The organism is Microcoleus sp. F10-B2, assembly GCF_036704965.1.
In the GTDB taxonomy this organism is placed as follows: Bacteria; Cyanobacteriota; Cyanobacteriia; order Cyanobacteriales; family Microcoleaceae; genus Microcoleus.
The window spans coordinates 1-57,671 of sequence record NZ_JAUBTB010000015.1 but is presented as its reverse complement, the minus strand read 5'-3'; the positions used below and the strand labels follow the sequence as shown (position 1 = coordinate 57,671).

Genomic DNA, 57,671 nt, shown 5'->3' with positions numbered 1-57,671 from the left:
CTTGGTTTTCCGGTAGCAGTTCTACTCGACTCCCCACTAGCAACGGTGAAAACAAGCTGGTAACAGTTAGGTCAAATCCCAGCGGCGAGTGAACTAGCGTCCCCGTTCCTGCCTCGACTGCATAGGCTTGCGTACACCAAGTGAGATAGTTTGTGAGTCCTTGGTGCAGAATTAACGTTCCCTTGGGCTTTCCAGTTGAGCCGGAAGTATAGATAGCGTAGGCCAGATTGTGAGAATTAGCTTCACAGGTTGGATTTTCTGCAGGTTCAGAGGCGATGATTTCCCAATCCGCATCCAGGCAAATTACTTGAATTCCGCTGGTTGGCAAGTCGGCGACTAAGTGCTGCTGAGTCAACAGTATCGGCACCTGACTATCTGTGAGAATGAAGGCTTGGCGATCGCGCGGTATGGTTGAATCAATGGGAACGTAAGCGCCGCCGGCTTTGAGAATGCCCAAAACTCCGACAAGCATTGAAAGCGATCGCGCTACGCAAATCCCCACCAGCACCTCTGGGCCTACTCCCTGTTGCTGTAGGTAACGGGCTAGTTGATTTGCCTGCGCGTTGAGTTCAGCGTAAGTTAGTTGCTGGCTTTCAAACACAGCGGCGATGCGATCGGGTGTCCGTTTTACTTGTTCTTCAAATAACTGGTGAACGCATTTATCAATTGTGCCAGCCGTTTTTGTATGGTTAAACTCAACTAGCAGTTGTTGGCGATCGCGATCGCTCAAAATCGCTAACTCGCTAATTGTCGCCTTCGGATTATTGGCAGCGCTTGCTAACAAAGTTTGAAATTGCTCCGCCAAGTTGCCGATATCTGCTACTTGGAATAAGTTAGCATCATAGTGAAACTCGCAAATCAAAGCATCATCTTGACAAAGGCAAGAAAGTTTTACTTTGAATCTACTAATATAGGCGGAACGCTTAGCAATTGACCAGGATAAACCACCAGCCGAATACTTGGGCAGCGGTGGCTCAAGCTCGAAACAAAACGGAATGAAAGAGTCAGTCGCGCCCTTGCCAGTTGCGGCTGTAATTTGTTCGGGCGTAAAATACTCCTGCCATTCATAATTAGTGCCAATTAATTCGCTAACCTGCTGTAAAAATTCGCTAAATTCTAAGCTATCTGACGGCTGGCAAGTTAGGGGTAAATATTTGGCGAATAGCCCCAAGGATGACTCTAAACCTTCATAGGTTCGACCGTCGCAATAAGTGCCGACGATCGCGTTTGATACTCCTGTCAGCCGACTGAGGAGAATCTGCCAGCAAGTTAGCAAGAATGTAGGAACAGAAGTATCAGAGTTTTGAGCGATCGCTTCAATTTTTGCTGTCAAGTCCTGCGGAATTTTAACCGCGAGTTTTTTTGGCGTAAATCCGCTTTTTCGATCTAACTCTTTTTCTCCTACTAGCTGACCGGCAAACAGGTCAGAAATCTCCAACTTATGCCAATAATCTTTTCCGGCTTTTGTATCCTCAGACTCAATTAAATTATTGAAAATTTCCGAGATATCAGCATATTGAATCTCTGCCTCAAATAAGCTATTTTTCTGCCCAATAGCAGCGTAGGCTTCGCTAATTTTACGCACCAAGTTATCTAGCGTTAACGTATCCGCCCCGAGAGCCGACAAACTAACAATTAGCTGGTATTTTTCACAGGAAAGTTCAATTAAAACTATCTGCAATAGCTGCCCTTCCTCATCAAAAGGCTGTTGACTTATCTCCTCAAAAATCTCCTCAATTTTAGCCTCTTGTTCTGGCGGACTTAGCTCGCTCAAAGAATATTGAGAAATTGATGGAATGGTGCGATCGCTTATTACTTGCAAAGGAAGATCCATTCCCGGCAAGCAGCGAAAAGTAGTCCGCAATATCTCATGGCGATGCCACACATTCTCCAAAGCGGCCTCGAAAATTTCCCTGTTAAGATTTCCCTGAATTTCCACAGCGCACTGAGCGCGACAAGGCAACTTAGACTCAACTTGTTGCAACAACCATAGATGTTTTTGTTGCGGTGAAAGTCGAAACCCTGTAATAATTTCTTTTTGCATATCTGCACCTCTGCACCTAAGTATTTCAATCAATAGTTATGTACGCTGAACCTTGAATTTTCTACTAAATCCGGCTTCAATACCCCCTTTATATCAAGTTCGATTAATTGCTTATAAGAACCGGCCGGGCGGGTTTATGAGATTGTCGGTTTTCGGCAATTATTATTAGTGAACCCGCCCCTACAGGAATTATATCTATTGAACCGAACCTGATATTATTCTTTAGTCAGCGTAGGCTGACTTTGTTTGTGTAGTTGCGGTTTTAACCGCCGAAAGACAAAGGGTATAGCTATCTTTTAGTCGGTTTTAACCGACTTTAGCTATGAGGCAGGGGTTTCAACCCCTGTCGGACTGTCGGACTATAGCTGTAAGTTTCAGACATTCCTACCGCAATTTTGCGAGAACCAACAAAAGGCGATCGCCCGTGAGCGACTAACATATTATCCAGCATTAAAATATCCCCTTCCTGCCAGGGAAAAGTCACAGTTTCCTGCCGATATGCTTCGCGCACTTCATCTAAAACAGAAAGCTCAATAGGAGTACCATCTCCGTAATAAGTATTGTTAGGAAAATCCGATTCTTTAAAGTCTGCCAGCAAAGAATCGCGGAGCGCTGAATCTAAAGTTGATATGTGAAAAAAAGCAGCGTGATTAAACCAAACTTTTTCACCTGTTTTAGGGTGCTTGAGAATAGCGTGGCGAACTTGTCTAGTCCTCAAGCAATTGCCATCTTTCCATTCTACCTCAATGTCACGAGTTTGACAATACTCTTCTACCTTTAATTTATCAGTTGTTTGAAAAACATCATGCCAATGCAGCCCCAAGCCACTGCCAAAATTGCGGACATACATCACCTGTTTTTGTGCGAAGATATCGCGAATTTTAGGGTCAATGCGTTGCAATACTTTCCTGACATCAGCCAGTGGCGTTTCTCCTCCTGCCGTCGCACTTTTCAGGCAGAAAAAGAAAATTTTCATCGGCCATGCGTGTTGGTATGAATTCTCATTGTGCAGGAAAATACTTTGCTCCGCCGGATAATCAGTGGAAGTATAAATATTGCCCTTGACGCGACTGCGGGGCGAAGAACGTTCTCGATACTCCAACAATTCCCCGGAAACAGCCGCAATAAATTGCTCAAACTGGGTTGCATCGCTGACTTTAAAATTCCGAAAAAGTAAACCTCCCCATTTCTTTAACTCTGTTGCTATAAAATCCCGATTTTGCGTCGCCCAACCTACAAGATTTACTTCCTCTAAAGTGGGGCTGATGACTAGAGGCAGCAATTGGTCTGACTTAAGAAACTGACGCTCTACCAACTCTTCGGAAGACGCGCTAATAGTTCGGCGCGATCGCAGCGGGGGCAGTTGACTCTTAAATTTATCTGATGCAAAAGTTTTCATCATGCTAATTGTTCAATTGCTTTGCGTTTAACATTTTTAAACTTGAGAAGGCGAGCTTCTTTAAGTTCTTGTTCTTTAGCAATTTGCCACTCTTTGTCAGCAGTATTTAGCAGTTCTTTGAGAACGCTCAGCTTCACCTCTGATTGAACCGCGATCGCATTCAAAAGCGTTTCAAAAAGCGACAGCATCCGCGCGATGCTAGCAGTTGCGAACAAATCCGTGCTGTACTCCATCCACCCCGTCAAACCGATCTCGCTGTCCGTCAGATTTAGCAGCAAGTCATACTTGGCGGTTTGGCTGTCCACCTCGCAGACGGTCGCACTCACACCCGAAAGCGCCAAAGGCGGTAGCGGTGCTTGCAGCACCAGCTTGACTTGAAACAAGGGTGTACGGCTTAAAGTCCGTTCAGGGTTCAAAACCTCCACCAACTTGTCGAAAGGCAGATCCTGATGTGCGTAAGCTGCCAAGGTGCGATCGCGCACGCGGTGCAGTAACTCATCAAATGTGGGATTCCCAGATAAATTAGTACGCAATACCAATTGGTTGACAAAAAATCCAATCAGTTGCCGAGTCTCCGCTTGGTTGCGGTTAGCAATATCCGTGCCTACAGTAATGTCGTCTTGAGCGCTATACCAGTGCAGCAAAGTTGTAAAACTTGCTAGCAGTGTCATAAACAGGGATACTTCCTGCTGCTGCGATCGCACTTTCAGCGCATCCGTTAAAGATTTTGACAGTGAGAACGGCAGTCGCAAACCTTGGAAGGTCTGAATAGCTGGGATCGCATTGTCTGTCGGCAGTTGCAGCACGGTTAGGTTGCTTAATTCTTGTTTCCAGTACGCGAGTTGAGACTCTAGCACTTCTCCCTGCAACCATTGGCGCTGCCAGATTCCAAAATCAGCATACTGAACCGGCAGAGGAGTTAAGGGGGAAGGCTGACCGCTGGAAAAGGCCCTGTACAGTGCTGTCAGTTCTTGAATGAACACTCCCATAGACCAGCCATCAGCGACAATGTGGTGTACTGTCAGCAGCATGGTGTATTCAGCTTCGGCTAGCTGTAGCAGCGTGACTCGCAGCAGCGGCCCTGCTGTCAAGTCGAAAGGTTGCTGAGCTTCTTGAGTGGCTAGGCGTTGCGCTTCCGCTTCCCGGCTGGTTTCTGGGAACGATCGCAAATCTATGACTGGCAGCGCTAAAGTTAAAGTTGGGGCGATCGCTTGCACCGGTTGACCCGACACAGCGGTAAAAGTTGTTCGCAAAGCGGCGTGTCGCTGCAAGATTTCGTTAAAGCTTTGGTTGAGTGCAGTTACATTCAGCGGCCCTTTGAGCTGTACAGCGACAGCAATGTTGTAAAAGGGGTTTCCAGGCTGCAAGCTATTGAGAAACCACAGCCTTTGCTGGGCAAAGGATAAGGGCAATTCTGCTTGTCTGGGTGCAGGCAGCAGCGGCGGCACGCTAGGGGTAGCGGTGGCGAGGCGATCGCACAATTGCGCTGCTAAGTGAGACAGGCTGGAACTCTCGAAGAGTTCGGCTGCGGACACTGTTGTAGCGAGATCGGTTTCAATTCGGTTTTGTAATTCAAAGACTTTTAAGGAATCGAGTCCTAGTGCGATTGCCGACTGCTGCGGATTTACCTGCGATCGGGGAACTCTTAGCACCTGAGCGATCTGCTGCTGGAGGTAAGATGTTAGCAGCGGTACCCTGTCAGTTGGCGGTGTTGCGATCGCCTGTTCGGGAGTTAGACGCACCTCGTTTTCAACTGTTTGAAAATCCTCTAAAATTCTGCTGCCAATGACTTTCAGGTTGCCTGAGAGAAAATCTGCTCGGCAAGCGCGGCGCTGAATCTTACCGCTGGAAGTTTTGGGAATGGTGCCGGCGGCGATCGTCACGACAGCATAAACTTGGATACCGTGGATTTGCGCGATCGCACTTCTGATGGCTGCGGTGACTTCCTCCACATTCGGTTTCTGCCGAAATTCCACCTCTTGAACGACTACTAACTGTTCCTCATCCTCTACATCCACCGAAAATGCTGCACCGCCACCGGATCGCAGTGCCGGATGGCTGCGTTCTGCCGTTAGTTCAATGTCTTGAGGATAAAGATTTCGACCTCTAATGATAATTAAATCCTTAGCCCTACCCGCGATAAAGAGTTCTCCATCTTGCAAGAAGCCTAAGTCGCCTGTTCGCAAAAACGGCCCTTCACCTGTGTCTGACAGATAGGCGCGAAATGTCCGTTCTGTTTCCTCGGGGCGATTCCAGTAACCGACACCCACACTCGGCCCTGATACCCAAATTTCACCAACTTCGTCAGGTTGACAGCGGGTTAAGGTTTCAGGGTTCGCGATCGCAATTTTTTGGTCTGGCAAAGTTTGACCGCAACCTACTAATGTGCGGTCGTTCTCACTTTGTGTACTCGCGGCGATCGCGCGATCGCTCTCAAGTGCTTCTCCCTGAACTGTTTTGATGACCGGCGGTGCTGCGTGCAGACCCCCAGAAATCATCAAAGCTGCTTCTGCCATCCCGTAACAGGGATAGAATGCCTCCCAGCGGAAGCCGCAGGGTGCAAAAGCTGCGGCAAAGCGCTCTAAGGTATCGCGCCGAATCGGTTCAGCCCCGTTAAATGCAACGTTCCAACTGCTTAAATCGAGGGTTTCTCGCTGCTGCTGGGTGATTTTCTGAACGCAAAATTCGTAAGCAAAGTTAGGGCCGCCGCTAGTCGTGGCTTGGTAGCGAGAAATAGCTTTCAGCCAGCGGTAGGGACTTTGTAGAAAAGATGCGGGGGGCATCATGATACAAGGGAAGCCGCCGTACAGGGGTTGGAGTACGCCGCCAATCAGTCCCATGTCGTGGTAAATCGGCAGCCAGGAGACGAATTTGCTGGTGTGGGAATGTCCCATCAGGCGTTGGGTCATGCCGGCGTTGTGCAGCAAGTTGCGGTGGCTGAGCATTACGCCTTTGGGTGTCCCTGTGGAACCCGATGTATATTGCAGAAATGCTAAGGTTTCTGGGTTAATTGAGGGTTTTTGCCAAGTGTCTTCGATTCCGGGGGGGATTGTATCGGTAGTGAGCCAGTGTATCGTTCCTATTTTGTCTGCCAGCAAGGATTGCACTTGGGGCAAAATTGCTGTTGTGGTGAGGGCGATCGCGGCTTGGGAATCGGTTGCAACTGATACGGCCGTCTGAAGTCGGGCTGCGTGGCGCTGATTGCGGGGCGGGTAAGCCGGGACTGCGATCGCCCCAGCGTACAAGCATCCGAAAAAAGCCGCAATATAGTCTAGTCCTGGCGGATAAAGCAATAAGGCGCGTTCGCCGCTAGCACCTAAAGCTTGAAGTTGAGCTGCGATCGCTCGGCTGCGACGATCTAATTCGCTGTAAGTCAGGCGATCGCTTTCTGTTTCTCCGTCTTCCAGAAAGGTAAAAGCTAGTTGGTCAGGCTGGTGCAGACACCTGTAGCGCAACAAGTCTACACCTGTCGAACTGTTACTAGAGATTTCTCGAAAGTCCTTGAAAAGTTGAGCCATTCTACTTTTTGCACTCATTGCAACCCGAAAATCTTGAGTTTTGCGATCGCAAAGCCGATGACCGCGATCTTCTCTCAAAAGGTTATTCTTTAGCTACTGCTCGAACTTATTGACATTAGTTCTTGATTAGCTTCCACACTGTAAGTCTAAAATATCGATTTTGCAAGTAGTAATTGATAATTATTTTTAAAGCAATCCCTCAACACTCATAAGTTACCTGGCAGTACCCAAAGCGGAACCATGCCGTCAATCGACCAATTGTAGGGTGTTCGCAGCTTGAAGTCAGGCACGCAGACGGCAGTGCGCCCAATATCGCCAGCACAGGCCAGCGTGCAGCTTGATAAAACTTGATAAAAATTAGCAATAAACAAATTTGACTTATTGCTTGACATTAGCAGCACCCTTATTTTATTTTGATGAGGCTACTGCAAATGATTAGTGATAAATCGCTGGGTTGTTGACCGCGATCCGAGTGCACCGCCGCTCGTGTCAAGAAACTGGATTCAAACTGCGACCACAGATAGCTGCGCCTGTTACTGACAGGCTTAGTTTTCGTGTTTGCTTGAGTAGATTTTCAGCAGAGTACAAGTCGGGAGTGCATCTCCATCGGTGCATTCACTCTTACAGATGGTGTAGCAGCTCAAGTTTTTAAGTGTGTGGTGTGAATGAAAATGAAACTGCGTGTACCTTTTTTATGTGTTGCACTGCTGAGCGTTGGTATCATGCCAGTAGCAGCGGCAGGGCCAAGAAGTTTCTCTGACAGCGCTAACTCCGACTCTGCTGAAGCTGCGCCCGCGATCGCCCCCGATCCGAGTTCGGTAAATCCCTCAACAGCCGACGATCGCACTCAATGGTGGGCGATCGCTTCTGTCATCCCGTCCCAAAAACCGATCGCAGAAAAGCCCTCATTTGAAAGCGAGGAGTTAGAAGTCAAGCACAATACAGAAAACCGATCCCAAAAACTCTATTCAGACTTGACAGTTGCTTCAGAATACAATAGAAATATCCAAAAAAGCTCCTCAAAAGCAGGCAGGATGCCCGATCCACAAGGTTTATTGGAGATATCTCATAGCGATCGGGCTTCTCCTAATCCTGAGATTGAACCAATAGCAGACATACCAAAACTCAACGACATCGATCGCCCTAGCACCAGTGTTGAGGGATTACTTCAGCAATCGCCGTCAAGTTTTATTGTTTCTGATGCTGTGCAAATCTCTCAATCAGTCGTACAAGTAACAGGGGTAAAGCTAAACCCTACTGGGGCTGGTTTGGAAGTCATCTTAGAAACTGAAGCGGGTCAATTGCTGCAAGCTGTTATCAGAACAGAAGGCAAAAGTGCGATCGCCGACATCGAAAATGCTCAACTAGCTTTACCGTCGGGTGAGGAATTTCGCGCTCAAAATCCCGATCGAGGAATTGCTGAGGTGACAGTAACTCAGCTTGAAGGTTCGCGCATCCGAGTCACCGTTACCGGAGAGAAAGCAGCACCACCCGCGCAAGTAGTAAAAAGCGATCGCGGTTTAGTTCTGGGCGTGACTCCTGAAAATTCTGACCAAATTGAAATCGTCGTTACCGCCACGCGCACCGAAGAACTTATACAAAATATACCGCGCTCGGTGACAGTAGTTACCCGTGCTGAGGTTGAGGAGCAAACTCCCGTGTCGCGAAGCCTGCAAGATATTGTCGGTCGGGAGGTTCCAGGCTTAGGGGCTTCGACTCAATCGAGAAATCAATTTGGGCAAAACTTGCGCGGTCGCAATATTTCTGTCTTAATTGACGGCGTACCCCTGACCACAAATACTCAACCCCGGGGGCTGCAAACTCTTGCTCCCAATGCGATCGAGCGAATTGAGGTTGTTCGCGGCCCCAATGCGATCTACGGAAGTCAGGCCACAGGCGGGACGATCAACATTATTACCCGCAGGCCGAGCGAAAATCGGCTGGAGCAACAGTCAGAAGTAGGTCTGACTGCTGCCGCCGGCAACCGACGCTTCCTAGAAAGCGGCAGTTTTGGCAACTACATCGCGCATTCCATATCGGGTACAGAGGGCGCTTACAACTACGCCTTTTCCTTCTCGCGAGAAAGCACCGGCACTTTTTATGATGCTGAAGGCGATCGCATTTTTAACGATCGCCCCTTAGATCAAAGCGTTACCTTCAATGTATTAGCTAAAGCAGGAGTAAACCTAGATTCTAAACAGCGCTTACAGCTAACATTCAATCACTACCTTTCCAGCCAAGTCGGCAACCAGTATATCAACGATTTGAGCGTCAACAGCCGCCCCGCCGGAACCGAAAAAGCCCGCGCTTTAAAAGTAGGAGAACTGGAATTTATTGACTCTACCCCCCCAAGAGATCAAAATACTCTGCTTAACTTCACCTACACCAACGATCGGATTTTTGGCAGCAGTCTTCAGGCTCAAGCTTACTATCGGTACAATACTCTAAATTTCTTCCCAGGAGATTTTCGAGAGGCTTTTTTTGAAAATATTACTTTTGGACAAGTAGAACATCAAAATTGGGGCGGTCGCTTGCAAATTGAAACTCCTATATTTACAGCAGCTAATTTACTGTGGGGAGTTGATTATGACAGAGAGTACAACACTGTCGTGCAAGATATTTTCGATCCTGTGGCTTTCGACGAAAGCGGCGGTCGAGTTTACCGTAAAATTAACGAGCGCGTTGAAATCCCGGCTTATAACCTCAACCAGCTAGGTTTGTTTGCTCAGGTGAAATGGGATATTAGCGATAACTTTTTAGTCACTGGCGGATTGCGCCACCAGCGGGTCGGTTTCAGTGTTGACGACTACACTACCTTCCCAGGCAATGCAGATATTGAAGGTGGAGAGTTGAACTTTAATAGCACCGTGTTTAATGCCGGTGCTGTCTATAAAATCACAGACACATTTAATGTGTTTGGTAACTTTGCTCAAGGTTTTAGCATACCAGATTTTGGAAATCTCCTGCGCCGTCCGCCAGCAGGATTTTCGATTGGGGGCGATTTTCAACAATTAGAAGCGGTAAGAGTTGACAACTACGAAATTGGGGTGCGCGGCAACTGGGAACAAGTACAAGCGTCTATTTCGGGTTTTTACAATACCTCCGAATTGGGTGAAAGTTTTGTATTAGACGATCGCGGTTTTCCCATAGGAATTAACCGCGCGCCACAGCGGATATACGGTGTTGAGGGGACTCTAGACTGGCAGCCGGGAGGGGGATGGCAACTCGGCGGCACTGCAACTTGGCAAGAAGGTGAAAATGATGTCAATCAAGATGGAGACTATTTGCCTCTCAATAGCAGCATTATCTCACCGCTGAAGCTGACGACTTATATTCAACACCAAACTACCCCAGGCTGGCGCAACCGACTGCAACTTGTTTATATCGGGAATCGCGATCGGGCTTTTGATAAAAAAGTTGATCCTGTGGGCATCGACAACTATTTGGTGGTGGACTATATCGGCAGTGTTAAGGTTGGACCGGGCACGTTAAATATTGGCATCGAAAACTTGTTGGACACCCAATATTTCGCAGTCCAGCTTCAACGTTCTGGCGGTTTTGATAATTCCGAAAGATTTGCGTCTAGGGGTCGCAGCCTTAGCCTCCGCTACGTTCTCAATTGGTAATGGGAACCCAGAAACCGGGTTTGACGGAATAAAATACTTCTTTGCACCCGCAACTTTAGTAAAAAACCCGGTTTCTTTGGTATTGCGAAAAGACACGTGATATCATGTCCGGTCGATTCCCCTTCATCAGGTAGGGGCGGGTAAACCTGCCAATATCTGCCAACAATCTCCAATCTCAAAAACCCGCCCGGCCGGGATATTACGATCAATCGATCGGACATGATATGACCGCACACAAATTCAGTAAAAAACAGGTTTCTTTGGTATTGCAAAAATACTTTAAAGTAACTGACAGTAAATTCCGAAAAAAGGGCTTAATTAAAATGAATTCACTGGGAATCAATACAGGAAAAATCGTTGAGAGTGGCGACACTGGCTCAGATATTTTTCAACTTTCGATAACAGAAATTAGGGAACTGTTTAAATCATGCGGTTTAATTCTTTTTCGAGGATTTGCCGTTCACCAGCAACAGTTTAAAAAATTTGCCGAACAATTTAGCTCTAAATTCGTTCGCGATGATGTCAAAATTCGGGCCGATTCGAGCGACGGAGCCATCCATCTTGTAAACGAAGGAATGGGATATATCGCTCCTCATGCTGAAGGCGCAACTACTCCTTTACGACCCGATGCCGTTTGGTTTTGTTGTGATGTGCCGGCCGCCGATGGTGGCGAAACTTTATTTTGGGACGGCGTACAAGTCTGGTCAGAATTAAGTGAAGAATTAAAGCAGTTGTTTTTGACTCAAAAAAACAAGTTTATTCACAATATACCTGTGGCAAACTGGAAGCATTTTTTAGGAGAAAATGCTACCCTAGCTGATGTCGAAAAAGCTCTCAACAGTTTTGAAGGTGTCAAATACACAATCAATAACGACCAGTCTGTGACTCTAGCTTATGTTTGTTCTGCTGTCGTTAAAACAAAGTACGGTAATGACGACTCTTTTGCTAACGGTATTATCAACGAACAAAGAACTAGAAAAGTAATTTTTGAAGATGATTCCCCGATTCCCGATGCAGCCATCGATGAAATCAAGGAAGTTATGGATAGACTGACCGTTGCAATCTCGTGGCAACCGGGTGATTTAGTGATGATTGACAATTCAAGATTTTTGCACGGCAGACAGGCTTTTACCGACAGCCGGCGCAAGATTTTATTTGCCAACAGTATGCTGAATTTTTGAGTTTCACTTTTTTTCAAAAATGGCTAGGTAAAAATGTTTTTCAATGTCTCAAAATCAGCTATTTTTATTAAAAGTAGATCCTCCCTACTTTTACCGTTTATTCTCGGCCTGATCCTTGTCTTGTTCGCAAGTCAATATAGTTTTGCCGCCGCTCCGACTCGTGCTGAAATTCTCTGGGACACTTATGGAATTCCTCATGTTTATGCCAAAGATACCAAAAGCCTTTTCCGCGCCTTTGGTTGGGCACAGATGCAAAGTCACGGCAACCTGATTTTGCGCCTCTACGGACAGGCCAGAGGCAGAGCAGCAGAATACTGGGGAGAAAAATATTTAGAATCAGATCGGTGGGTACGAACTATGGGAATTCCTATTCGCGCTCGCTCTTGGTACGATGCACAAAATCCAACTTTTGGCAGCTATCTCGATGCTTTTGCTGCTGGAATTAATAGTTATGCCGCAGAACATGGCGATGCGATCGACAATGAACTTAAAGCCGTGCTGCCAATTGATGGGGTAGACTTGCTGGCTCACACTCAGCGGGTGCTGAACTTCACGTTTGTGGTTAATCCTCAGCAAGTCAAGGGCGTTACATCAAATCCCGTAGCATCGGAATTAATATTACCCACAGCCAGGACACAGCAGTGCCGTGTCCCTACAATTAATCCGGGTAGGGACACGGCACTGCCGTGTCCTCTAGATAATTCCGGTGCAACCGAAAACGATATTAATGATAGTTCTCTCGGATCTAATGGCTGGGCGATCGCACCTTCCCATTCTGCCACTGGCAATGCGATGCTGCTGGCTAATCCGCACCTCCCCTGGTCAGACTTATTTCTCTGGTTTGAATCACAGCTAACAGCACCAGGGATCAATGCTTATGGGGCCTCGTTGGTTGGCATCCCGGTACTGACAATTGCCTTCAATGACTCCCTCGGCTGGACTCACACGGTGAACCGACATGATGGCTGGGATGCCTACGAACTGACGCTGGCAGATGGTGGCTACCGCTTAGACGGTAAAATCCAAGCCTTTGAAACAGAACAACAAATCGTTGAAGTCAAGCAGGATGGCGGTTCTCGGCGCTCGGAACCCTTGACGGTGCGAAGTTCTATTTACGGGCCGGTTGTTGCCCAGAAAGAGGGTAAGGCTGTGGCGCTGCGCGTTGTTGGCCTCGATCGACCCTTAGCACTCGAGCAGTGGTGGAATATGGCGCGATCGCACAATTTAACTCAATTTGAGGCGGCGATCGCACCCTTGCAGATTCCCATGTTCACGGTGCTGTACGCGGATCGAGACGGACACATTATGCACCTGTTCAACGGTCAAGTTCCGATGCGGCCCGGCGGAGACTTTAAATACTGGCAGGGATCGATCCCTGGCGACACATCAAGTACGCTGTGGACGAAAATTCATCCCTATCAAGATTTGCCGCGCGCGATCGATCCCCCTAGCGGCTGGTTGCAAAATGCAAACGATCCACCTTGGACAACAACATTTCCGCAGGCGATCGATCCCGACGATTACCCACCCTATATGTCGTCTCGCGGCCCGATGTCTTTTAGAGCTCAGCGTTCTGCGAGGATGCTGATGGCAGATGAAAAAATCTCCTTTGAAGAAATGATTGAGTACAAGCACTCAACGCACATGGAATTAGCCGATCGCTTGCTTGACGATCTGATCGCGGCTACCCAGCAGCAGGAAAATAAATTAGCCCGCCGTGCCGCTGACGTGCTGGCTGTCTGGGATCGCAAGGCGGACGCGGATAGTCGCGGCGCGGTACTTTTTGCTGCTTGGGTTCAAGAGATGGGTTCCCCTATCTCGTTTGCTACTCCTTGGAATGAAGACTTGCCAATGACTACGCCCGACGGTTTGGCAGATCCCGCTGCTGCTGCTGCGGCCCTTGCTGCTGCTGCCACCAAGGTAGAAGCTGCTTATGGAGCCCTGGACGTGCCTTGGGGAGATGTTTTCCGGTTGCGCGACGGCGCTGCGGATTTGCCCGCAAGTGGAGGGCCTAACAACTTGGGTATTTTTCGGGAACTCAGTTTTGCTCCCACCCAAGATAATCGGTTTCGAGCTGTTGAAGGCGATAGTTACGTGGCGGCGGTCGAGTTTTCCAATCCAGTACGGGCAATGGTACTCACCAGCTACGGCAACTCGACGATGCTTGGTTCACCGCAAGGTGGCGATCAGTTGCAGCTATTGGCGAGTCAACGTTTGCGACCGGTTTGGCGATCGCGCGCAGAAATTGAATCTCACTTAGCAGAACGCGAGGTGTTTTCTGGGCCGGATCGAGCCGTTCAAAGTATCAATAATGCACCGTGAGGTACTTATGAAATTGCGCCCGATCGCATTAGTTTTGCACCGCTATGTAGGTGCAATGGTGGGAATCCTGCTGGCGATCGTCAGCTTAACTGGCAGTTCATTGGTTTTCTGGAAAGAGATCGACGTTTTCCTCAATCCCCAGATGTTCCAAGTTATCCCGCAGGGCGATCGGGTATCTGTACAGTTTGTAGTTGATACAATCCGCTCAGCTTATCCCCATTGGCAGCTTAATTTCCTCGAGCTACCTCGCGCGTTAGATAGTGTCTATACAGCGAGAATGCTGTTAAACAGCGGCGACTTTGCCTACGTCTATCTCAACCCTTACACGGGAGAAGTTCTGGGTTTTCAGCAGTGGGGCCGGACTGTGATGAGTTTCATTTATAACTTCCATGTCAGCCTTCTGGGAGGCAAATTTGGCGAAACAGTTGTTGGTATCTGCGGACTGCTGTTGCTGCTGCTGAGTGTAACTGGAATCATTTTGTGGCCTGGTTGGAAAAAGCTGGTGGCCGGCTTCGCAATCCGGTGGCGTTCTGCGCCTCAGCTAATTAACTACGATCTTCACAAAGTCGGGGGGATTTTATCTTGTGTCTTTCTGATTGCGATCGCCTCCACCGGCACAGCCATGATTTTTCACACCCAGTTTAAAGGCGCGATTTACTCGATTGCCGGCACGCCAAAAACCCCCGAGTTAACATCAACTATGCTGGCAAATTTGCCACCAGTTACAGCAGATATTATTTTACAAAAAGCGGACTTGGCGTTACCAGGAAAAACCATTTACATTACCTTTCCCAGCAAACCGCAGGGGACGTTCGCAGTGCGTAAAAAACTGGTCGGAGAGATCCATCCGAACGGTAGCAGCAACGTCTATCTCGATCGGTACAGCGGAGAAGTTTTGCGGGTAGAAAATGGTTTTACAGCCCCTGTGGCATCCCAGATTATAAACTTGTTGTTCCCGGTACATATCGGTGCTTTCGGGGGGTTGACAACACGCATCCTCTACGTTTTCATCGGGTTGACGCCGACATTGCTATCAATCACTGGTCTGGTACTCTGGCGCAGGCGACAGTGGAGATTAGCTCAGCGGCGGGAACCAAGCCGACAAATTTCCGCGATCGTAGCTGAACCTCAAAAATTTTCTCCGATCGCAGAATGGCCTTGGTTTTGAGAAGAGTTTCTGAGGATTAAGATCTCCGTAGGGACACGGCAATGCCGTGTCCCTACCTCTAATTTTATGTACCTCACTTACCTGACAAGTGCTGTAACTGTTAACAGTTAACTTTGGTGATGGGTAACGCGCGATCGCTCCAGCTATCCTACTTTTACTACCAATTACCAATTACGGACACGGATTTCTCTGATTACACGGATTACACGGACGATCGTTTAATCCGTGTAATCAGAGAAATATGTCTAATCCCTGTATCCCAATTACCAATCACCAATCACCAATTACCAAATTTCTTCCGCTGTTGCACTGTAAATAAAAAATAATGTTCCAAAAATTTCGTTCAAATAGCCTCAGAACTTTCCTGCTGATCTGGGGCGGTCAAACAGTTTCTCTAATTGGCTCTAGCATGACCGGCTTCGCTTTCACTATTTGGGTATGGGAACTCACGGGTCAAGCAACAGCATTAGCCTTATTTGGTTTCTTTGCACAAATGCCGCAATTATTAACTGCTCCCTTTATGGGGGTAATTGTAGATCGCTGGAATCGTAAATTATTGATGGCAGTTGGTGACACGGTGGCTGGTCTATTAACTATTACTATCTTACTGCTTTATCTAGGGAGCAATCTGCAAGTATGGCATTTATATCTGGCTGTAGCTGTCAACGGTATTTTTCAGCAACTCCAAGAGCTTGCCTACAAAGCATCGATATCAATGATAGTGCCAGAGTCGCAGTACAGTCGCGCTAGTAGTATGGGATCTCTAGCAATTTATAGTTCTAAGATTGTTGCGCCGGCGCTGGCTGGTACTCTCTACTATGTAATGGGTTTGAGAGGGATTTTGATTGTTGATATCGCTACTTTTGCGATCGCGATCGGCACGTTACTGCTCGCACACATTCCGCAACCCACCCTCACAGAAACGCCCCCTTTTAGTTTCAAAAATATCCAACAGGAAATCGGTTTTGGCTTCCGCTACATTGCCGCGCACCCAAGTCTGCTGGCGCTGTTAGTATTAACATCGCTGTTCTGGCTAGTTCACGATTTGAGCGCTACACTGCGATCGCCGATGATTTTGGCACGTACTGGTAACGATGCCAGAATATTGGGTCTGGCCGTCTCGGCTGCCGGCTTGGGCGGTATTGTTGGGGCGTTAGCTGTGAGTGCTTGGGGCGGCCCTAAGCGCCGGATACACGGCTTTTTGCTCGGTATGGCAGGTGCGGGCTTGAGCAAAACTGTGTTTGGCTTAGGAGTAACGCCGTTGGTTTGGACTTTGGCTCAGTTTTGTTCGTCTCTCAATTTCCCGCTGCTAGGCAGTTCTGCTGACGTTATCTGGCTTGTTAAGGTTAAACCGGAGGTGCAAGGGCGGGTTTTTGCCACTCGTTCTGTAAGCTTACTGGTTGCTTCAACTTTTGGTTACTTAATCGCAGGCCCGTTGGTCGATCGTGTTTTTGAGCCGGCGATGATGCCACAAGGCAGTCTTGCACCTGTTTTTGGCTGGCTGTTCGGGACTGGGACAGGGGCCGGTATCGCGCTGCTTTACGCTAGCTGCGGACTCTGTATGTTCATACTTGGCTTAGGCGGGTATGCCTTCCGGGTGTTGCGCGATGTTGAGGATATTGGGAGCGATCTCATATCGAAGTTCGATTGATTAAATCATCTCGGTCTTCTGTATTTAACTAGGGCTTGCTGAATAAGTAAACGAAGCTCAAAAATAGCTCGATCGCTAATTCCAGCAAGCCGCTAATTTAAGTTTTTCTGGTCGTTATGATGCCAGAATCTAATTTTTTATTGTCGCCGCATTGGAGCAAGTTGTTATTGATGCAAATTGACAAAAAAAACCACAATAACCTTCTCAATTCCGGGATAAGGTTTATGATTAAAAAAGCGATTCCTTCTTCGGTTGGGGAAGTATTATCAAGTTTTGCCATCACTCAAGCGAGACCAAATCTTTCCTTCGCTTGCCCGAATTTTTCTTCGATTGTCTCGCTTTTAGGATTCCTAGATCGATCGACTAACATATCTGCTTTGGTAAACTATGTATTCGCGATCGTCGCATCGGGGGTTTTTTGATTGTTGCCTTTGTCGCTAGCCGAATGAGACTGGAAGAACTGCTGGATAAATATCCTGGAATTGAATCAGAAGACATTTCTGCTTGTTGCTTGTGAAAGACATAGGAATGACAGTTGTCAATGTGAATGGGGCTTAAAAATCGGGTTCCGCAGCTAAAAGCTCGATCGACAAATCCATCTGTTCCTTCCCCCGCGCCAAAAAGCTTTCGCACTCCTGCAAGCACTTGACAGCCACCGCAAACTGCTCGAAAACCTCCTCTAGAGGCAATTCTCCCGATTCCACCCGATCGATAATCGCTTCAATTCGATCGACCGTTTCCTCATAATTCCAGCCAGACTGGCGCAACTGCGAATCTATCATAACTTTTATTCCGCATCCAATACTTCTACAATCTTAACTTTCAGCACGCCCCGACTCAACCTCACAGTCAATTCCTCTCCCAATTCCAAACCGTCAGTTGTGCGGACGATCGTACCGTCACTTTGGATTACCGCCGCATACCCCCTTTGCCATACCGCCGCCGGATTTAGGGCGGATAATTTTTCTTGCAATACTTCCAGTTTACCAGTTGCTTGCCGCAAAGTTCGGGATGTCGCAGGCAAACGTTTTAATCGATTTTGTAACAGTTGCAAATGTTCTTCTTCTGTCTGAAATCTTGCCCGCACAGCGTTTGCTAAATCGATCGTTCGCTGCTTGTGTTCAAAGTAAAGATCTGCCAAAATTGGTACAGCTTGAGCAGCCGCCGCAGTGGGAGTGTGGGCTCGTTTATCTGCTACTAAATCGGCGAGAGATTCGTCTCTTTCGTGCCCGATACCGGTGATAATTGGAATCGCACAATTCGCGATCGCCCTGACAACTCTCTCATCATTAAAACAAGCCAAATCTTCCGCAGAACCGCCGCCCCGCGCTAACACGATCGCATCAGCCCTACCGTCCAATTCTACCCGGGCTATCGCCCTAGCAATGGCAGCAGCAGCGAATTCTCCCTGTACCAAAGTCGGCGACAGCAACACCCGCAAACCCGGATATCTTTGCGCTAGAGTGCGCTGAATGTCTCCCCAAGCAGCGCCGGTATCGGATGTCACCACGGCGACAATTTGCGGGTGTGCGGGAATCGGGCGCTTTCTGGCGGGATCGAAGAAACCCTCAGCATCCAAGCGCGATCGCAATTGCTGCAGCCGCAAAGCCTGGAACCCTTCCCCAGCCGGCAGCGATTGCACAACAGTCAACTGGTACTCGCCGCGATTTTTGTAAACCCGGATGCTTCCCAAAACCAGCAACTGTTCGCCTTTTGCCGGTATTTGCACCAATTTTTGTCGCTGAGAATTCCACACCACGCAGCGAATCGCAGCGCTTTTGTCGGTGTCGCACAGGGTGAAAAAGCAGCCGCTGGGGTGGTGCGAAACGTTCGACACTTCGCCTGTCAGCCAAACTGATTGCAGGTGGCGATCGCCCTCCAACAAGTCTTGCAGGTATGATGTTAGTCCGGCAACAGAGAACGCTGTATCGGGAAAAATTGAAGTCATCCAATTTGAGATTTTAGATTTTAGATTTGAGATTTAGGCTACTATCAATGCTTCGGACAGTGTGTGATTGCCCAGCGTAAAATAAGGGTTTCAGGGCGATTGCACAATCGACTTCCTAACGGAAAATCAAGGGTTTCAGAATACCATCTCAAAATAGTCCGGACTATTGTAGTATATCTAAGGTAATTTATTTGTAAGCTGAGCGGGCGATCGTAAATTTAACTGCAAACAAACTAATGATATCAGATACAATGACTTCGATGAATGTGCTGCGCCAAGAGGCTGCGGCGATCGGGATTACTGAGGAAGAAGCCAGAAAATATGGCGACCTCCGACACAAAAGAACTTGGTCTTTGGCGATCGAACATCACCTCTCAATGCAAGATTTTGCCGATCGCATAGAACCATCCTTCACAACTTCCGAACCCGATTCCTCCAGCGCACTCAACCACTCTGTGACTGAGGAGTCGAAAGACTATGGTATTCAGCTAACGGCGAATCTAGGAGAATCTAGAGTAACCAGGGAGAAACAAACAGCATCTCTTGCTTCGTTTCCACAACCAACAGAAGAAATCGGGCGATCGCACAACAAATCCATCCAGGGCATCAACCAAGCTCGAAGTTTTGAACAAGTAGTTCAAAATCACATTAAAGCCTTAAAAACTGCATCTAATGCTCGCACAAATGAACCACATTCAGCGTTGGGCAATTGGGTTTGTCCTGAGTGCGGCCCGCAAGGTGAAATTAGCTGTCACCTGTGTGAGGGTACTGGCAATATCAGCGACCTTGCAGCTATTGGCTGGACGCTAGCTTATATGGAAATGTTGGGCTGTTCTGCTCGCGAAATTGAACCGGTACGGAAATTTTCGCCTGCGTCCAACACTCTAGAATTGAATTTAAAAGTTTGTATCGCTATCAAAGAAAGTACAGAAGTTTTAGCCCGCACAGAAAAATGGGTAATCAGTCATTAGTTATTAGTTATTAGTCATTAGTCATTAGTTATTAGTTACCTGAAAGCTCAACCAAATTAAGTATTGATTCTAGCTTTTTCAAAGCAACTTCCAAATCATCGTTGACAACTTGGAAATCGAATTCTCCCGCAGCTTCAATTTCCTCTTTAGCCCGCAGCAACCGACGGGCGATCGCACTTTCGGAATCTTGACCTCGACTCCGCAAGCGCCGTTCCAACTCATCCCAAGAAGGAGGTAAAATAAAAATTCGCAGCGCCTCTGGAAAATTATTCCTAATTTGCCTCGCGCCTTCGAGCTCAATTTCCAGGATTACCGATTTTCCCTCACCGATTCCTTGTTTGAGACCAAAATAAGGAGTACCGTAAAAATTACCGGCAAACTGGGCCCATTCTGCCAAATCTCCAGCCTCAACCATTTGTTCAAAGCGGCTGCGGCTGACAAAATAGTAGTGCTTTCCCTCAATTTCTCCCTCACGGGGCGAGCGAGTTGTCGCCGATACCGAAAGATACAATTCGGGATGGCGATTGAGGAGCGATCGTACTAGGGTGCCTTTCCCCACACCGCTAGGCCCCGTCAGAACAATTAATTTACCGGATTTCATTTTTAGAATAGAAACGTGTAACAATTTAAGTTTCTGCTTACTTTAGACTGTAAACGCTTAAATTGCAACTGACAAACCTCAATCATCCCGACCTTGACTGTCTTTGCCGATCGCAAAACGATTAGCAACCGTTTCCGGCTGAATCGCCGAGAGGATGACGTGACTCGAATCTGTAATAATTACCGCTCTCGTGCGGCGGCCGTAAGTAGCGTCAACCAGTTGTCCCCGCTCCCGCGCATCAGTAATAATCCGCTTAATTGGGGCTGACTCGGGACTGACAATGGCAATGACTCGATTAGCAGACACAATGTTACCAAAACCGATATTAATTAATTGAATATCCATGAAAATCTTAATCTATGGGTGAACGACTCACTATCAATCCTTACTTTTTATCATATATACAAAGATTTTTTCTGGCAATCCTAAAATTAATCCCAACTAAGTTTTTTAGTTTCTACCTAATTTTTTTACCCTTTTGACGCCAAGTACCCCGTTCTTTATCAAAAGTTTAAAAAAGACTTGCTGTTGCCACTCTATCTTAAAGATTCGGTAAAAGCCTAGATTTTTTGTTGCCAATAAAAGCATTAGCTGTATCGAGAAAACATTTCGTAAATGTTGAGAAATATAAAGTGAATTTCCGGTGGAGAGAACGTTAAGTATAATCAATCAGTGATAAATGACAGCAAATATTCGCAAATCGGAGTCTATACTAACAGTATTGAGACTGATGCGGCTTTGATGAGCCTTCAACCTAAACTAAAAGCTGCTGGCGATCGCACATCATCCCCAATTTTCACAGAAACTTTTTGGATGATGTGCCAAACTACAGATGTTTCTTGCATGATGTTCTACCATAAAATGGGTTTGTAGTGAGGACTCAAGTCCTATTAATTTTAATAAAAAAACTGTGGCTGCAATTATCAATTGTATAACAAACATGAAAAATTGCCGAGTCTCGCGCCGGACACGGCAGTGCCGTTTCCCTACAGATGGTCGCAGGATTATATGTAGCAATAATTGTGGGAATTAGTAGAAAAATCTGAACGCTTTAGTTTTTTATACAAACATTTTGAATTCAGCAACAGTTAGGCAAAAAGTGGTTTTACGCATGAGATGAATTCCGGTTGAATTGGAATGATTAAACCGCAGAGGACACAGAGGACACAGAGTCAATCGATTTTAGATTTTAGATTTGAGATTTTAGATTGACTTGCGCGAGATAAATGCTCTTTCTTGAGGATTTTCGATTTTCGATTTTCGATTGATTCCACGGATAAATCCGGGGGCTTGTACCATCAAGAAATTATTGGTCAGAGAACAGAGAGATGAATAATTCCGATGCTACGTGATTTGATATAAATTATAGCGGTAATAATTCATGCACACCGCACCCTACACATACATGATATGCGTAAATCCTGTGCAACAAAAAATCGGGATTAATGCAGATAAATTCACCCGCATTAATCCCAGTTATTCCACACTTAATTAAGCTGCAACTAAACCGCTGTGTCTCAACAAAGCTTTAGTGCTCGGTTCGCGTCCCCGGAAAGTTTTAAACACTTCCATCGGGTGCAAACTGCCGCCCAATCCTAACACTGTATCTCGGAAGCGCTTACCTGTAGATGCGATCGCAATTTCATCTTCCAAACCCGCTTCCTCAAACGCCGCAAAAGCATCAGCGCTGAGCACTTCCGCCCATTTATAACTGTAATACCCCGCCGCATAGCCGCCCGCAAAAATATGTCCGAAAGCGCACAAAAATGCGTCTTCTTCCAGAGGAGGCAAAACTGTGGTAGTTTTAGCGATGCGGTTGCGGACATCGGCCACAGTTTCGCTGCCGCCCGATCGGTAGCGGTGGTGCAATTCGATGTCAACGCTGCTAAAATGTACTTGCCTGAGCATGGCGGTGCCGCTCATGTAGTGGCGCGCTGCTAGCAGTTTTTGGTAGTAGTGTTCCGGCAAAGTTTCCCCAGTTTGGTAATGCTTTGCCATCCCGAACAAAGTAGCGCGGTCGTAACACCAATTTTCCATAAATTGACTGGGCAATTCCACCGCATCCCACTCAACATTATTGATGCCCGAAGCCCCCGGATAGTCTACCGTTGTCAGCATATGCTGCAAACCGTGACCGAATTCGTGAAACAAAGTTTCGACTTCCAAAAAAGTCATTAAACTCGGTTTGCCGTCAACCGGAGGACTTTGGTTGCACACCAAATAAGCCACTGGCAACCGCGTGGTTGTCTTGGACGCTTCCACAAATTTAGCGCGCACCACGCACTCGTCCATCCAAGCACCGCCGCGCTTTTCCTCGGGGCGGCTGTAGGGGTCTAAATAGAAATTGGCGATCGTATTTCCTGCTTCGTCATCTATTTGGAAATAGCGCACATCTTTGTGCCACACAGGAGTTTGACCGTCCGCCGCAGTTACTGTCACGCCGAACAGCCGCTTGACTAATCCAAATAACCCCTCTAATACCTGCGGCAAAGCAAAGTAAGGGCGCAATTCTTCGGCACTAAAAGCAAACTTTTCTTCCCGCCGCCGTTCCGACCAAAAACCTACATCCCAGTGCTTCAAATCTCCAGCTTCCGGCGCGCCTTTTTCGGCTGCAAAAGCTTTCAATTCTTCCAAATCTTTGACAGCAGCATCATAACTAGCTAAGCGCAATTCTTCTAACAAAGCTTCCACTGCTGCAACGTCGGGAGCCATTTTGCTCGCCAAGCTCAATTCCGCATAACTGCTAAACCCTAGCAAAGCAGCTTTTTCGTGGCGCAAAGCTAAAATGCGATCCGTCAACGGCCAGTTATTCAATTCTCCGCTACTTGCTCTGCCGATAAAAGCTTTGTACAACTTTTCGCGCAAGTCGCGGCGGGTGCTGTGCTGCATGAAAGGGCCGTAACTCGGAAAGTCTAAAGTGATCCGCCAAGGGCCGTTTTCGGCATCCGCATTTTCTTCGCCGGCGCTGCGAGCGGCTTGAGCTGCTAAACTCAACAAACTCGGCGGCAAACCGTCAATTTCGTCTTTGTTTGTGAGGGTGATGCTGAATGCTTTGGTAGCGTCGAGGACGTGATTGGAAAATTGGGTAGTAATTTCCGCCAATTCTAATTGAATGGCATTAAAACGCTCTTTTTGTTCGCCTTCTAAACCGACGCCGGAGAGTTGGGCGTCTCGGAGAGCGGCTTCGACAATTCGCTGTTGAGCTGACTCTAAGCTGTCCCAATTTTCGCTTGCCCGCAGCGCTTTAAAAGCTTCGTAAAGCGGTTTGCTTTGACTGAGCTTGCTCCAAAATTTTACTACTTCCGGCTGCACTGTTTCGTGAGCCGATCGCAGTTCCGGGCTATTTTTCACGCCCATCAAATGTCCGACAATGCTCCAGCTCCAATTTAAACGCTCTCCGAGCCGCTGCAACGGTTCTACTAAGCCGCTCCAAGTCGGCTCTACAGACGATTCTAAGGTAGCTAGCGAGGCTTCTAGTTCGGTCAGCAGTTGGGTAATGGCGGGGACTACCTGCTCTGGTTCGATCGCGTCAAATGGAGGCAGTCCTTGACCGATTAGTAACGGGTTATCAGCAATAGTTACGGTTGCAGTCATTTAATTTTCTTGTAACAGGTTGAAAACAGGTGAACTAAGCAGATTAGCTTTTAATCTTTTAACACAGTTGTCGAAAAATTTGGACTCGATCGGGCGTGAGTCGGAGAATGTCTGAGTCGAAAAATCTTCCTTCTGACTGATGACTAACGACTAATGACTGATGACTAATGAATGATGACCACGAATTTCAAAGGTGGTACCCGCCACGCGATCGATCAGTGGGATCGAGCCCAAATCGAAAATCGAAAATCCTCAAGCCCCCGCATTTATCTCGCGCAAGTCAATCGAAAATCTAAAATCTAAAATCTCAAATCGATTGACTGATGACTAACGACTAATGACTACTCTCTTGTATGTGCTGCAACTCCTTGACAACCGAGATTAAGCGCTTGAGGTGAGGTTTGACAACTTCTTGCTGCTCGTGTTCCAAACGGTGGATTTGAGCTTGGACAATTGACAAATCCGGAGTCGATTGCTGCGCGGGAGCTTGCAGTTGACTTTGCAAATTGGCCATGACTTTCTGGATTTCCAAAAATCGAGTATTTACTGCTTCCCAGTCGTCTCGGGTGATAGAAGTTTCTACCAAGCCTTGCGTCGCGCTTTGCAGTTGCTCTATAGCCTGTTCTACAGCTTGGAGATGCGCCGATTGGTCAACCGATAAATCTTGCAGTTGTGCGCTCACCTGCTGGCGGACATCGAGGACAGCAGACGCCACTATTTCTTGCAAAGAAGCTACCGACTCTCCCAAACTCAGCAACTGCCGCTGGATGTCTATCGACTCATCAACGCCTTCTGCCTTAGGCAGTGCAGCCATTTGCTGGCGCAGCGCTGCAATATCTGCTGACAACTGCTTGCGCAATTTAACAATTACCGTCACGGCCGTTTTTTCGACCTTATTTACAGACTTTTGCACTTGGGCCATTTCCGAATTTTGATGCACCCGCACTTGCTGCTCGAACCGATACCTGTTAGCAACATTCAGCGACAAAGCCAAAGTTAGGGGAGCCACCCCGTAAAAAGCTTGACCCGACACAGCCACCGCCAGGGAACCCACACCAGAGGCAGCCAGAGAGGCGTACTCTGCCAGCTCCAGCCAGTGCCTTTGAGGAAAACTTGGTCTCAAATGGTTGTTTGCAACAGAGGGTTTTGGCTTCCGCACGGCTCTTTGAGTCATAGTATTTTCTCGTTGTTGGTAAGGTTGCGAGACTGGGTGGAGCATTGATTTCTATCCTTTTTTCAGTTATATGTTTTAGATTATTTCCTGAAACTCTTCTATTTTTACCTTTGTCAGTAAGCTAAGGATGACTGACATATTATTATGTATTTGGGAGCTGACGACGATCGCGCCCAATTCCGGCTGTTAAAAGGTTCGCCCCAACGCGCCCTCTATTTTACAGGAGTTAGGGTCATCGGGCTCGGGCGATCGACTTCGGGCAGCCCAGGCTAACCGAACAATGCCTGAGACTATTTTAGATTTTAGATTTTAGATTAAAAGTTAAAAAAATGCGACCTACTGAGGGCGATCGGGGTTTGGAGCTTGTCTGGAGTTGCCTTTTTGTGCGCGCATTGGTATAATTTACTGTTTCTCAATTGCCCGGAGCAAATTTACTGCAAAAATTGACCAATGAACTCAGAAAAACCCGGAATTGGCGATCGGCTCAAGTCTATTTTCAGTATCTCGATCTTTATCATTCTCGTACTAGGAGTAGGCTTTTTAAGCGTGAATTTTATTTCAGCTCTCTATGCCAAATTTTCTTAAAATTAGGACTGAGCACGGCCACCCAGAAATCGGTTTTTTTGCGATAATATTTCGTCGCAGCCACAGATTCGCTAAAAAACCCGGTTTCTGAGATTCGGAGTGCGTAATAGCAAGTCTGTGGGAAAAAACACAACTGTGTTAAGAAAAATAAATGAGGCTGAAACCCTCTTCCCTCCTGCCTTCAGCATAGCTGCCTCCTGCCTCATTCCAACTACAAATATTTACGCCGTTCTACTTAATAGCAAGTCGGACAAGACAATGCCGTTGCCCTACTTCAAAATAGGCGATCGCAATGGCTGGGAACCCCGCCAGCGAGAAGAACACGGCAATGCCGTTTCCCTACCCGATTAATTGTAGGGAAACGGCACTGCCGTGTCCTGACCGTGGGTAATTTATCATAATTTCAACTGTAAAGATTGTGTTCTGGGTCTAGCCAGACAATATAAAAAACATTTTCACTAAAAAAGCCATGCACCCTGCCGTATTCATTAGCAGATATTTGAAACTGGTAGGGGATATTGATTAGGATATCTTCATTGAGAATACCAAAGCCATTAGGTTCAGTATTATTTTTCCAAACTATGCCATGACAGCGCAGACTTTTACTCTGATTATTGATAATTTATTGAGCGTTCAATTGTGACAAATTGCGCAGCCGTCTCAATAGAGATGCTAGATACTTAGCATCTCTACCGCCTAGTGAAAACTTATCTTTATCATCCTGATAATACCTGAAAGAAAAACTAACTCCTTCCGGTATTTTTACATCTAGACGATTGATGCTCGATAAAGATTGCTGGCGGCGTATATCTGCTTTCTTAATTTTCTTCGATGACACGGCTTTTGTAAAAGTCTCTCATTGATTCCTTGGTAATAATAGCATGAGAAGGTTCATCTTTTGGCAAATCACCTCTAGCATTAATCCAAGGGTCTTCGCGGCGCACCATCAATTCTAACTCATAGGCATCGCAAAAGAAATATTCGTCGGATAACTCGTCTAAAAACTCTTGTACTTCTTCGGGAAACTCTGGTTTTTTGACTTCTTTCAGAATTGGCTTCCAGTCAAATTGTTCTTTGTATTCATAAAATAAAGCCGGGATAGTCGGCCCGTGCACCCAAGCTTCAAAATCTTCATCAAACAGCGGTGTATCTTCAAATGCTAAATACCATGCTTGGGCGTAGTACAAGAGTTTTTGTAGCTTGTGGTTGCTGAGATAGGAACCTACGTCATTCGCGAACCAGATGTAGTAATCAGCCAGTTGGGAGGCTGTTGTGACTGTAGTTATTGTGGTCATATAACTCGACTCAATAAGTTTTGTATTCTATGATAGCACAGTCACCACCCTTTATGATTGGGCGGTTGAAACCGCTTAAGAGTCAAACAAAGTCTGCCTCGGCAGACTAAGAAATAAAGGAGGTATTTAAGCCGGATTGGGTATAACTGAAATCTTACCCTCTGTCAAAAATTTGTAGGGGCGGGTTCACCAACAATAATTGCCTAAAACCCACAATCTCGCATCATTCTCAAGAACGGGATCTCCGGCCCGTTCCACAAAAGATGAATTTTATTGTGGAACAGGCCGGAAAGCCTGTTCCTAAAAAATTTATCCAGAATGGTGCAAGATGTCAGTTACAACCCTTTGATATATTGCTTCAGTACAGGTGGCAAAGTGTAAAGACTTTCCTGTTTTTCGATCAAGCAGCGCCGTGATAGAGATTGCAATGCGTTTAGCAAATCTGATGATGATATTTGTCCGTTTTGTAGCAATTTGGCGAAGTTGACTGGCTGGTTTTCTGTCGCTAACAATAACATTACTTGTTTTTCGAGTTCGGAAGTGCGATCGTACTGCTGCTGTAGAACATCTTTCAAATCTTCGGGTAACAATATGGTATCATCTATTAATAACTCGGTCGCGCCGATTCCCAACTCTTGAATCAGAGTCGCCACGCTTTTTAACCATAACGGGTTGCCTTGGTAGCGGTGTATTAGTGCTTCGCAATTATCAATTTCTGTTAATCCTTTATCTCTGAGGATTTCCCGTGCGGCTGCGGTGTCTAAACCAGTGAGTTGTAAGGTACGAATAGGAGTATTTTCGCTGGTGAGTTGAGGAACTTCTTTCGGTGGTTCCCAACCGACTAGCAGAAAGCAACTTTGATGGGATAATTTTTCTATCTGTTTGAATAAAGAGCGATATTCTTCGTAGTCTGGTTTATACTTTCCTGCCAATTCGCCGCTACAGAAAAGGTTGTGAACGTCATCTAAGATTACTAAACAGCGATGATTTTGTAAATATTTAATCAGCGGTAAGCGTTTCTGGTTTGTTGGGGATGAATCTAGGTTTTCTGACTGGGAAAAAAGCTGTGTTAGGTTAGATTGAAATTTATCGATGGTGGGGAATTCGTCTAGTGTGTACCAAACTGCGTACTCAAACTCGTCTTTGATTTGTTTTACGAGTTGTACTGCTAGGGATGTTTTGCCGATGCCGCTGATACCGGTGAGGGTGATGAGGCGGCAGTTTTGTTGTAGAATCCAGGTTGTGAGGGTTTGGAGTTCGGGGGTGCGATCGAAGAAATTGCCCAATTCCGGCATCTCGCTTAAATCTTGATGTAGAGTTTTCGTTGGTTTTGAGTTAGATGTTTCTTGATTTGGTGGATGGGAGTTTGGTATATCTGGCGGGTGTCTACCTTCTCCACAATAATTAACGAAGCCTATTTGCACAGAGTCTTGTGCATAATGTGAAACTATCGAGACTTGCAACCTCTCCAGTGCCGATCGTAAATTTGATTTACTGATATCTTCTCCCAACTCTTCTGAAAGTATTTGCCACAATTCCGAGCCCACTTTCCGAACACTGCTTTCGGAACAATCAAAGTCTTTGGCTATGTGCTTGTATGTCTCGCGTTGTAGAGTTCCCCGGAGTACCGCTTCTTGTAAATCGTCAAGGTGTTGACCCGTTTTCTCGAAGACTATGCGATCGGCAAGCTTTAAAGCTTCTTTGAGGCTCATTGGTCAGAAAGATGTGATTTTTTTGTATTATAGCTCACATTCAGGAACATTTTAGTACATTTATCTACATTTTTGTATAAAAATCACTAAAATAGTGCCCAAAAGGGTAATAAAGCGGACAAATTTGAACATTGTATGACTTGACAAGCCGACCTTTAATCAATAAAAATAGGAACCATCAAACGTCAATCATAAAACTCAATACTTGCTGTTTGAGACTATGTAATACTGTGGAAATTCGCAGTTGCTTTCTAAGAAAAGTTTAGACCTTACCTGAAGTTTATAGAAGGAGAAGTAGAATGGCTGAACTTATAAATAAAGGGAAAGCAGGTTCTTTGTGGTTACTTAAAAAAGATAAGTATCCTGGCATTACTGATCTGCACGTCCATCAGCACTCAAATGGGTTAACTTTAACCGCAACTTATAAAGGACACAAAGAGCATTTAGACCTTGATAAGTATCAAACGGTCGATGACTTTGGACAGACACTAGAATATTTATACAACAAGCTTCAGCAAAAGTGGGGATAAGCTCTACTATATAGCAGTTCTAAATTATTCGTGAACCCCGTGAATGACCTCCCAACCCGGTTTCCAAATTTTCAAAATCTGAACTGCCTAGAAAAGCTCATGAAGATTCTGAGTCTACTGTAGATAAAGTGGTTACTTGGCTTGGAAACAATAGAGCAACAAGTTACGGCGGTAATGGAGATATACCTGCTGCACGGAGAGAATTTAAATATTCTGGAGAAACCTACCGCGTTGATATAGGTATAGGAGGTGAAACAGCCAATAGTAAATGGTTTGTTTAGACACCTAACCTAAATGCAGAGAAAATTTAGCCAAAACTAGCACAACTGGCAAGATTATCCCTGAACCGCAAATCAGGCATCTACTGTAATGTAATTTAAAGTCATAATTATCATTAACTTGAGGAGTAGCATATGGCAATTGAAAAAGACTTGTTTTCGTCTAACAACTTTCAGGCAACAGTCAGAGGATATTGCAATCAAATTGGCTGGAGAATTGCTGACATCAACTCTAACAATGCTATCATAAAATTTAATATGAATTCTGGAAGTACGCAGACAGTGTTTATCTTGCGATACGATACAACCTTGGAGTTTTCTTGTCCGAGCGGTTTAAAATTTGATAGTTTTGATTATATTCCTCATCAAATTTCGTCATATCTTCTTAAGGAAAGTAGTAAGTATAAAACTGGTTTTTGGTGTCTAGAGGAAATTAATGGGAGGCAGGTTTTTTCGATAATGCACAATGCAGAAATCAGTTTACTGGATATCAATTACTTCATCAAAATTGTGCAAACCCTGATCAACAAATGCGATGATTTTGAGAGAATGACCGAACAAGCAATTAGAGGATAGTGAAGCTGTAAAACAAACTCTTTGCATTCGATCCAGTATCCGTTTGGGGTGCATGCACCTGTATAAACCAGAATAAAGTATAGAGGTGAACAAATGGCATATTCTAGTTGGCAATCAGCAGGTTTTTCTGATGATGAAGGTTATGATCTCGAATACAAGGTACGTGATGATGGTCGTGCCTACCTGTTAAAAAGAGCGGGGCAGAGCAGTGAGTATCCACACTGGACTGTGAAATACTCAAGAAATGGAGATGTTGAGGATGTTCACTTCTCCGATCCTCACAACGATGGTTATAGATGGGGAAAAAGAGAAATTAAAGCTGCATATCCAAGCCTTGTCAGTCTTGCTGTATCGGTAGCTCTCTCCCTGTAGCGCGCTCACTTGTAGGTTGGGTTGATGCAAGGAAACCCAACCTCTTTTTCCATTTACAATCTGCTCCATTTCCACTATTTCAATGCGATCATTGTACGAGTTGCGATCGCCCCTGACACCAAATACCAAACACTGCGATGATTCTACCAAGAGCGATCGCCCCTCACGCATCAAGATCGATCGCCCTTCACACCAAATACCAAACACTGCGATGATTCTACGAAGTGTGATCGCCCATCAAAACTCCTAGTGATCGCCGTTACAATCAAAGTATCAATCCTCGTGAGATGCCGCGATGACCATCAAAGAACTCCTCATCCAAGAAATCGATAGCACCCCTGACGAACTACTTGCGGATATTCTCAGTTTGGTGCGATCGCTAAAATCCACTCCAAACCCCCAACTTAATACCTACGAACAACAGAAGGAGCGTATCGACTACCTCGAAGCTATCATCGGCATCCGCAAAGGACTCGAAAGCTTCGATCGAGGTGAAGGTATTCCAGTCGAGAAAGCCATGACAGCGCTACAGCAGCAGTTCAACATTCCTCAGAGTCTATGAGTTCCTAGAAGTCAGTCACATTGACATTTTTGATTTTCGCCATTTTGCCCTAAATAGTAAAATAGAGCAGTAAGCTAGGCAATTCCCAACCTCCCTCTTCTGCTTGAGAGTAGAATAGATATATGAAGTTTCAGTGGGACTCAAACAAAGCCAGTAGTAATGCCAAAAAGCATGGTGTGTCTTTTGAAGAAGCTGTCACTGTCTTCGGAGATCCACTGGCTATTACAATTTCTGACCCTAACCACTCTGTAGGTGAGTTCCGTCTTTTAACGATCGGTCAGTCAAATTTACAGCGCCTTTTTGTTGTGTCCCATACAGAACGAGAAGGTGAAGTGCGTTTAATCAGCGCCCGTTTAGCCACCCGACAAGAGAGAAAAAGCTATGAGTCAGGAACCTGAAGTAACAATTAATGACGAGATGAGACCTGAATACGATTTTTCAGGTGGTGTCCGTGGCAAATACTATGAAGCCTATATGAAATCAAGTAATGTTGTGATTCTCGATCCAGATGTAGCAGAAATATTTCGAGACTCAGCTTCTGTCAATGAAGCGTTGCGATTGCTGGCAAAAATTGCCAAGTCTGTCACTGTCTAGGTAGCGCACACAGCACAACAAATCAGATCGGAAAGTTTCCAGGTTATCTGTGCTTGCATAGGTGGAAAGCAAGGGGTAGCGCGATCGCCCCTGACACCAAATACCAAACACTGCGATGATTCTACCAACAGCGATCGCCCCTCACGCATCAAGATCGATCGCCCTTCACACCAAATACCAAACACTGCGATGATTCTACCAAGAGCGATCGCCCCTCGCACCAAATACCAAATCGATGTCTGCGGTACAATCAAGGTAAAACTCATGATTAATCTTTCAAAAATTAACACGATCGACTGACTGCTGACTAACTAATGCAAAAACTTGCGAACTTGATATTCGCGACTTTCGGCGATCGCAATTTGCAAATCCCCCATTTGGGCATCCAACTCATCTATTGTGCTTTGTGGCACCGACTTCCACTTCTCCCTAGTTTCCCAGCGAATCAACATCACCACCTCATTTTCCACCGGATCTACCCAAATTTCTTTGCCTAAAAAACCGTCCCAACTTTTTAGTCCCGCCGTCCAAACTTCCTGATCTCGCTGAATAAACTGCTCCCACTTTTCTTGAGGTACTTTAAATTTGAGCCACTCAATTACCATCTTATTTCCTATTTGTAAATAGCTAATTAATCGTTGCCGATCGCAATTTTAACGATCAACTCAGTTCCCTGTCCCGGAAGAGAAACACAGTGCAACTCACCGCCGTGCTTTTCTACTACTAAATGCTGGGATATTGCTAGACCCAAACCAGTGCTCGTATCGGGACATTTAGTGGTAAACAAAGGGTCAAAGATGCAGCCGAGGACTTCTTCAGTCATCCCCGGGCCGTTATCGCTAATGGCGATCGCAACTTCGCTGTCCCCTACAACTTCCGTCCGAATCCGAATTTCGGGATGGAATTTTTTAGCTCCCGAGCCGCCCGAAGACAAGAAAGAATGATTTTGCATTTTACCGTACTTTTCGGGATTTCTCCCACCTTCTTCCAAAGCGTCGATCGCATTTGTCAACAAGTGCATGAACACTTGATTTAACTGTCCCGCATAGCAGCGAACTCGCGGCAAGTTCCCGTATTCTTTAATTAGAGAAATTCCCGGGCGTCCCCCTTTAGCTTGCAGGCGATTTTGCAAGATCAGCAAAGTGCTATCCAAACATTCGTGGATATCTGCGGTCTTCATTTGGGCTTCGTCGGTACGCGAGAACAAGCGGAGCGATCGCACCACATCCCGAATCCTTTCCGAACCGACTTTCATTGAATTTAGCAATTTTGGCAAGTCTTTTTTGATAAATTCTAAGTCTAATTCTTCCATCCAATCTCGAATTTCCGGCACGGGATGGGGATAATACTTTTCGTAAAGCTCGATCGAGCGCAGCAGTTCTTGAATGTAGCCCGTGGCGTGGCTGACATTGCCGGAAATAAAACTAACTGGATTGTTAATTTCGTGGGCTATTCCTGCTACCAACTGCCCCAGAGAGGACATTTTTTCTGTTTGAATCAGTTGAGTTTGAGTTTGCTGCAAAATTAACAGCGTCTGCTCTAATTTCGCCGCTTGCTGCCGCAGGCGTTCTTCTGATTCTTGCAAAGCCAAAAGAGACTGTTTGCTTGCTGTAATGTCTACTCCCACAAATACCGCCGCCGTACTTTTGTGATATTTTTGAGCGACGATTAAATAAGTTTTATTTTCTCCTCGGATGCTGGCTGTGACTTCTTGAGATGTCTTCTTTTCAGGGTTGGCAAAGAAATCGTATACTAAATCGTTAAATTTGGGACTGGTCTCTAAAAAACCTACTTTTTGACCGGCAAATAGTTCGGCAGGCATTTGGTAAGCGGTAGCTAAATGTCGATTTACTCCCAAGTACCGCAAATCGGAACTTACCCAAGAAACTAATCCGGGCACGGCGTCCAAAACGGCTTGAAGTTGCTCTTTTGCCTCTAAAAGCGCTGATTCTGCTGCTTGGCGAGCGGAAATGTCGCGGGCGATCGCGCAGCGGTATTCGCAGCCACCATATTCTAAATAATTGACTTTAACTTCGACGGGAAAACTCTCGCCGTCTTGGGTTTTGTAACTGGTTTCAAAAGTGAGGTTCCTTTGCTGCTTGAGTTGCTCCCAGTGAGCGGGCCAATCTAATGCTGACAACTGCGAATCGATGTCGCTCACGCTCAGGTTAAGCAGTTCCGATTCCGAGTAGCCGAAAAGATGACAAGCTGCTTTGTTAGCGTAACAAATTTGACCGTCGGAGGTGGTAAAAAATACTGTATCTGCAACATTTTCGAGGGCAATTTGAGTTAGCTGCGGTCTGGTTTCTAACTGCTTGCTTTTGACCTCGGACTGAAATTTATTATAACAATTTGTTTGAGGGATATCCTCAGCTTTTTCAAAGGCAAACAGGATCAAACCGCCGATCGCACCTTCGCTATTTTTCCAAGGCTGAAATACCCATTTTATCGACGCGCTCAAACAGCCGCCTCCGATATTTTCTGCTAAAGATGCGGTCGATCGCCCTAACACAAACTCGCTGTATTCCAAAACACCAGCCAAACAAGCCCGAGCATTTTGCTGCCAATATTCTGGGAGATTCGGGAACAGTTCCCAATGAGACCGGCCGATCGCTTCGCCGGCGCCTAACCCGCAATCTGTTTCCCAGCGACGAGAAACCGACAGATAGCGCATTTCACAGTCTACCATTGCCACGGCGTCGGCGGAGCGCTCCACAAACCGCCGAAATCGATCTTTACTCTCGAACACGGCTGCCTCTACGGATTGTTGGTGGGCGATCGGGATTGCCCCGTCGGCATACCTTCCCAGTCCCTGACTTTTTTTCTGAACTGGCTTAGTTTGCACGGTTTGGGATTTCCTCCATAGCTGTTGAGTTTGAAAAATTCTGTTTGAGACCAAAAATGCTCTTCTCCTGATTTGCTCTCTCGGGCGATACCCTTAGAGGGTATCACCCATCATTGATATCATTTTTGATGGCGATGTGTCTATAGGTACTCAAGAAATTTTCCCCCAAAGCTTGAGATTCAGAAGATTTTCTGGCGATTGTTCGGTATTTGAGGTCGTGCAGCCAGTGCGATCGCCCAGATTCCGCAAGACTTCAAGGGTTTGCTCAAACAAATTTGTGCGTAAATTCACTGGTAAAATCTACTCTCCCTTTCCGTAACATTGCAGGATCTAATCTTTCAGTGGTGTTGCAAGTCATCAAAACTACCAGTTTTTGCTGAAATTGAATGCCGTTTTCGTCCATGACGCTTTGATACAAAGTTCCGTCCAGCAAACTCAAAATGTGTTCAGTTTTGTTAGTGCGCTGGGCCTCTGCGGTCGATCGATCTTGAGCCAAATTATCAGCTTCATTGATAATAATGCAAATCCGCTCTAAATAACTCGGCGGCACAAAATTTTCCACAGCATCGTGATCTAAGATAAAAATTACATAACCCAGCGGCACTAAAATTTCCTTTGCTACCGCTTGCGTCCAAGCAGTTTTGCCCGTACCCGGTTCCCCGCTAACCAAAACAGCCAACTGATTTTGGTCGAGAATTGCCTGCTGAACTGTATCGGTAAAACTTTGGACTTCCTTAGAAAACGTCCGAATTGGGAACTGACTGTGAACCTGTCCGACGCGGCTTTTGTACCCGCCCAGAATCACCGCTAAATTGTAAGTTGCCTTGCTAACCAACGGCGTAATATCTTTACAAATCAGAGTGTAGAACCGTCTTCCCCTGTCGTAGCTGTCAATTTGCAGCCAGCAGCCGAATCTGGCCCAATGAGCGTAAACAGTACCCAAAACTTCCAAGCGTTCCCAGCTAATAAATCGTTCCGGGGGATAAGAAAAATGTCGTTCCATAAAAAACTGGGTAATCGCGTCCGGTTTTCCCAGCAAATCCAGAACTTTGAAAACAGTAATCTCTTGAACTTTGTTGAGAACGTAATCGATGGGAATGCTAGCGCGGCTGACCAATTGAACCACCGGCGTTTCGGTAACTAAAACGTCTTTGTAACGGTAATCCGGATAAACTGGCTGCGGAGTAATGTAATCCCAAAATTGGTCGATTTCGTAGCGAGTATTTTCCGAGAACACATTTAAAACATTTGCCCACCAGGTATATTGGTGTCGTCCCATTGCGTCGGCAATGTCGCTAGCGGCATCTAAAGTTTTTTGAGCTAGTTCAAAGGGGTCGGTAGACGCTAAGTGTAGCAGGTGATCCCAATCAAATTGACGGTAGAGAGGCCGCCACCCACAGCCCAGAAGTCCTCGATTTTGAGAATTGTTTTGATTGAAATTGTTGTCGCTATCTCCCATATTTTCCCCACTCATTTCCTGAAACTCCTAGTTACTACAATTATAAAATATTTCCGCAGATTTTATACAAAAAACTGAATGCGATCGACTGATTTTTATATAACTTGGTGGCACAAAATCTACTAGCCAAACTTTATTTTACGAGCAGTAAAATGTATGACCGTCGCGTTGCATTGCTGCGGCATCTACAGTAAAGACAGCCGGGATGCCGTGTCTTGCACCTACTTGGCGCGCCGTCTGGATATTCACCGACAAATGAACGTGATGCCGCGACATTTTCCTAATTCCTTGACTGAGAATAGACTCGACGGCAGTGCTACCTGTTCCGTGGTATAAAATATCCGGGGGAACAGCGGGTTCTAACTGCAAGTCAACCTCTACGCTGTGTCCTTGGTTGGCACGAATTAGAGTACCTGTGGAGTCGAATGAAAAGCGCTGTTTGTCGTTTTGCGCGACTACTTCCTTGAGTTCTGCAAGCTGAACAGGGAAATTATTTTTTTGGCAGGCAGCGAGGATCTCGCTAACAGGAACCCAGCCGCCGGGAGCGAGTTGAATGCCGATGCGCGAGGGCGCGTGGCGCAGATGTTTGCTGAGATATCGGCTGATTTTTATTAATCGAGAATCCTTCATGAATTTACTGTATTTATTGAGCTTTGAAATCGCATTTTGCCCAATGTCAGTGCGGTGGAGGCGGGTTGCTTTAATCTGTTTGCACTGCGAGAGATGGATTGAGTAAACCAAAAGCGTGTCTACTTCAGTTTGAAATACTTTGTATCTCTCATTTATAACTGAGTTTCGATCCCCGTTGCATCCCCCTCCCGGGGGACGCGAAAGAATGCTCGTTTGCCCCTTTTTTAGGGGTATGCCAGGGAGATCGAGGGCTTAATCGTCAAACAGCAGTTTGGCATTACATCAGATGTTAAGTTGACACTTATGTGAGTGAACCCGCCCATACAGGTTAGTGGAAAATGGTGTTCGGGGCGTGAGTTTTCAGCAACTCGATCTGGCGATGGTTATCAAAAACTTTTCTTTCTGCTGAATGCCTTCTAGCTTCGGACAAGTCCGCCAAAAATAGCAAAGTTGAGATAGCGCCAGTGACATCCTGCGTCTGCAAAACCAGCTTCTGCAAGCCACTTTGTCTGCTCTTCAACAGACGAGGGAATATCTTCTTTTAAATAGTTTTGAAACCAGGCTGCATCGTCTTCTCCGTTAGCTTTCATGTACTGCCGCCACAAATGTTCGTATTGCTCAGTCAGCCTGGGGGTAGCACCTGTCACAATATCTCGAATTAGCAAGATTCCCCCGGGATTCATGGAGTCGAAAAGTTTGTGAAAAAGTTTTTGTTTCCCTTCGCTATCTAGGTGGTGAATTGCCAAACCAGAAACTACCAAATCGTAACCGTTGCCGAAATCATCTTCGGCGAAATTTCCTTGCTGCAAGGTCAGCCGTTTTCCGAAAGCGGACAAATTAGTCTGGCAAGTTTTCAGCATATTTTTCGCCATGTCAAAGGCGACGACATTTGCTTGAGGAAATGCTTGCAAAATCAGAGCCGACAGTATGCCAGTCCCCGCGCCTAAATCCAAAACTTTTATCTTAGCATTGGTTTCCAATGGAATTAACTGCAATATTAAATCGTGTTGCTCGCGATAGCGCGGAATGAGGCGAGTAATTAAGCCGTCATAATCAAATGCTCTTTGTTCAAATTGCTCGCGTACAGAGTCTAAGTTCACAGACAACTTTCCTCAAAATGTTAATAGTTGAGTGCGTCAATCGATTTGAGATTTGAGATTTGAGATTTGAGATTGACCCCACGGATAAATGCGGGGGACGCAAGGATTTTCGATTTGCGATTTTGGATTGATTCCACGGATAAATTACGTGGCGAGTACCACCTTTGAAATTCTTGGTCAAGGCAGTTGGGCGGCTCTCTCGTTTGAGACATACTACGGTTTATAGTACAAAATATTTACAGGGCTGTCAAGATGTAGAAGAAAATAATTTAACAGAAGTTGGGGACGCTCGCAAGACACGGACTTTGTTCGCCTAAAGTCGCCAATTATTTCGGAACACTCAAGCCGTGCACGTATATCTGCTTGAGTGGAGATGAGGCAGAATGACGGAGGGCAGCAAGCCGCCGCAAGAGGACATTTTGTGCCAGATGCGGGGGGTAATTGCGAGAAAAAAATTGACTGTTTTTATCGAGTACCTGATGGGGCAGATTTAAGAAAATATGTCCTCAGATTGACAAAATTTAGCCAAAATGTAAATAAAATTTGAGGTTAGTCCCGAGTGGATGTGCTGCCTGCAGAGTTTTCAGGAAAATCTAGAGATACAAAATATTACACCCGCCAGCGCGGGTAAAAAAAACAGTGATAATGAATCAGGATGCGAGTAGATTAGGTGTCAGCCATCAGGGGAAAATAGAAGCAATGGAAATCCAACAGCGGAGTAAAGATAAAGCCGATCGCCCGCAACCAAACGCGCACGATCGCTTAGGTCAAATTTCTACGATAAAAGAACTAGATTCGTCGCTGCAAGAAGGTCTAGATTTTAAAGGAGCCATCGACCGCTCGGCACTGGCAGTGAGGACAAACGCCCGAGGAATTATCAACTACGTCACCGATCGAGTTTGCTCCATCTCCAACTATTCCCGCGCCGAACTGATTGGCTGCCACTTCGGCATCCTCCACTCGGAATATAAGTCTTCGGAATTAATTAAAAATCTGCAGTCAACTGTTGCAAAAGGTGAAGTTTGGCAAGGAGAAATTAAGAATCAAACCAAGAATGGCAGAGATTATTGGGTGTATGCAGCAGTAGTTCCGCTGTTGAACTTTAAGGGAAAACCCTCTCAGTATTTGGCGATCGGATTCGACATCACCGATCGCAAAGCCGTGGAAGCAGCCCAAGCCGAAGCCAACCGGGCAAAAGACGAATTTCTGGCGATCGTCTCCCACGAACTGCGATCGCCCCTGAGCGCAATTTTGGGATGGGTGCAGCTAGCTCGATCGCGCAAGTTAAACGAAGCCACCACCAACCGCGCTTTGGAAATCATCGAGCGCAACGCCAGACTGCAAAACCAGCAAATAGACAATCTCCTCGACCTCTCGCGGCTGCTGCGGGGGAAAGTGCGCCTGAACGTCGGCCGAGTTCACCTCCCGTCTCTGATAGAATCCGCGATCGACACCCTCCGTCCCGCCGCCGATGCCAAAAACATCCGCGTAGAAACACATTTCGACCCCGCCCTCGGCTACATTTTGGCAGATGCAGAACGCTTGCAGCAAATAGTCTGGAACTTGCTTGCTAACGCCATCAAATTTACCCCGGAATCCGCCCCCGGGCTAGTCCAAATACAGATCGAGTCTACTGCATCGGGCGCGCTGATTCGCGTCAGCGACAGCGGTTGCGGCATCGACCCCAAATTTCTGCCGCACCTCTTTGACTACTTCCGCCCGACAGATAGCTGCCAGACCAAGGAACAAAACCGGCTCGGTCTGGGACTCTCGATTGTACGCCAGTTGGTGGAACTGCACGGAGGAACTATTTGGGCTAGGAGTCCCGGTATCGCTCAGGGGGCAACGTTTGAGGTGCAGCTACCCATCGCCAACAAAAATGCACCCGGCGATCGCACTGCTGCGATCGCCCAAACGGAAACCAGACCCGGATCGGTTTCCAAACCCCTAGCCGGAAAACAAGTCCTGGTCGTTGAAAGCAGTGCCGAGATCCGGGAATTTCTGAAAACTGGCCTCGAAGCATTTGGAGCCAAGGTAACAGCGGTGGGTAGCGCCGGCGAAGCGATGGCCGAGTTGGAACAGTCGCGGCCCGACGTGTTGGTGAGCGATATGGCGATGCCGGAAGCAGACGGCTGCGATTTGATCCGCCGGATCAGAGCAATGGAAATGTCTGAGCAAAGGGAACTGCTGCCGGCGGTGGCGCTGACGGGAGGCATCCGGGAAGAAGATTCGGCATCGGCGCTGGAGGCGGGGTTTCAGAGGCATTTGTCGAAGCCGGTGTCCGCGAATCAGTTGGTGAACGCGATCGCCCAATTGGCAGGACTGACTGGATTCGGGTCCCGAGAGTCCGACGCGCCAAATGTCCGGGCGATCGCACCCGACGAAGCCGCGCTGCCGGACTCTAACAGTTTTGACGACAAAAATAATCGGGATCGATCAACAATTGACAGCAGAAAATTACCGCTGTTGCTAGTAGTAGAAGACAACAGTTTTCTGCTGTCTTACCTCCAAAGTTTATTGACTCCTTACTATCGAGTCGCCGTGGCAATTGATGGGGTTGAAGGTTTAGAAAAAGCCAAAAGTTTGCAGCCAAATTTGATTTTGAGCGACCAAATCATGCCCCGACAAAACGGACTGGATTTGCTCAAGGAGATTCGGAACACGCCGGAATTGAGTTCGACTCCGGTAATCTTTTTGACAGCGCGATCGGGGATGGAAGCTAGGATCGAAAGTTTGGATGCGGGTGCTGACGATTATATTTCAAAACCTTTTGACGAGAGGGAACTGCTGGCGAGGGTAAGAAATTTGCTGCGAACCCATGCTGCCGAACAGCAGTTGACGGGACTCAACCGTCAGTTGCAGCAGCAGAAACAGCAGTTAGAAACCGTGAATCGAGCTTTGCAGTATTTGGCAACTTACGACAGTTTGACTGAGGTAAGAAACCGCCGCTCTTTTAATGAATATCTCGATACGGAATGGCGGCGTTTGGCTAGGGAAGAAGCACCGCTGTCTTTGATTATGTGCGACATCGATTATTTCAAACTTTACAACGACACTTACGGCCACCAAGCGGGGGATGAATGTTTGCGGCAAGTGGCGTCGGTTCTCCAGCATTCGGTAAAGCGATCCGCAGATTTAGTAGCGCGTTACGGTGGAGAAGAGTTTGCAGTAGTTTTGCCGAATACGGATATTCAAGGTGCGACTTGCGTAGCTGAAATGATCGGCCAACAGGTGCGGAGTTTGCAGATAGTTCACGCTAAGTCTGCTGTCAGCGAATACGTGACGCTGAGTTTGGGTGTAGCTTGCTGCATTCCGGCACCGATGTCCCAGCCGGCGACGCTAATTGCGATCGCCGACGAGGCGCTTTATCGGGCAAAAAAAGCAGGGCGCGATCGGGTTTCGGTTGCTAAATTTGAAGGATAATAGTTATTAGTCATTAGTTATTAGTCCTTAGTTATTAGTTCTGAGTTTTTAGTCTTTAGTCTGTTCAATTAGAGCGATTTTCAAAAACTAAATATCTTACTAAAATAGGTTATTAGTAAGGAATTCCGTCCTTCAATCCGACTTAATAAGGACTAACTTACTGACGGCAAACTTAATTTATTTCAAATAGCAATAGAAGAGTTATATGCCAGGGTTTCCTGACAGGAACATTAGAGCGGTCTAAATACCAAAGGCTAGTCCACTCCGAGATTAGCTGGCAACAATTCAAACTAATTCAGCAGGAGTTTTCTAATATCGTTTCCGGTTGCAATTCTGATGATACCGAGGACACGGCGCCGTGTCCTGACTGTGGGTAATATTAAATCCGATGATAGCGGAATTGATATAACTCTCCTGGTATCAGATTGTTTTACGATCGCAGTGAGGTAGCAATGTAACTCTTCACCGCGACTTCGTTACGGTGAGGAGTTAGGCGATTTTTAGGTAATAACGCTTCTATTCTCTATCGAACATTGCAGTATAATCTTCTTGGGTAATTGTTTAAAAAAACTCCCCATGAGGAGCAACTTCAACCTCAATCTCTCCGTCATATCCAACCAATACAAACAAGTTGTGGGTACTCTCGCCAACACAGACGATGTGAATAGGTGGCAATGCCAAATATGTCCAGTAATCACTGATGGGATAAATTAACCGCAATATTTGTAGATACTATGTTTTTTTTGCGCTGACCTACTTACTCGAAAATTGTCTCGTCTTCCTTTCGCCACGCCGGATCGACAATACAAATAAATATTAGCGGCTCTGTGCCGCAGTTGTAAATAAACTGCTTGGCGTTTGGCGGAATGTAAACTGCATCTCCGGCTTCCACGAATTGATTTTCGTCGTCGATGTGCATTTCTCCAACGCCGCTGAGGATATAGTAAACTTCAGAAGTTGTCAGGGAGTGCAGCACAGAAGTTTGTCCCGCCGGCAAAGCGGCATGGGCTAAACTGTAACGCAACTCGATAGATTGTTTGTCAGGATGCAGCAATTCTCGCAGTTGAGTACCGTCGCCAGCAATAAACTCCTCGCAGGCATTTAACTTTTGAATTAGCATTCTTTCCACACTCCTGAAAATCTCTTTACCATAAGGTAAGTTTAATTGAAAAAGCGAGAGATGTTAAGAAATATGTAAAGCGGCGGCCGAATTTTTTAACCGTAAGTTCCCGAATGCGATCGATAATCAGGACAGTCGATCGCATCTTCAGATAAAGCTATGGTAGGCTGAACGGGACACTTGAGGTGGTAGTCGCCGGTGAAAAATACGCAGTTAGCACAAGGGATTTGGTGCATCCGCTGAGCTCGGCGCAGGGAGTCGGCGACTGTACGCCCGATACTCGAAAACAGCAAAAAAACTAAACCCCAGGCGGAGACAAAACACAGCGGGACTAAAACAGGCTGTATTGCCTTAAGCAAAAAGTCAAGCATAGCAAGAAAATTCAGCGGTATAAGCCACACATACATTACAGTAGTGGAATTGCCGATCGATCGACCAAAAAGTTTAGAATCCTTTACAGCTCGATCGAGAAACCGGGCAATTATGGCATGATAAGGAACAGTCCTTAAATAAAATTAGAGGAAATCAGTTATGACTCTGCGATTAGGCGATACAGTTCCCAACTTTACCCAAGCTTCGTCTGAAGGGGAAATCAATTTCTACGACTGGGCCGGCGATAGCTGGGTAGTGTTGTTTTCTCACCCGAAAGACTATACTCCAGTTTGCACCACAGAACTCGGTGCAGTGGCCCGTCTAAAGTCTGAATTTGAAAAGCGGGGCGTCAAAACCATTGCCCTCAGCGTCGATGATGTGGATTCTCACATGGGCTGGATTAAAGATATTGAGGAAACGCAAAATGTCACCCTCAATTATCCGATTTTAGCAGATGGCGATCGTAAAGTCTCCGACATTTACGACATGATCCATCCCAACTCGCTGAACAACTTAACAATCCGCACAGTTTTTGTAATTGACCCGGAAAAGAAATTGCGTTTGAGCATTACTTATCCGGCGAGCACTGGTCGGAATTTTAATGAAATTTTGCGAGTAATTGATTCCTTGCAACTTACCGACAAATACAGCGTTGCGACTCCTGTTGATTGGAAAGACGGCGACGATTGCGTAATCGTACCTTCGATTACCGACCCGAAAGAGTTGGAAGAAAAATTTCCTAAAGGTTATACGCCGATTAAGCCTTATTTGCGGATGACTCCTCAGCCGAATAAATAGGTTTAACATTCCTGGACGCAGAACCTAATTATGTAAGGTGTACACTGCACGCCTTACCTCTATAATTCGCGCGTCCAACCTTTTTGTAGTGAGGAGTTTAGTCCTTAATCCTAATTTTTGACGACTAAACTCCTCACTACACACAAAGAACTTGTGCAATCTCGTCTGAATAATTGAGATTTGAGGAAAGGCAAAATGTTGTCATCTCCGATCGTATTGCAAATGCCACCAGAATTGCAAATGACAGACGACGAATTTTTTAATTTTTGTCAAATCAATCGCAACTTGCGGATTGAACGCAGCCTGCGGGGAGAAATACTATTGTTGACTCTCGTTGGGGGAATCAGCAGCAACCGCAATGCTATTTTAACTGGAGAACTGGGAATTTGGACAAAGGGAGACGGAACTGGCATTGCCTTTGCTTCTTGTACGGGATTTACTTTATCGATCGGCTCCGTGCGATCGCCTGACGCTTCCTGGATTAAACTGGAAAGATGGAATACTTTATCAAAAGCACAGCAAGAAAAATTTGCCCCGATTTGCCCTGACTTTGTAGTTGAACTCAGACCAGATTTTGAGGACTTAGAGCCGCTGCAAGAAAAAATGCAAGAATATATGAGAGAACCAGGAGTGGAGTTAGGCTGGCTTATAGACCGCAAAAATCGCAGAGTTTACATCTACCGTCCCGGTTTGCCAGAGGAATGTTTGGAGAATCCGGCGACAGTTAGCGGCGACCCCGTTTTGCCCGGATTCGTACTCAATATGAGCAAGATTTGGTAAGCTTAGTATAGTAGCAACGATCGAGGAAATCAATTATGTTGACATCAACAATTGTGTTGCGAATACCGCCCGAATTGCAAATGACAGATGACCAGTTTTTCGAGTTCTGTCAAATCAATAGTGAATTGCGCATTGAACGCAACAAATCGGGAGAATTGCTAATTATGCCCCCTACTGGTTCAGAGACGGGAAACCGAGAAGGTAATATATTTGGGCCGCTGTGGGTTTGGGCAGAACAAAATGGTACTGGTTTAGCGTTTACTTCGAGTACAGGATTTACTCTGTCAACCGGTGCCGAAAAGTCGCCGGATGCTGCTTGGATAACATTGGAAAGATGGAATGCTTTGTCACCAGAACAAAAGCAAAAGTTTGCCCCGATTTGCCCTGATTTTGTAGTAGAACTCAGGTCGGCTTCTGACAATCTCAAGCCCTTGCAAGAAAAAATGCAAGAATATATGAAAGAACCAGGAGTGCAGTTAGGTTGGCTTATAGACCGCAAAAATCGCAGAGTTTACATCTATCGTCCCGGTTTGCCAGAGGAATGTTTGGAGAATCCGGCGACAGTTAGCGGCGACCCCGTTTTGCCGGGATTTGTACTCAATATGACCAAGATTTGGTAGAAGTGGTAGCAATAAATATCAACTTATTGTAAAAATTAATAATAGGATGCAAACACGCAAAAAATATGGATATTAAAAACGGCTTTGTAGGCACAATCGGCAACACGCCACTAATTCGCTTAAACAGCTTCAGCGATGAAACTGGCTGCGAAATTCTCGGCAAAGCAGAGTTTCTCAATCCCGGCGGTTCCGTTAAAGATAGGGCTGCTTTATACATCATCAAAGACGCAGAAGAAAAAGGCTTGCTGAAACCGGGCGGCACCGTTGTTGAAGGCACTGCGGGCAATACTGGCATCGGTTTGGCGCACATTTGCAACGCTAAAGGTTACAAATGTTTGATTGTGATTCCAGATAACCAATCTCAAGAAAAAATCGATGCTTTGAAAACCTTGGGCGCTGAAGTTCGGACTGTCCCCGCTGTTCCTTACAAAGACCCAAATAATTATGTCAAATTATCGGGAAGATTGGCTGCGGAAATGGAGAATGCTGTCTGGGCAAATCAGTTTGACAATTTAGCCAATCGCCGAGCTCATTACGAGACAACTGGCCCGGAAATTTGGGAACAAACAAACGGTAAAATTGATGCTTGGGTAGCCGCAACGGGTACAGGCGGCACTTTTGCTGGCGTAGGAATGTTTTTGAAAGAAAAAAATCCTGCTGTGAGAATTGTCTTGGCAGACCCGATGGGCAGCGGGCTTTACAGTTATTTCAAAACTGGGGAAATTAAGACTGAAGGTAGTTCGATTACTGAGGGAATTGGCACCACTCGCGTGACTGCAAATATGGAGAATGCCCCGGTAGATGACGCCATTCAAATTGACGATACTGAAGCTGTCCGGGTGATTTACCAATTGCTGAGGAAAGAAGGGCTGTTTATGGGGGGTTCTGTGGGGATTAATGTGGGGGCGGCGGTGGCTTTGGCGAAGCAAATGGGGCCTGGACATACGATTGTTACGGTACTCTGCGACGGTGGGGCTCGGTATCAGTCGCGTTTGTTCGATCGACAATGGTTGGCCTCAAAAGGTTTATCATCTGATTAATTATAGGGTGCGTTGAAGTCTTAAGCTATCCCGCATCTAAATTGTATTTTTCGGGCGGCGGGACGCCCACCCCACGATAATTTGAGGAATTCAAAGCGATTGAATGCAGTTCAAGTTTAATGCTTTGTGGGATGGGCTTCTTCTAGCCCGTCCAAAGTTTTTAACGACTTTCTTACAATCTGGGCATATATGACGACACCTATTCCCATGATAAAAAAATAGCATATATTGAGCAGAATGTCAAGTAAAAAAACATGAAAATTATCGAATCTTCTAAGCAAGTTCTTGTTTGCCAAAACCGCACTTGTCGCAAGCAAAGTGCAGCAAAGGTACTGGCAGCTTTTCAGAAATTGTCGCCCTCAGAAGTCGAAGTTGTTGCTAGCAGTTGTTTGGGACAGTGCGGCAACGGGCCGATGGTGTTAGTGCTGCCAGAAGAGGTTTGGTACAGCGGTGTTTGCCAGGAGGAAGTTGCGACAATAACTGAGCAACATTTGCGGGAGGGAAAGCCCGTGAACAGGATGCTTTACCGCAAGTTTCACCGACTTTCTCATTAGCCCATCGCCCGCCTTTAAAATTCTTCCGCAAACAATCGGCGGAGAATTTCCGTGACTTCGGCGCAAAATCTGGCGTCGAGTTCGATGGCTAGGCGATCGACACTGGAACCGCCTACAGGTTTTTCTGCCCGCAAAGTCATCGCTAAAGTTCTGAGTTTTGCCGGCTTTCCCGCCGCCTTCGGCCGTTCGTCAACAAACCGCACTAAAGCCACATAAACTGTTTCTAGGGTTCCCCGGATCGAGCTCAGTCCGTAACCCAATTTTGAGATAATTACTGGAGAAGTGATAAGGCTATCCATCCCCAAAGTTTTAATTGCTACGTCCGCATATCGAGCGCTGTCATGTCCCATTGCTCTGACAATGCTTTCTAAGCTGTTCCACTGAGATGCTTTCATGCGCGATCGCTGTTCGATGTGGAAGTGCCATCCTAACATGGAAATTAGCCTAGTCAAGTCATAAGCAGATACGGAATTTTTTTGTTTCGTGCTGTTTAATGCGGCACTTAGCAGCACTTGTTTTTTGGTGAGATCGAATATTTTGGGGTTGTTGAGATAAGGATTTTCGCCGTAATCGCCGCGAAAAATTAGGTCATTATTGGCAGTAGCGCTTTTCAGCCATTGCTCTAGTCCTGTGCGAGTATCGAAGCGTTTGAACATCGCAGCTAAGGAGTTTGAGCTTGCTATATTTGAGGCATAGCTAATCATGTCTTTTGCTACATCGTAAAAGTAAAAATCGTGTCTTAGCCCGTTGCCATCTCTAACAACGCAGTTGTCAATGTCGCAGTCGGGATATTTGCTATTTATTTGACTGACGATATTAAGGAGTGCGATAATTTTAGTGGCACTCCACTGCTCAGCATTGGTAAGTGCGTTTTTCCCCAGCCACTGCGCCTGAATTTTGCCGTCTACAAAACTACCAATGCAAACGCAGGCTTCTTTGATGTCTTCGTGGAGAAAATTTAAAGCTTGAGAGTTAATTTGAGGTACTTCTCCCAGGCTGGGAAACGGGGTAAGTTTGAGGGGATTATTGGGTCCGGGAATATAGCTAATTACTTTTAAGCCGTCGGGTTTCTGTTTGAGATAATCGGGATAGTTTTTAATGTGTTGTTGGTAAAGGGATTTTTCAATGCCTCGGTCTAAAAAAGCTAGTTTGTTTATGTTAGCTTGGGCATCTATTTCCATTTGGAGGTAGTTTTTGAAGATGCGCGCTCGGTCTTTTGCGAGTTCGAGGGAGGTGAGGTTCATGATAATAGTTGGCAGTTTGTTACGAATAAGTAAATCACTATACTAGGATTTAGGCAAACAAACCGGGCTGCGCTGCAAAATTTTGGGTTGGGAAACGAAAAATTTATGAATAAACCGGGCTTCAGACAGTAACTGCGTCCAGAACTATATATCTGAGATCGCTCCCTACGATCGAGCTTTTTTGCCGCGTACTTGAATGCGTTTGTCGGTTTTTTGTTTCTTAATCCAAGAGACAAATTTCTGGAGTTCTGGGTTATTTTTGAGCTTTTCCAGGGTGTTGAGCTCTTGGGCGAGATGTTTGTTGTCAAATAGAGAGTGAATCTGGCGGTGACAGGCCGAGCAAATGTCGATTGTCGGGCTGGGATCTTCGTTTTTCCGCTTGGTGTTTTGTTTGGGGATGAGGTGATGGGCGGTTAATGCTTCCATTTGTCGATCGCACAATTCGCACTGCATAATTTTCTCAATGCTGCTGGATAGGAGAATTGCTACTTTTAGTTTAGCGCGATCGGCTGTGAGAGGGTGAATGAAAGGCGATCGCACTCTCCAAACAATAAAAAACCCCCAATTGGGGGTCATACAAATCTCTTGCGGCAGAGGCCCAAAAGCCTCTGGGATCACAAAATATACAGCAACAAAAACAAGACAATCCAAATCACATCCACAAAGTGCCAGTAAATCTCAGTCGCTTCGATTCCGAAGTGGTGCTCGCTAGAATAGTGACCTTGCGCGCGCGATCGCCACACCACCGCCACCATCAGCAGCACTCCCAAGGTAACGTGCAAGCCGTGAAAAGCAGTCAAAACGTAAAAGCAACTGGCATACAAATTCGTCGTCAAGCCAAACTCTAAATGAGTGTATTCGTAAACCTGACCGAACAAGAAAACTGCGCCCATAGCAATAGTTACGAGCAGCCAATTCCGCATTCCTGCGGCATCATTTTTTTTGATTGCAGTATCAGCATTGTGAATCACGAAACTGCTAGCAATCAGAATTACCGTATTAATTCCCGGCAGCAATAACTCTCGCGCCGGCGTACCTTCAGGAGGCCACACGGGGGCCATCGCCCGATAAATCAAATACGCGGCAAACATACCGAAAAATATCATGCCTTCAGCGCACAGGAACACAATTACACCTAACATTCGGTGGTCGGGATGCTCTTCGCCGTGTGCTTCTACCTCGGCATTGTGGTGGTAATTCAGGGCTGTTTTTGCCGGATCGATCGCTGGAATTTGCATAATAAATTGGTAATGAAGAAGTCAGTTGTCAGTTGTCAGTTGTCAGTTGGCAGTGGGCAGTTTGCATTAGTCATCAGCCATTAGTTAACAGTCAACATTCAACAATGCCCAATGACTAATGACTGATGACTAATAACTATTCGCCATCTTGACTTTCATCAGCAGGAGAATCAACATTTATCTCTGATTCAGGAGCGACCAAAGTTGCAGTACGGCCCAAGAAAGTTGAAGCTTGAGCCTCCGCAATAGGAATACCTGTTTTCTGGGCGTTGCGGGTGGCATTTTCCCTCAACTTGAGCCTGAGACGTTCCCCAGTATGCTGAATTTTTTCCATGCCGTAATCGTAAGGCCCTGTTGCCAATACCGGCACTCCTTCAAAATTTTCGATGGGGGGCGGCGAAGTCGTCATCCATTCCAAACTCAAAGCTTGCCAAGGATTGTCACCTGCTTTCGGGCCGTACCTCCAGCTCCAAATCACATTAATGATAAAGGGGATTGTAGACACTGCCAGCATATAAGCACCGACAGTACAAATGACATTAATTGTGGTAAATTTCGGGTCGTACATTGCCACCCGCCGGGGCATTCCTTGCATCCCCAAAGCGTGCATCGGCAGGAAAGTTACAGTAAAGCCAACATACGTTAAAACAAAGTGAACTCTACCCCAAAATTCATTAATCATCCGCCCCGTCATTTTGGGGAACCAGTGGTAAAAAGCAGCGTAAATTCCAAACACTGAGCCGCCAAACAGCACGTAGTGCAGGTGAGCGACGACAAAATAAGTGTCGTGAACGTGAATGTCGAAAGGTACGGAAGCCACCATGATCCCGGTGATGCCGCCGAGCACAAATGTTGAGATAAAACCCATCCCAAATAGCATCGCGCTGACAAGCCGGAGTTTGCCTCCCCAAATAGTTGCCAACCAGCTAAATATTTTGATCCCAGTTGGTACGGCGATGATCATAGTCGTGATCATAAAAAACATCCGCAGCCAGCCGGGAGTGCCGCTGGTAAACATATGGTGCGCCCACACGATCAAGCCCAAAAAGCTGATCGCGAGACTGGAATATGCGATCGCCAAATAACCAAAAATTGGCTTGCGCGAATGCACCGGCAAAACTTCTGAAATCACCCCGAAAAAGGGCATAATCATAATGTAAACTGCCGGGTGCGAATAAAACCAGAATAAATGCTGGTAGACGATGGGATCGCCGTTGCCGGTCGGGTTAAAAAAGGCCGTCCCTGCTAACAAGTCAAACGACAGCAAAATCAAAGCTGCGGCTAAGACTGGAGTAGCAATCAAAGTCAGCGCTGAAGTCGCAATCATCGCCCAGCAAAACAAAGGCATTTCATTGAGACTCATGCTCGGAACGCGCATGGTAAAGATGGTAACGGCAAAATTCACCGCCCCCAAAATCGAAGAAGTTCCGAGAATCAAAACGCTCAGAATCCAAATTTCTTCCCCGGCTTGAGCAGTAACTAAGCTCAAAGGCGGATAGGAAGTCCAACCCGCCTGCGGAGCTCCTACCAAAAAACTGCTCAACAGCAACACGCCGCCTACGGGAATCAGCCAAAAGGCAACGGCATTCAGTCTGGGAAACGCCATGTCTTTTGCCCCAATCATTAAGGGGATCAAAAAGTTAGCAAATCCGGCTCCGGCGGGTACAATCCACAGGAAGATCATCACCGTGGCGTGAACAGTAAATAAACTGTTGTAGAGTTCGGGGGTGACAAAATCGGCGTCGGGGGTGGCGAGTTCTGTTCGCACCAAAGTTGCCATCACGCCGCCGATTAGATAGAAAATAAATGTTGTGACTAGGTATTGAATACCGATGACTTTGTGGTCGGTATTAAAAGTGAAGTAGTCGCGCCAATGTCTATCGGCGGGCGCTGTTCCGCGAGCCTCAGTGTTGGCACTTTCTTGGAACTGTGCTTGTGTCATAGTTATTAGTCATTAGTTATTAGTCATTAGTTATTAGCTCAGGATCGAAAACCCAGTGCCAGAAACTAATGACTATTTTTAGTGATGAGTTGGGTGAAGTTGTTCTAGGGTTTCGGAATTAATTTTTATTTCCCTGACGTAGGGAGCCAAAAATTCTCCGTCTGACAATTCCCCAGGATTGGCTGCAACTGCTTGCTCTAAGTTTTGACTGCTAGCAACTTGCTGTTCTTGCAGCCAACTGTCGAATTCTTCGGGCGTGTGAACGACTGCTACAGCTTTCATCGCTCCGTGATAAGCGCCGCACAATTCAGCACAAACAACCCGGTATTCGCCGGTTTTAGTTGGTGTAAATCTCAGTTCGCTCGGCCGCCCGGGAATTGCATCTTGTTTGAGGCGAAATTCCGGCAGCCAAAATGCGTGCAGCACGTCTTGAGCTGAGATATTTAGCTGTACGTCGCGGTTGGCTGGCATATGCAGTTCGCCGGAACTAACGCCGCTTTCTGGATAGCTAAAAATCCAGGCGTACTGCAAACCCATGACATTTACAACTAAATCTGCTGGTTTGTCTTCATTTTCTGGGGAAGCGCCGACGCCTAAAGCAACAAGTTTTCTAGACGGAATTTGAGGGGCGTTTTGGGGTGTATCTGAGAGTGTGGCTGCGATCGCACTTCCCCGCATTTTAGAGTGCGCTTGCATGGTGCCGTGGTCGTGATTTCCCATCGGATCGAGGCCTCCCATTGAGTTGTAAATCTCAAAACTGTAGACTCCGATTCCTAAAATAATCACCGCCGGCACGGCTGTCCAAAGAATTTCTAAGGGAAAGTTGTCATGCCAAGGGGGCCCGTCTGTGTTGTCTCCTTGACGGCGGCGATATTTAATTGCAGCAACGATGAGAATTCCCTGGACCATGATAAATAGTCCAGTGGAAATGGTCATCATTGTATTGAAAAGTGCGTCTATGTCGGATGCTTCATCAGAGGCGGCGATCGGCAGTAAACCGTGATTCTGCCCGTACCAGAGACTGATCAGAGTCACTCCGATGCCGGCGAGCATGGTGAGGATGGAACTTGGAATGTTCACGCTGGTACTTCTTAATAGCGACACTTCTTCGCTTGAAAAATGAAGGAAGCGCCTCTGGGTTATCAATTTTTAATTGTAAATGGTATTTTTAGTAAAATGTCTATCTTAAGGGTTACTTAAGGCTTAGTATGTTTGACTGACCGATCGCCCGTGCACACAAATACGTCTTTTGTACCTTGACAAAAATGATGAAAAATGGTAAGCAATCGCTCTGTTTTGCTGCTAAATTTGAGATTTTTTCTCAAACACCATCAAATGCTGCTGGGGCAACATATCTTTTGTCTCTTTCCATACTAAACCGACGGCGGCCATTTCTTTTTTCACCTGCTTCTGCGTCATTTTGTGCAAACCTTTAATGGGAATCAGCGGGTTTTCGCCCCGATACTCGATCGATACCGTGCGGCCTCCCGGTTTGAGTGCTTTTACAATTCCTTGCATCATTTCTCTGGGATATGCAAATTCGTGATAAGCATCCACCATCACAACTAAATCTACGCTATTTTCAGGCAAATTCGGATTGTCGGTACTTCCCAAAACTGGCTCAACGTTAGCAATATTTTTTTCTTGTTTATTCAATTTAATAAAATTAATCATTTCCGGCTGCACGTCAACTGCCAAAACCTTTCCTTCTGGAACTAAGGGAGCGATGCGAAAGCTAAAATATCCCGTTCCCGCTCCAATGTCTGCTACAATATCGGTTGGTTTTAAATCGAGATTGTTGACTAATCGAGCTGATTTTTCTTCCATGCCGCGAGACGGTCTTTCCAGCCAACCAGCGCCTTGATATCCCATGACTTGAGCAATTTCTCGACCCATGTAAAATTTGCCAATGCCGTCGGGATTGTGGACGGTTCGCTGCTGATAAATTGGGTCGCCATCGGCGGTTTTACTTACGGCTGCACAGGCATTGAGCGGCAAGATGCAAATTATTGCTAAGATAACTGCTGCTAGATGTTTGAGGAATTGTCGGTTTTTCACGATCGTCCTAATTGTATGTTTAATTTTTTCGTTACCAGGCTCTGCGCGGTAATGCAGGAGCCGAGCGAATATCGAGAATAGTTTAAAATTTAGCTGACAGCGGATTCTAACAATTTAATTGTACCAGAGTCTGCGTCAATTTCAACTTCTAGGCCGATCGGCAAAGTGAACTGTTCCCGGATGTGTCCCACCATTGAACCGTACCACGCGGGAATCTTCAAAGGGCGAATGTGGTCGGACAAGACTTGAGGTAAGGTTAGGGACTCTTGGGGTTTTTCAGCTTCGCACTTGGTACACTGTCCGAAAATAAAACCTGATATTTTATCGAGAATGCCCGCTAATTTGAGCTGCGTCAACATTCTATCGATGCGATAAACTTCTTCGCCAACTTCCTCGACAAACAAAATATTATTTTCCCACTCCGGCAAATAAGCCGAACCCACCATTGCTGCGATTACTGATAAATTGCCGCCGATTAGTTTTCCCCTAGCTGTGCCCCGCCCGATTGTTGCAACTTGCACGCTTTGGGAGTTTTGCATCGTCACAGAACCTCCCTCAAACAAAACTTTCTTGACGTAATCCACTGTAAAGGGACTCCAAGTTGAGGCACCTAAAGGGCCGTGAAAAGTAACTCTATTAGTTTTAGCATAAATCGCCAATAACAGCGCAGTAATATCGCTGAATCCCATAATAATTTTGGGATTGTTGCGGATAATATTGTAATCCAGGAGCGGCAAGATCCGACCGCAGCCCCAGCCGCCCATCCCGGTAAAAATAGCTCGCACTGAGTCATCGGCAAAGGCTGCGTTGACATCGGCGGCGCGATCGGCATCCTTGCCTGCTAAATAGCCGTAGCGATCGTAAAAATGCTCTCCTAGTTTAACTTTTAAACCCAGCTTTTCGATAACTTTAAAAAAATCCTCGATTTCTTTTTTGTAATTGAAAGCGGCAGGATTGATTAAGGCTACTGTATCGCCAACTTGCAGGCGGCGCGGCTTAACGATCGCAGTTTTGGGAGATAGGTTGGTTTGGGCGAGTGGCAAAAGCTGAGTACCAATAGCAGTCAGCCCAAAAGTTCCGATCAGAGCACGGCGGCGGAGAGTCATAGGTGTTATACCCTTGTTCGATTAAGTGAGGTACAGGTTGAGATTTTAGATTTTAGATTTTAGATTGGGGGATTGGGGGATTGGGGGATTGAGGAATTGTTAATTCCTTGATGAATGGATCGTGCGACAACTGTTATAGATAATTTTTGCTATAATTGTATAGCAAAATATCTGCAATATCAGTTGAAAATTGCCAGTTTCAAATGAAAACAGACACTAAAATCTCAGCTAAAAAATCTTGGGCTCAAGCTTTAGCCCGTCCGGCTGCGGAATTTCCGCTGACTCAGTTATCCGTTAAAAGCGGTAAAATTCCCGCAGGATTGCGCGGCACTCTCTACCGTAACGGGCCCGCACGTTTGCAACGCGGCGGCATGAATGCGGGACACTGGTTTGATGGCGATGGTGCAATTTTGGCAGTACATTTTACCGATGTCGGTGCTGCTGCTGTTTATCGCTACGTGAAGACAGCAGGATATCAAGCTGAGGAAAAATATGATAAATTTCTCTACAGTAATTACGGCATGACAGCACCGGTGCCTCTGTGGTTGCGGTGGACTAAATCTGTTAAAAATGCTGCGAATACTTCAGTTTTAGCTTTGCCCGATCGCCTTTTAGCTTTGTGGGAAGGTGGCTGGCCTCACAGCCTCGATTTGCAAACTCTGGAAACTCAGGGAACGGACGATTTAGGCAGTTTAGAGAGTGGATCTTCTTATTCAGCTCACTGCAAGCGCGACCCGATTACTGGCAATATTTTTAACTTTGGAACTACACCGGGTGCCAGTACAAAGTTGAATCTGTATAAAAGCGATCCTACAGGCAAAATTGTGCAACAAGCAACTGTTGCTTTAGATGGAATTCCCATGATCCACGATTTTGTTTTAGCTGGAAAGTATCTCATATTTTTTGTACCGCCGGTGCGACTCAAATTTTTGCCAGTATTAGCTGGAATTAGCAGTTTCGGCGACTCTTTTGAATGGAAACCCGAGTTAGGAACGCAGATATTAGTTATTGACTCGGAAACTCTCTCTTTAGTTAGTCGAGGTCAAACCGATTCTTGGTTTCAGTGGCATTTTGCTAACGGTTTTGTCAAGGAAGATGGTTCGGTAGCGGTTGATTTTGTGCGCTTCGCTGACTTTCAAACTAATCAGCGGCTGAAAGAAGTAGCGGCGGGCGAAACTCGCACCGATGCGGAGGGTTCCCTGTGGCGGGTGTGTCTCAACCCTCAAACTGGCAAAGTGACAGCAGCCGAAGAATTGCTGGATCGACCTTGCGAGTTTCCGACGGTACCTGCTTCAGAAATAGGGCAAGACTCGCGATATATTTATCTGGCAATGTATCGGCCTGACGTTGATATTGTAGCGGAACGTTACGGTGCGATCGCCCGTTTTGACACGCAAAGCCGCCATCTCACAATTGCCGACTTGGGCGAAAATCGCTATCCCGCAGAGCCCATCTACGTTCCAGATATTTCCTCAGAGAAAGGTTGGATAATCACAGTTATTTATGACGGCAATTCTGACAGCAGCGAAGTCTGGATATTTGACAGCGACGGACTTTCCCGCGAACCTGTTTGCAAGCTAGAATTGCCCGGTGTCATACCTTTGGGCTTTCACGGCACTTGGAAATCGGCAGTCTGAGAAAATTGTAAAGAAGTGTTGCGGAAGATTTATTAAAAATTGTTGCCGCTTTAACTTCTAGTTGTTAAGGTGTGTGTAGATAGGAAATTCTCATATCTAGGAGGTGTGGAATTGACAATCTGCATTGCTCAATTATCCTGTGCCAATTCGCATGAATCCCCGGCGATTTTAAGTCGCGATTGCACAGGATATCGTCTGCCTCTGCGGACTAAAAAAAGAGGGGTAATTAAGCCCTGGCGAATAATCAATCCCGGCGAATATTCCCGACCAATTTATTCGCAGCTACACAGGCAAAATCCGCATCCACGGAGTGAAGAAAGAGGGGTTCTCCAACCCCGCTCAATGACCAATTCGCGGTGAATATCCCGGAGAATAAATTCGCGGCTACACAAGCAAAGTCCGCCTCCGCGAACTGAAGAAAAAGCGGTAATAAAGCCCGCTTGGTCATAATTTTGACTCGGTTTGCCCATCTCAGGTTTGTCTGCTTGAATGAGGTTAAAAGCCCAGATATTTGACTGATTTCTGGCAAACCACAAGTTTAGTTCAACTCACGCGCACGTTAGCGATTCAACAGTTTTTGGTTCTGAGTTAACCCCACAAGTAAATGAGGTCTATCGCAACAAGATAGCCTTTTCAACAATTATGAATTATGAGTTGTTACCGCCAAAACATTCAACTCATAACTGATAATTCACAACTCACAACTCATAACTCCGTGCCGCGGTGAGCATCAACCAAAAGGTTTAATCTATGCAACTTCAAGGAAAAACAGCTCTTGTTACAGGAGCTTCGCGCGGAATTGGGCGATCGATCGCCCTGGAATTAGCGAGACAAGGAGTCAAACGTTTGTTGATTGTGGCGCGCAACCGCAAGCAATTAATTGAACTGGCAGAGGAAATCGATCTTTTTGGCACAGAAGTAGTGCCGTTAGCTTTGGATTTAACTCAGTCAGTAGCGGTGAATATTGCGATCGCCCAAGCTTGGCGAGATTGCGGCCCGATTCACCTGCTAGTCAACTGTGCGGGCGTCGCGCACCAAGCATCTTTCTTGCGTTCTCCGCTGCCGTTAATCGAGGAAGAAATCGCCTTAAATTTGCTCGGAACCTACACAATTACCCGCTTGATAGCTCGGCGAATGGCGACTCAAAAAGAGGGAACAATCGTCAATGTTTCTAGCTTGATGGGAAAAATTGCCGCGCCCACAATGGCGACTTATTCTGCTACCAAATTTGCCATTTTGGGATTCACCCAAGCTTTACGCAGCGAGTTAACTCAGTACAATGTTCGAGTCACAGCTTTGCTGCCATCCCTAACAGATACCGACATGGTGCGAGACTTGGAACAATTTCGCTGGGTAGTGCCCACAACTCCCGAAAAAGTTGCCCTAGCACTTGTCGCGGGATTGCACAAAGATGCGCCGGAAATCTTAGTAGGATATCAAAGTCATCTAGCAGTTTGGTGTCACCGAATTGCTCCTTGGCTGCTGGATTTTGTGTTGCGGATGGCAACTCCCGAACTTCGGGATAAATCGCGCGGCCGCAAATTGCGGGAGGCTTTAGCTAGCGGGCGATAAACCCTTTTCTGGGCGGGCTCTTCGGCCCACCCCACAAGAAAACTCATTCTTTTGTGGAACTGGCATCTTGCCCGTTCGCCCAACCCCTACTCCCCACAAAAAATTTGATGTGTTGTGGAACGGGCATCTTGCCCGTTCCTAAGCGCACCTTACATTTGGCAAACTCTCTAACTGTTAGTCATATCGTTTCCGGTTGCATCGGAATGATATAGAGGACACGGCAGTGCCGTGTCCCTACCCCCATTAATTGTAGGGACACGGCACTGCCGTGTCCTGGCTGTGGGTAATATCATGGATGCTACCGGATTTGATATCACTCATCCTCATCAGAAAATAGCGACGGTAAATCCCGTTCGGGAGCATCCCGGTTTTGTAAATATCCCCAAATCAGCGTAAAATAGTTAAAATCAATAGAAGCGTCAAAAAAAGTCG

Annotated in this window: 54 protein-coding genes and 1 pseudogene (1 of these 55 running past the window's edge); 25 read left to right on the top strand and 30 right to left on the bottom strand. The window is 46.3% G+C overall.

Features of this window, described 5'->3' with window-relative positions; translation table 11 throughout:
- The 4 genes from QUA99_RS08440 to QUA99_RS08425 all read right to left on the bottom strand — a co-directional run.
- Positions 1–2,044: the 5' portion of an amino acid adenylation domain-containing protein gene (locus QUA99_RS08440; RefSeq protein WP_333235615.1), read on the bottom strand. It extends 1,196 nt beyond the left edge of the window; only the first 2,044 of its 3,240 coding nucleotides appear in the window; the start codon lies at positions 2,042–2,044; its stop codon lies beyond the left edge, outside the window.
- Positions 2,045–2,360: 316 nt separating this feature from the next.
- Positions 2,361–3,446 (bottom strand): TauD/TfdA family dioxygenase, encoded by a 1,086-nt coding sequence (locus tag QUA99_RS08435; protein ID WP_333235613.1) that lies wholly within the window; start codon positions 3,444–3,446, stop codon positions 2,361–2,363.
- Positions 3,443–7,039 (bottom strand): condensation domain-containing protein, encoded by a 3,597-nt coding sequence (locus QUA99_RS08430; protein WP_333235612.1) that lies wholly within the window; start codon positions 7,037–7,039, stop codon positions 3,443–3,445. The genes QUA99_RS08435 and QUA99_RS08430 overlap by 4 nt, the downstream gene beginning before the upstream one ends.
- A gap of 128 nt (positions 7,040–7,167) precedes the next feature.
- The gene (locus QUA99_RS08425; RefSeq protein ID WP_333235611.1) at positions 7,168–7,353 is read right to left on the bottom strand and encodes a hypothetical protein; all 186 of its coding nucleotides are present in this window, start codon (positions 7,351–7,353) and stop codon (positions 7,168–7,170) included.
- Between the two features lie 279 nt (positions 7,354–7,632).
- Here QUA99_RS08425 and QUA99_RS08420 point away from each other — a divergent pair, with 279 nt between their 5' ends.
- The 5 genes from QUA99_RS08420 (at position 7,633) to QUA99_RS08400 (ending at position 16,909) form a co-directional block, all read left to right on the top strand.
- Entirely contained in the window at positions 7,633–10,587 is a 2,955-nt protein-coding gene (locus QUA99_RS08420; RefSeq protein WP_333235610.1) for a TonB-dependent receptor domain-containing protein, read from the top strand.
- 323 nt (positions 10,588–10,910) lie between these two features.
- The gene (locus tag QUA99_RS08415) at positions 10,911–11,768 is read left to right on the top strand and encodes a TauD/TfdA family dioxygenase (RefSeq protein WP_333235608.1); all 858 of its coding nucleotides are present in this window, start codon (positions 10,911–10,913) and stop codon (positions 11,766–11,768) included.
- 120 nt (positions 11,769–11,888) lie between these two features.
- On the top strand, positions 11,889–14,090 hold the full coding sequence (locus QUA99_RS08410; protein WP_333235607.1) for an acylase: 2,202 nt from the start codon (positions 11,889–11,891) through the stop codon (positions 14,088–14,090).
- 7 nt (positions 14,091–14,097) lie between these two features.
- Entirely contained in the window at positions 14,098–15,258 is a 1,161-nt protein-coding gene (locus QUA99_RS08405) for a PepSY-associated TM helix domain-containing protein (RefSeq protein ID WP_333235606.1), read from the top strand.
- 325 nt (positions 15,259–15,583) lie between these two features.
- On the top strand, positions 15,584–16,909 hold the full coding sequence (locus QUA99_RS08400; RefSeq protein ID WP_333235605.1) for an MFS transporter: 1,326 nt from the start codon (positions 15,584–15,586) through the stop codon (positions 16,907–16,909).
- 129 nt (positions 16,910–17,038) lie between these two features.
- Here QUA99_RS08400 and QUA99_RS33080 read toward each other — a convergent pair.
- Positions 17,039–17,246: pseudogene (locus tag QUA99_RS33080) on the bottom strand (transposase); the annotation flags it as partial.
- Positions 17,247–17,327: 81 nt separating this feature from the next.
- On the opposite strand from QUA99_RS33080, the gene QUA99_RS33075 reads away from it, so the two are divergent.
- The gene (locus QUA99_RS33075; protein WP_445250991.1) at positions 17,328–17,426 is read left to right on the top strand and encodes a DUF433 domain-containing protein; all 99 of its coding nucleotides are present in this window, start codon (positions 17,328–17,330) and stop codon (positions 17,424–17,426) included.
- Between the two features lie 37 nt (positions 17,427–17,463).
- On the opposite strand, the gene xseB is transcribed toward QUA99_RS33075, so the two are convergent.
- Together xseB and xseA are read right to left on the bottom strand one after the other, a co-directional pair.
- Entirely contained in the window at positions 17,464–17,691 is a 228-nt protein-coding gene (gene xseB, locus QUA99_RS08390) for an exodeoxyribonuclease VII small subunit (RefSeq protein ID WP_333235603.1), read from the bottom strand.
- Positions 17,692–17,696: 5 nt separating this feature from the next.
- Entirely contained in the window at positions 17,697–18,857 is a 1,161-nt protein-coding gene (xseA, locus tag QUA99_RS08385; RefSeq protein ID WP_333235602.1) for an exodeoxyribonuclease VII large subunit, read from the bottom strand.
- 236 nt (positions 18,858–19,093) lie between these two features.
- On the opposite strand from xseA, the gene QUA99_RS08380 reads away from it, so the two are divergent.
- Complete coding sequence (locus QUA99_RS08380) at positions 19,094–19,828, top strand: hypothetical protein (RefSeq protein WP_333235601.1); 735 nt, start codon at positions 19,094–19,096, stop codon at positions 19,826–19,828.
- A gap of 31 nt (positions 19,829–19,859) precedes the next feature.
- Here the strand turns inward: QUA99_RS08380 and gmk are convergent, their stop codons facing one another.
- The 4 genes from gmk to QUA99_RS08360 all read right to left on the bottom strand — a co-directional run bounded on the left by gmk (position 19,860) and on the right by QUA99_RS08360 (position 25,197).
- Positions 19,860–20,429, bottom strand: a complete 570-nt coding sequence (gene gmk / locus QUA99_RS08375) for a guanylate kinase (RefSeq protein WP_333235600.1) — start codon at positions 20,427–20,429, stop codon at positions 19,860–19,862.
- A 78-nt stretch (positions 20,430–20,507) separates the two neighbouring features.
- Positions 20,508–20,774 carry an extracellular matrix/biofilm regulator RemA gene (gene remA, locus QUA99_RS08370; protein WP_106149020.1) on the bottom strand — a complete coding sequence of 89 codons (267 nt, stop codon included), beginning with the start codon at positions 20,772–20,774 and terminating at the stop codon, positions 20,508–20,510.
- A gap of 1,146 nt (positions 20,775–21,920) precedes the next feature.
- On the bottom strand, positions 21,921–24,023 hold the full coding sequence (locus QUA99_RS08365) for a M3 family metallopeptidase (protein WP_333235599.1): 2,103 nt from the start codon (positions 24,021–24,023) through the stop codon (positions 21,921–21,923).
- A gap of 334 nt (positions 24,024–24,357) precedes the next feature.
- Complete coding sequence (locus QUA99_RS08360) at positions 24,358–25,197, bottom strand: hypothetical protein (protein WP_333235598.1); 840 nt, start codon at positions 25,195–25,197, stop codon at positions 24,358–24,360.
- Between the two features lie 144 nt (positions 25,198–25,341).
- Between QUA99_RS08360 and QUA99_RS08355 the strand changes: the two genes are divergently transcribed.
- From QUA99_RS08355 to QUA99_RS08345, 3 genes are all read left to right on the top strand, one after another.
- Positions 25,342–25,470: a hypothetical protein gene (locus QUA99_RS08355; RefSeq protein WP_333235597.1), complete on the top strand. Its 129-nt coding sequence runs from the start codon at positions 25,342–25,344 to the stop codon at positions 25,468–25,470.
- 177 nt (positions 25,471–25,647) lie between these two features.
- On the top strand, positions 25,648–25,782 hold the full coding sequence (locus tag QUA99_RS08350) for a hypothetical protein (protein ID WP_333235596.1): 135 nt from the start codon (positions 25,648–25,650) through the stop codon (positions 25,780–25,782).
- 135 nt (positions 25,783–25,917) lie between these two features.
- Positions 25,918–26,133: a hypothetical protein gene (locus tag QUA99_RS08345; RefSeq protein WP_333235595.1), complete on the top strand. Its 216-nt coding sequence runs from the start codon at positions 25,918–25,920 to the stop codon at positions 26,131–26,133.
- A 467-nt stretch (positions 26,134–26,600) separates the two neighbouring features.
- Here QUA99_RS08345 and QUA99_RS08340 read toward each other — a convergent pair whose 3' ends face one another.
- Positions 26,601–27,077 carry a type II toxin-antitoxin system antitoxin SocA domain-containing protein gene (locus QUA99_RS08340; protein WP_333235594.1) on the bottom strand — a complete coding sequence of 159 codons (477 nt, stop codon included), beginning with the start codon at positions 27,075–27,077 and terminating at the stop codon, positions 26,601–26,603.
- 335 nt (positions 27,078–27,412) lie between these two features.
- Entirely contained in the window at positions 27,413–28,789 is a 1,377-nt protein-coding gene (locus QUA99_RS08335) for an NB-ARC domain-containing protein (RefSeq protein WP_333235593.1), read from the bottom strand.
- A gap of 299 nt (positions 28,790–29,088) precedes the next feature.
- Between QUA99_RS08335 and QUA99_RS08330 the strand changes: the two genes are divergently transcribed.
- The 7 genes from QUA99_RS08330 to QUA99_RS08300 all read left to right on the top strand — a co-directional run bounded on the left by QUA99_RS08330 (position 29,089) and on the right by QUA99_RS08300 (position 31,701).
- Entirely contained in the window at positions 29,089–29,319 is a 231-nt protein-coding gene (locus QUA99_RS08330; RefSeq protein WP_333235592.1) for a hypothetical protein, read from the top strand.
- A gap of 413 nt (positions 29,320–29,732) precedes the next feature.
- The gene (locus tag QUA99_RS08325; RefSeq protein WP_333235591.1) at positions 29,733–30,173 is read left to right on the top strand and encodes a hypothetical protein; all 441 of its coding nucleotides are present in this window, start codon (positions 29,733–29,735) and stop codon (positions 30,171–30,173) included.
- Positions 30,174–30,266: 93 nt separating this feature from the next.
- Complete coding sequence (locus tag QUA99_RS08320; RefSeq protein WP_015176407.1) at positions 30,267–30,545, top strand: hypothetical protein; 279 nt, start codon at positions 30,267–30,269, stop codon at positions 30,543–30,545.
- Between the two features lie 82 nt (positions 30,546–30,627).
- Positions 30,628–30,795 carry a hypothetical protein gene (locus QUA99_RS08315; protein ID WP_333235590.1) on the top strand — a complete coding sequence of 56 codons (168 nt, stop codon included), beginning with the start codon at positions 30,628–30,630 and terminating at the stop codon, positions 30,793–30,795.
- 45 nt (positions 30,796–30,840) lie between these two features.
- A complete protein-coding gene (locus tag QUA99_RS08310) occupies positions 30,841–31,107 on the top strand; it encodes a hypothetical protein (RefSeq protein ID WP_333235589.1) in 267 nt (88 codons plus the stop codon).
- Positions 31,108–31,229: 122 nt separating this feature from the next.
- Positions 31,230–31,505 (top strand): BrnT family toxin, encoded by a 276-nt coding sequence (locus QUA99_RS08305; RefSeq protein WP_333235588.1) that lies wholly within the window; start codon positions 31,230–31,232, stop codon positions 31,503–31,505.
- Positions 31,489–31,701 carry a hypothetical protein gene (locus QUA99_RS08300; RefSeq protein ID WP_106147613.1) on the top strand — a complete coding sequence of 71 codons (213 nt, stop codon included), beginning with the start codon at positions 31,489–31,491 and terminating at the stop codon, positions 31,699–31,701. The genes QUA99_RS08305 and QUA99_RS08300 overlap by 17 nt, the downstream gene beginning before the upstream one ends.
- Here the strand turns inward: QUA99_RS08300 and QUA99_RS08295 are convergent.
- The 7 genes from QUA99_RS08295 to QUA99_RS08265 all read right to left on the bottom strand — a co-directional run bounded on the left by QUA99_RS08295 (position 31,698) and on the right by QUA99_RS08265 (position 37,735).
- Positions 31,698–31,967: a hypothetical protein gene (locus tag QUA99_RS08295; protein ID WP_333235587.1), complete on the bottom strand. Its 270-nt coding sequence runs from the start codon at positions 31,965–31,967 to the stop codon at positions 31,698–31,700. The two genes, QUA99_RS08300 and QUA99_RS08295, sit on opposite strands and share 4 nt — an antisense overlap.
- A gap of 45 nt (positions 31,968–32,012) precedes the next feature.
- Positions 32,013–32,306, bottom strand: a complete 294-nt coding sequence (locus QUA99_RS08290) for a TIGR03792 family protein (RefSeq protein WP_333235586.1) — start codon at positions 32,304–32,306, stop codon at positions 32,013–32,015.
- 26 nt (positions 32,307–32,332) lie between these two features.
- Positions 32,333–34,546, bottom strand: a complete 2,214-nt coding sequence (locus tag QUA99_RS08285; protein ID WP_333235585.1) for a PAS domain S-box protein — start codon at positions 34,544–34,546, stop codon at positions 32,333–32,335.
- 150 nt (positions 34,547–34,696) lie between these two features.
- Positions 34,697–34,837, bottom strand: a complete 141-nt coding sequence (locus QUA99_RS08280) for a hypothetical protein (protein WP_333235584.1) — start codon at positions 34,835–34,837, stop codon at positions 34,697–34,699.
- On the bottom strand, positions 34,812–36,020 hold the full coding sequence (locus QUA99_RS08275) for an AAA family ATPase (RefSeq protein WP_333235583.1): 1,209 nt from the start codon (positions 36,018–36,020) through the stop codon (positions 34,812–34,814). The genes QUA99_RS08280 and QUA99_RS08275 overlap by 26 nt, the downstream gene beginning before the upstream one ends.
- A gap of 123 nt (positions 36,021–36,143) precedes the next feature.
- A complete protein-coding gene (locus QUA99_RS08270; protein WP_333235582.1) occupies positions 36,144–36,635 on the bottom strand; it encodes an RNA 2'-phosphotransferase in 492 nt (163 codons plus the stop codon).
- A 416-nt stretch (positions 36,636–37,051) separates the two neighbouring features.
- Entirely contained in the window at positions 37,052–37,735 is a 684-nt protein-coding gene (locus QUA99_RS08265; RefSeq protein ID WP_333235581.1) for a class I SAM-dependent methyltransferase, read from the bottom strand.
- A 645-nt stretch (positions 37,736–38,380) separates the two neighbouring features.
- On the opposite strand from QUA99_RS08265, the gene QUA99_RS08260 reads away from it, so the two are divergent.
- The gene (locus tag QUA99_RS08260) at positions 38,381–41,158 is read left to right on the top strand and encodes a diguanylate cyclase (RefSeq protein ID WP_333235645.1); all 2,778 of its coding nucleotides are present in this window, start codon (positions 38,381–38,383) and stop codon (positions 41,156–41,158) included.
- A gap of 561 nt (positions 41,159–41,719) precedes the next feature.
- Here QUA99_RS08260 and QUA99_RS33070 read toward each other — a convergent pair.
- The 3 genes from QUA99_RS33070 to QUA99_RS08250 form a co-directional block, all read right to left on the bottom strand.
- Positions 41,720–41,878 carry a DUF6888 family protein gene (locus QUA99_RS33070; RefSeq protein WP_445250990.1) on the bottom strand — a complete coding sequence of 53 codons (159 nt, stop codon included), beginning with the start codon at positions 41,876–41,878 and terminating at the stop codon, positions 41,720–41,722.
- A gap of 37 nt (positions 41,879–41,915) precedes the next feature.
- On the bottom strand, positions 41,916–42,278 hold the full coding sequence (locus tag QUA99_RS08255; protein WP_333235580.1) for a cupin domain-containing protein: 363 nt from the start codon (positions 42,276–42,278) through the stop codon (positions 41,916–41,918).
- Between the two features lie 95 nt (positions 42,279–42,373).
- Positions 42,374–42,649 carry a hypothetical protein gene (locus QUA99_RS08250; protein ID WP_333235579.1) on the bottom strand — a complete coding sequence of 92 codons (276 nt, stop codon included), beginning with the start codon at positions 42,647–42,649 and terminating at the stop codon, positions 42,374–42,376.
- A gap of 160 nt (positions 42,650–42,809) precedes the next feature.
- On the opposite strand from QUA99_RS08250, the gene QUA99_RS08245 reads away from it, so the two are divergent.
- The 5 genes from QUA99_RS08245 to QUA99_RS08225 all read left to right on the top strand — a co-directional run bounded on the left by QUA99_RS08245 (position 42,810) and on the right by QUA99_RS08225 (position 46,442).
- Entirely contained in the window at positions 42,810–43,448 is a 639-nt protein-coding gene (locus QUA99_RS08245) for a peroxiredoxin (protein ID WP_006632618.1), read from the top strand.
- A gap of 195 nt (positions 43,449–43,643) precedes the next feature.
- Entirely contained in the window at positions 43,644–44,228 is a 585-nt protein-coding gene (locus QUA99_RS08240) for a Uma2 family endonuclease (protein WP_333235578.1), read from the top strand.
- A 35-nt stretch (positions 44,229–44,263) separates the two neighbouring features.
- Positions 44,264–44,848, top strand: a complete 585-nt coding sequence (locus QUA99_RS08235; RefSeq protein WP_333235577.1) for a Uma2 family endonuclease — start codon at positions 44,264–44,266, stop codon at positions 44,846–44,848.
- A 65-nt stretch (positions 44,849–44,913) separates the two neighbouring features.
- Positions 44,914–45,888: a cysteine synthase A gene (locus QUA99_RS08230; protein ID WP_333235576.1), complete on the top strand. Its 975-nt coding sequence runs from the start codon at positions 44,914–44,916 to the stop codon at positions 45,886–45,888.
- A gap of 254 nt (positions 45,889–46,142) precedes the next feature.
- Positions 46,143–46,442, top strand: coding sequence for a (2Fe-2S) ferredoxin domain-containing protein (locus QUA99_RS08225; protein WP_333235575.1), 300 nt, complete (start codon positions 46,143–46,145; stop codon positions 46,440–46,442).
- Positions 46,443–46,456: 14 nt separating this feature from the next.
- Here QUA99_RS08225 and QUA99_RS08220 read toward each other — a convergent pair whose 3' ends face one another.
- The 7 genes from QUA99_RS08220 to QUA99_RS08190 form a co-directional block, all read right to left on the bottom strand.
- Positions 46,457–47,686 carry a hypothetical protein gene (locus tag QUA99_RS08220; protein ID WP_333235574.1) on the bottom strand — a complete coding sequence of 410 codons (1,230 nt, stop codon included), beginning with the start codon at positions 47,684–47,686 and terminating at the stop codon, positions 46,457–46,459.
- A 165-nt stretch (positions 47,687–47,851) separates the two neighbouring features.
- Entirely contained in the window at positions 47,852–48,262 is a 411-nt protein-coding gene (locus tag QUA99_RS08215) for an HNH endonuclease (protein ID WP_333235573.1), read from the bottom strand.
- A gap of 38 nt (positions 48,263–48,300) precedes the next feature.
- Positions 48,301–48,924, bottom strand: a complete 624-nt coding sequence (locus QUA99_RS08210) for a heme-copper oxidase subunit III (protein ID WP_333235572.1) — start codon at positions 48,922–48,924, stop codon at positions 48,301–48,303.
- A gap of 136 nt (positions 48,925–49,060) precedes the next feature.
- Complete coding sequence (gene ctaD / locus QUA99_RS08205; RefSeq protein WP_333235571.1) at positions 49,061–50,866, bottom strand: cytochrome c oxidase subunit I; 1,806 nt, start codon at positions 50,864–50,866, stop codon at positions 49,061–49,063.
- 78 nt (positions 50,867–50,944) lie between these two features.
- Complete coding sequence (locus tag QUA99_RS08200; protein WP_333235570.1) at positions 50,945–51,946, bottom strand: cytochrome c oxidase subunit II; 1,002 nt, start codon at positions 51,944–51,946, stop codon at positions 50,945–50,947.
- A 222-nt stretch (positions 51,947–52,168) separates the two neighbouring features.
- Complete coding sequence (locus tag QUA99_RS08195) at positions 52,169–52,927, bottom strand: class I SAM-dependent methyltransferase (protein ID WP_333235644.1); 759 nt, start codon at positions 52,925–52,927, stop codon at positions 52,169–52,171.
- Between the two features lie 86 nt (positions 52,928–53,013).
- Positions 53,014–54,030: an LD-carboxypeptidase gene (locus QUA99_RS08190; RefSeq protein ID WP_333235569.1), complete on the bottom strand. Its 1,017-nt coding sequence runs from the start codon at positions 54,028–54,030 to the stop codon at positions 53,014–53,016.
- A 203-nt stretch (positions 54,031–54,233) separates the two neighbouring features.
- Here QUA99_RS08190 and QUA99_RS08185 point away from each other — a divergent pair, with 203 nt between their 5' ends.
- Both QUA99_RS08185 and QUA99_RS08180 read left to right on the top strand, forming a co-directional pair.
- Positions 54,234–55,667: a carotenoid oxygenase family protein gene (locus QUA99_RS08185; protein WP_333235568.1), complete on the top strand. Its 1,434-nt coding sequence runs from the start codon at positions 54,234–54,236 to the stop codon at positions 55,665–55,667.
- Positions 55,668–56,417: 750 nt separating this feature from the next.
- Positions 56,418–57,239 (top strand): SDR family NAD(P)-dependent oxidoreductase, encoded by an 822-nt coding sequence (locus QUA99_RS08180; RefSeq protein ID WP_333235567.1) that lies wholly within the window; start codon positions 56,418–56,420, stop codon positions 57,237–57,239.
- Positions 57,240–57,671: the final 432 nt, after the last annotated feature.

Coding starts and splice junctions, on each gene's coding strand:
- QUA99_RS08435 (WP_333235613.1), bottom strand. CDS start 3,446: ATGATGAAAACTTTTGCATCAGATAAATTTAAGAGTCAACTGCCCCCG.
- QUA99_RS08425 (WP_333235611.1), bottom strand. CDS start 7,353: ATGTCAAGCAATAAGTCAAATTTGTTTATTGCTAATTTTTATCAAGTT.
- QUA99_RS08420 (WP_333235610.1), top strand. CDS start 7,633: ATGAAACTGCGTGTACCTTTTTTATGTGTTGCACTGCTGAGCGTTGGT.
- QUA99_RS08415 (WP_333235608.1), top strand. CDS start 10,911: ATGAATTCACTGGGAATCAATACAGGAAAAATCGTTGAGAGTGGCGAC.
- QUA99_RS08405 (WP_333235606.1), top strand. CDS start 14,098: ATGAAATTGCGCCCGATCGCATTAGTTTTGCACCGCTATGTAGGTGCA.
- QUA99_RS08400 (WP_333235605.1), top strand. CDS start 15,584: ATGTTCCAAAAATTTCGTTCAAATAGCCTCAGAACTTTCCTGCTGATC.
- xseB (WP_333235603.1), bottom strand. CDS start 17,691: ATGATAGATTCGCAGTTGCGCCAGTCTGGCTGGAATTATGAGGAAACG.
- xseA (WP_333235602.1), bottom strand. CDS start 18,857: ATGACTTCAATTTTTCCCGATACAGCGTTCTCTGTTGCCGGACTAACA.
- QUA99_RS08380 (WP_333235601.1), top strand. CDS start 19,094: ATGATATCAGATACAATGACTTCGATGAATGTGCTGCGCCAAGAGGCT.
- gmk (WP_333235600.1), bottom strand. CDS start 20,429: ATGAAATCCGGTAAATTAATTGTTCTGACGGGGCCTAGCGGTGTGGGG.
- remA (WP_106149020.1), bottom strand. CDS start 20,774: ATGGATATTCAATTAATTAATATCGGTTTTGGTAACATTGTGTCTGCT.
- QUA99_RS08365 (WP_333235599.1), bottom strand. CDS start 24,023: ATGACTGCAACCGTAACTATTGCTGATAACCCGTTACTAATCGGTCAA.
- QUA99_RS08360 (WP_333235598.1), bottom strand. CDS start 25,197: ATGACTCAAAGAGCCGTGCGGAAGCCAAAACCCTCTGTTGCAAACAAC.
- QUA99_RS08355 (WP_333235597.1), top strand. CDS start 25,342: ATGTATTTGGGAGCTGACGACGATCGCGCCCAATTCCGGCTGTTAAAA.
- QUA99_RS08350 (WP_333235596.1), top strand. CDS start 25,648: ATGAACTCAGAAAAACCCGGAATTGGCGATCGGCTCAAGTCTATTTTC.
- QUA99_RS08340 (WP_333235594.1), bottom strand. CDS start 27,077: ATGACCACAATAACTACAGTCACAACAGCCTCCCAACTGGCTGATTAC.
- QUA99_RS08335 (WP_333235593.1), bottom strand. CDS start 28,789: ATGAGCCTCAAAGAAGCTTTAAAGCTTGCCGATCGCATAGTCTTCGAG.
- QUA99_RS08330 (WP_333235592.1), top strand. CDS start 29,089: ATGGCTGAACTTATAAATAAAGGGAAAGCAGGTTCTTTGTGGTTACTT.
- QUA99_RS08325 (WP_333235591.1), top strand. CDS start 29,733: ATGGCAATTGAAAAAGACTTGTTTTCGTCTAACAACTTTCAGGCAACA.
- QUA99_RS08320 (WP_015176407.1), top strand. CDS start 30,267: ATGGCATATTCTAGTTGGCAATCAGCAGGTTTTTCTGATGATGAAGGT.
- QUA99_RS08315 (WP_333235590.1), top strand. CDS start 30,628: ATGCGATCATTGTACGAGTTGCGATCGCCCCTGACACCAAATACCAAA.
- QUA99_RS08310 (WP_333235589.1), top strand. CDS start 30,841: ATGACCATCAAAGAACTCCTCATCCAAGAAATCGATAGCACCCCTGAC.
- QUA99_RS08305 (WP_333235588.1), top strand. CDS start 31,230: ATGAAGTTTCAGTGGGACTCAAACAAAGCCAGTAGTAATGCCAAAAAG.
- QUA99_RS08300 (WP_106147613.1), top strand. CDS start 31,489: ATGAGTCAGGAACCTGAAGTAACAATTAATGACGAGATGAGACCTGAA.
- QUA99_RS08295 (WP_333235587.1), bottom strand. CDS start 31,967: ATGAGTTTTACCTTGATTGTACCGCAGACATCGATTTGGTATTTGGTG.
- QUA99_RS08290 (WP_333235586.1), bottom strand. CDS start 32,306: ATGGTAATTGAGTGGCTCAAATTTAAAGTACCTCAAGAAAAGTGGGAG.
- QUA99_RS08275 (WP_333235583.1), bottom strand. CDS start 36,020: ATGAGTGGGGAAAATATGGGAGATAGCGACAACAATTTCAATCAAAAC.
- QUA99_RS08270 (WP_333235582.1), bottom strand. CDS start 36,635: ATGAAGGATTCTCGATTAATAAAAATCAGCCGATATCTCAGCAAACAT.
- QUA99_RS08260 (WP_333235645.1), top strand. CDS start 38,381: ATGAATCAGGATGCGAGTAGATTAGGTGTCAGCCATCAGGGGAAAATA.
- QUA99_RS08255 (WP_333235580.1), bottom strand. CDS start 42,278: ATGCTAATTCAAAAGTTAAATGCCTGCGAGGAGTTTATTGCTGGCGAC.
- QUA99_RS08250 (WP_333235579.1), bottom strand. CDS start 42,649: ATGCTTGACTTTTTGCTTAAGGCAATACAGCCTGTTTTAGTCCCGCTG.
- QUA99_RS08245 (WP_006632618.1), top strand. CDS start 42,810: ATGACTCTGCGATTAGGCGATACAGTTCCCAACTTTACCCAAGCTTCG.
- QUA99_RS08240 (WP_333235578.1), top strand. CDS start 43,644: ATGTTGTCATCTCCGATCGTATTGCAAATGCCACCAGAATTGCAAATG.
- QUA99_RS08235 (WP_333235577.1), top strand. CDS start 44,264: ATGTTGACATCAACAATTGTGTTGCGAATACCGCCCGAATTGCAAATG.
- QUA99_RS08230 (WP_333235576.1), top strand. CDS start 44,914: ATGGATATTAAAAACGGCTTTGTAGGCACAATCGGCAACACGCCACTA.
- QUA99_RS08225 (WP_333235575.1), top strand. CDS start 46,143: ATGAAAATTATCGAATCTTCTAAGCAAGTTCTTGTTTGCCAAAACCGC.
- QUA99_RS08220 (WP_333235574.1), bottom strand. CDS start 47,686: ATGAACCTCACCTCCCTCGAACTCGCAAAAGACCGAGCGCGCATCTTC.
- QUA99_RS08215 (WP_333235573.1), bottom strand. CDS start 48,262: ATGACCCCCAATTGGGGGTTTTTTATTGTTTGGAGAGTGCGATCGCCT.
- QUA99_RS08210 (WP_333235572.1), bottom strand. CDS start 48,924: ATGCAAATTCCAGCGATCGATCCGGCAAAAACAGCCCTGAATTACCAC.
- ctaD (WP_333235571.1), bottom strand. CDS start 50,866: ATGACACAAGCACAGTTCCAAGAAAGTGCCAACACTGAGGCTCGCGGA.
- QUA99_RS08190 (WP_333235569.1), bottom strand. CDS start 54,030: ATGACTCTCCGCCGCCGTGCTCTGATCGGAACTTTTGGGCTGACTGCT.
- QUA99_RS08185 (WP_333235568.1), top strand. CDS start 54,234: ATGAAAACAGACACTAAAATCTCAGCTAAAAAATCTTGGGCTCAAGCT.
- QUA99_RS08180 (WP_333235567.1), top strand. CDS start 56,418: ATGCAACTTCAAGGAAAAACAGCTCTTGTTACAGGAGCTTCGCGCGGA.